A 56,853-nucleotide genomic window follows, 5' to 3' on the forward strand; every position below is an offset into this window, starting at 1 on the left:
CCGCGAAGGACTTCGATCTGCGTCTCGCGATCGAGGCTACCGAAGTGGCGCAGAAGCAACGTGATGAAGCGGCGCTCCGCGCCAAGGAAGCTCAGGACGAAATTGATGACTATGCCCAACGCCTCCAGGCGCGCCCTAATGCTTCTTGCCTGCTCGCTCCTAGCGATTTCCCTGGCGGCTTGCCAGACGACGGCAAGCGTTAGGCCTTCGCCGAGCTTCACCATGCCGCACGAGTCAACGCTCGTGCTCGACGAAGTGCCCGCTCCGAACGTCAAGCCAGGTGACGACGCTCGGGTCGCTTGGCGTCTGGAGCGTGCTGCCCGGATCGAAGCCAATCATCGGCTCCGTATCTCTCGGTCCAACGTGCGCGACGTGCGCCTGAATGCATCGGCCCAAGCCAAATGATTACCATCCCGGAATGGCTGATTGGCGTGCTCGGCACCGGCTTCGGCGCCGTGATTGCACTCTTGATCCGCAATGCCGTGGCGCACACCAAGAACGAAGCGTCCGCCAAGGCAGGGCAGGCCATTGCCAATGAGGCCAAGGCCGCGGCCGCCGATGCGCAGCGCCTCGCCGCCGCGACCGAGCGCGATCTGGCTCAATTTCGTGAGCGGGTCGCGCAGGAATACGCGACCGTCCAACTGATCGACCGGATCGAAGAGCGCCTTGTCGGTGCGCTGGATCGCATCGGCGCGCGCTTCGATCAGTTTCTTCTCACGCAAGGCAAGTCAAAGTGACGACCACAGACAAACAACGTAAGGCGATGATCTGAGACCTGTCTGCGAAAGGACTTCGAGCCGTGGCGCTCGACAATGGCTCGGTGGATGGCCGCTACGACTACTGGAACGGTAGTCTGTGGCATGACATTTTTTGCCCTGGTGATCGACACCAGTAAATTCGGAGTAGCAAAAGTTAAGTTATGCAACTATATTGCACATAGTCGGGGATTGGGAGCGCCTGGATGCCCAAGAAGAATACGGTTACTCTTCGCAATCCGAAATGGAAGAGAGAATTACAGCTTCGGATAAAGCGTCCTCCCGTTCGGGTACGAGGCAAGGGGGACGGCGGTGGCGGTGACGGCGGCGGGCATGGTGTTGATCAGCTCTGGCGCCGTATGAATGAATTAGAGCAAAAATATACAAGGATGACGGAAGCGTTTGCTGAAGTTGTTTGGAAACAAGAAATCGGAATTGACATTCGATCAGCAAAGATGAGGCGAACGGTGCCCGTTCGCATTTATATTGGTGACGAGTTGGACCAAGAACGCGATGAGCGTTCTATTAAATTACTTAAGCAGCTGGTCTGGGACCTCGCAGGTGAGGCTGGATATTCTTCGCTGTTTGAGCTTCCTGACGACTATGGATCGTTCAAAAAATTCACAGGGTTCATCAGTAAATGGCTGGGGACCGAAGACGATGCACTCAAAAAGATAGAGCAATTGGAGGCTGCCGCAAGGACTGTTCTATTGGACAAGCCAAGTGCAGAAGTTAATGTGACGAACAGCAAAGCTGTGTCGGAAGTGATTGCACAGTTGGCTGAGTACGACGAGGCCGCGCTGCAGCTGGGAAATATGGTCATCGTTAAGCGTACGCTATCTGACGGCCGCAAGATGCTTATGACCGGTCTTCTATCAAGAGAGAGCCTTCAGAAGCTTGAGCGGGATTACGTTGAACAAATCAAACCAGAGAACTCTCAGCGTTTGCTTGAGGAATCAAGCAAATACACGATTGTCGAACAAACGGAAGCTCATGCGCGACCAGCGATAGCTTCTGATGACGAGCGTATAAAAGCGCAGAAGACGCCGTAAGTCGCCCTGCAAAACGAGTAGCGCTCGCATTGAGTTAGTCCGTGACAATCAGTAACTTGCTCACCCAAAGGCAAGCGCTCTTGCCCTTGGGGCGGATGCAGGCAAGGCCGGTTGCGGAGACATCCTCGACGAGGACTTCGCCGCGCTTGTCGATCAGGGGGCACCCTTTGGACACGGCATAACGAAGCGCCATTCTCGGGTCGTCCTTGCCAGGCTCAGGAACTTGAGCACGATCTCGGTGCTCGGGCAGGCGAGTGCGTCCGCGTCGCTCTTGATCCGCCCCGATCGCCCGATTTCGGGCGCGGCAACCAGCAAACTCTTTTAGCGACGACTTGCGAAGGACACGAGGGTGGATGCCGATAACCGTTTTTCGGTTTGGGCCCATCATTAAGTTGCTTCACCCTACATACCCGCGAAATTTATCCGGGAAAATACGGGTTTCCCTTCGAAGGATAACCGCAAACTCACGGATAGTATTTTCCGACTGGTAAACTATTTATTGACGGCGCGGATAGCGATTTTGTATATGCTGGTCGTATCTGCTATTTTAGAGGGAGTTGACGGGAAAATGTCTAGCGAAGACGAGGTGATCGCTGATGCAGGCGCTGACGTTGAAGATGGTCAGGGTCGCCAGCGTTCCACGATTTCTTTTCCCTATGCTGACCTGAATAGTGCTGTGGCGTTGGCGCAGGCAATCCATGGGAATGTGGGGCTTGGAGACTGCGACGACTCGCAACTCGCTGCGTGGACAAACCAGAGCGTCAAGAGCAGCACATTTCGCGTCCAGCTCACGGCCGCACGCCTATTTGGTCTGATGGGAACAGACGGGGCGGGGAAACACAGGCTGACAGAGCTTGGGCGTATGATCGTCGATCCAAGCCGTACAAGAGAGGCCAGGGCACGCTCTTTTCTGATGGTGCCGTTGTTCAAAGCAGTATTCGACAATTACAACGGCTCGATCCTGCCGCCAGCTGCGGCCCTAGCGCGCGACATGGTCGCCCTTGGCGTTGCCGAGAAGACGAAGGATAGAGCTAGGCAAGTCTTTGAACGCTCGGCCGACCAGGCAGGCTTTTTTGGTAGCGGTCGCGATCGGCTCGTTATGCCCGGTATCACGATAGGTGTACGACTTCCTAAGCCGGACGCGGATCGGCACGACGGGAAAGATAGAGAAGCGGCAGGGAAGGATCCGCTGATTGACGCGCTGATCCAGAAGCTTCCCAAAACAGGAGACCCGTGGTCTGCGGACGAGCGTGTCACTTGGCTTCAGATGATCTCGATGGCTTTCCAGATGACCTACGGCCCCACCGAGGCAATCGAAATCAAGAAGAAGGGCGAGTAGCGTTTCGCTGGATCAATGGCAAAGCATCGTCCTCCCAAAACACCCGATTTGATAATTGGGCCTATGCCGGTGAACGTGGTCAACAAGACCTTAGGAACCGAGCTTGAGGTCGGTGATGTCATTTTGACGCGCGGTGCGCAGCGGCACGCGAACAGGCGTCACCCCGAGGATTATCCAAAGTGCCTGCCGCACTTGGCGAGTGTAATTGCTAATCCTCGATACATCGGGGACGATCACACCAACAGCGGGATTGAGATTTGGGGCTATGTTGCCACTTTAGGAGCGCTCGTGCTCGTTGCCGTCGAGCTTATCCCGGATGATGAAGGGAGATACCATATTTCTAGCTTTTACATGGTCTCCGAGAAAAAAGCCGATGCCCGCAGGTTGAAGGGCTTCTTGAAAGTAGCACAATAGAAAAGGGCCCCGAAAGTGTCGGAGCCCCTTTTAATTTACGGGAAAATAGATTTGCTGGGGTGCCCACACCCAGATCTCTTCGCTGGTTTCCCAGCTACTTTGCCTGTTGAACGTTCGATCGACAGGCGTGTGAGGAGGCCGTTCTCACCTCAAAACTCATCTCCCGCAAAGCAACCTTTGCACGCCGGGGAAGTTCCCGCAAGTTAGAACTAGCCCTAAAACGTGACATTTGGGTTACTTTTATTGTGTCCCGGAAATATGGGGAGCCTTGCAGGGACCTGCAAGGAGCCTTCCGATTTTTCAAATCGCAATCGCATGTGATGGCGGACCTAAGGTCCTTTCCATGCACGGCCGATGCACGGATATGCACGGATATGCACGGATGTTCTTACTTTGATCTGCCCTCAGAGACCCAAATACGCCCTCTGGTATACCAGAATAAGTTCAAATTTTTGAATAGGATCAATGATTTAGGTGGTGGGCGCACAAGGGATCGAACCTTGGACCTCTCCCGTGTGAAGGGAACGCTCTCCCGCTGAGCTATGCGCCCGGATCCCGGTGGCTGCCGGCCGTGAGGCCATAGGAGGCAGCTGCCGAAGCAGTCCGTCGGAGCCCGGGATTTACGAAGCGCGGGCAGGGGGTGTCAAGGATTTGCGGCGCGGTCGGCGAGGAAAACTGCTGGGGAATGCCGGGCTGGCGCCGATCGGGTCGAAAACCTGCCCGTTCGCGGCCCGATCTTCTCCAAGCGGAGAGGCGGGTTTGCCTCTCCCATATCAGTCTGACGGGACCTCAAGCCCCGATCTGGCGGGCGCGGGAGGCGTGGGACTGCAGCGCGCGGATGCGGTCGGCGAGGGTGCCGCCCTGAGGGGCGCCCGTGGCTGTACCCGTCGGAGCGGGAACGCCGTTGGCATTAGCGGGCTTGGTCGCGGGCTCGGCGGCCAGCATGGCCTCGATGGTCGAGTTGGGGCCCTCGATCTGCATCGCGAGCTTGGCGACCTCGGCGGCGATGTCGTTGATGCGCTCGCGCAGCAGCGCGTTCTCCATCCGCTCCTGGGCCCAGGTGCTCTCGGCCTGCTGCTGGATCGCGTTCATCTCGCGCTGCAGCTTGGTGCGCTCGTCGCGGGCGGCCTGCAGTTGCTCTTCAAGCGTGGCCTTCTCGGACTTCAGGCGCTCGAACGCGGCCGACTTGCCGCTGCCCATGCCGGCGAACTCCTCGCGCAGCTCCTTCAGGGCGCGATCGGCCGCCGCATTGGCCTCGCGCAGCTGGTTGTTCTCGAAATCGCGCTCGGCGAGCAGCTTGCCCTGGGTCGACAGCCGGCCCTCGAGGTCGGCGACGCGCGTCGCCAGCATCTCGGCTTCCTTGACCTGGACGATCAGCTGGCGGTCGAGCTCGGTGACGCGCTGGCTCAGATTCTCGACCCGCGCGCGGGCGTCGTTGAGCGCCCTGGTCGCGGTGTCGGATTCGTCGCGCTCCAGCGTCAGGCGCGCCTGGGTCGCGGAGAATTCCTTCTCGGCGTCGGAGACGCGGCTGCGCAGCTCCTCGACCTGGGTCTTGACCGAGACCAGCTCGACCTGGCGGCTGTCGGCCAGCAGTGCCTTGTCGTTGAGCTCGGTGGTCAGGCGGACCTGCTCGGCCTGCTTCTCCTTCAGCGCCTGCTCGGCGGCGCGCAGCGCCTCGGTCTTGGCGGCGAACTCTTCTTCCGTCGCGCGCAGCTGGTCCTTCAGCGCCTTCTCGCGCGCCTCCAGCGCGAAGATCGCGGCGTTCTTCTCGCCGAGCTCGATCTTCATGCGGTTGATGGCGTCGGTCTTCTTGCCGAGATCGGCGAGCTGGCCAGTGGCCTTGTTCTTGAGCGCGTCGACGCTCATCTCCAGCCGCCGCGCCGACATCGCGAACTCCGCGCGCAGCTGGTCCTTGTCGGCCTGGATCTCGGCCATCGACAGCGGCGTCGCCGCCTCGAGCCGGCGCGTCGTCAGGCGCACCGCACGATTGTGCACCAGCGGCACGATCATGAGGGCACAGAGCATGGCGATCAGAAAACCGATCGCAAAATACATGATCGGCTCGACCATGACGCACAACTCCCGGTCCAAAATGATTAACGGAATCACAATGCCACGGCGGGCTGATTCATTGCCAGCCCATTGCCGTGTTAACCTTGATCCGTCACGGGAGAACGTGTCGTAGCGGTATCAGTCGGCTATCAGAACGGGTTCCAGGTCGCACTCGGGGTGAATTTGAGGTAGCCGACATTGGCGCCGAGCCGCAGGCCGATGCCGGACCTGATCGGCACCAGCACGATGTTGTTCGCCGTCAGCGCCGTCATGCCGAAGCCGCCGACGATATAGGCGGAGCCGTCGATGCCGACGAAGCGCTGATAGATCGCGCTCGTCGCCGGCAGGTTGTAGACCAAGGTCATGGTGCGTGCGCCGTCGCCGCCCCAGTCGAAGCCGAGCGAGGGGCCCTGCCAGTAGACGCGGAGATCGCCGGCGTTCTTGGTGTAGAGCGTGCCCTCGCCGTAACGAAGCCCGGCGACGAAGGCGCCGGCGCCCTCCTCGCCCAGGATGTAGCCGTTCGGCAGGCCCCATTGGCTGACCGCGCGCTCGATCACCGAGGCGAGGCCGCGCGAGACGTTGCCGAAGAAGCGGTGGCCGGCATTGACCAGCTCGTCCGGCCCGAAGCTGTCCGGGGCCGGGGCGCGCTGCGGCGGCGGCGCGGGCTGCTGGTAAGGCGGCGCGGCCTGGTAGGGGGGCGCTCCCTGGGGCGGCGGCGCAGGCGGGGGCGCCTGCTGCGCGGCGACCGACGCGGTCATGGCCAGAACGGCCGCAAGCGTCGTGGCGGCGAGGCGGATTGCGAAACTCATCGATGGAAATCCCCTGCTATCGGCTGCCCGACCTGCGCCTTTAACCTCACGCCAACCGCATCGGGCGATTGTCGGGCGAGGGGCGATAGCCCCTGCGACTCCCATGTTATCGGCAGCAACTATGACCGCACAACGGCAACAACGGAACTGGAGCGGCTCAAAGCCGCTGTTTTGCCGCGCAATTGCCGTCATCGCGCTCGTCGCGCTGCTGCTGCCGCCGATCGGCGCGCCAGCGGCCACCACCCAGCGGATCATCGCCAACCGCTTCAGCGGGCTCGCGATCGACGGCTTCGATCCCGTTTCCTATTTCGTCGACGGTCAGGCCCTGATGGGCCTGCCGGATTTCGAGGCGGCGCAGGGCGGGGTGGTCTGGCGGTTCCGCAACGAGGGCAACCGCGCCTCCTTCCTGGCCCATCCGGAGGTCTATGGTCCGCAATTCGGCGGCTACGATCCGACTGACGTCGCGCGCGGCGTCACCGTGGCCGGCAACCCGCGCCTGTTCGCCGTGGTCGAGGAGCGGCTGTTCCTGTTCAGCCGCGAGGATACAAGGGACGCCTTCGCTGCCGATCCCGCGCGCTACCTGCCGCGGGCGGAGGCGCGCTGGCCGGCGCTGGAGCAGGATCTGCCGCAGTGATGCGGGCGGGGGCCGCCTCAGACCTTCACGGCCGCAGGATCGCCCCAGGCGATGAAGGCCGGTATGATGAAGCCGTCGGTGCGCTCGCCGAACCGCAGCGGTGCGCCGGTCTCGCTGGTGACGGTGCCGCCGGCGGCCGTGACCACGGCATGGCCTGCCGCGACGTCCCATTCTGAAGTCGGGCCGAGCCGGGGGTAGATGTCGGCCAGGCCCTCGGCCAGCCGGCCGAACTTCACGGCCGAGCCGAGCTGCAGGCGGATGGCGCCCGGACGCGCCGCAATCAGGGCCTCGCTGCCGGGATCGCCATGCGAACGGCTGACCGCGGCGACCCAGGCCTCGCCCGGCTTCGGCATGGGACGGGTGCGGATCGGCTCCGCGGCGCCCAGACCTGCCTCCGAGAACGACAGCCGCTCGGCGCCGCGGCCGACGAGGCCGCGCCAGATCAGGCCGATCGCCGGCGCGCAGACGATGCCGAGCAGCGGGCTCGCATCGCTCACCAGCGCCAGATTGACCGTGAATTCGCCGCGGCCGGCGACGAACTCCTTGGTGCCGTCGAGCGGGTCGATCAGAAAGAAGCTGCCCTTGAACGGCCCCGTGCTCGCCCCGACCCGTTCCTCCGACAGGGCCGGGATCTCGGGCGCCAGCCGCGCCAGGCCCTCGGCGATGACGCGGTCGGCGGCGAGATCGGCCTCGGTGACCGGCGAGCCGTCGGATTTATCGGTGACGCACATCGCGCGCCGGTTCACGGCCATGATCGCATGGGCGGCCTGGACGACGAGCTCGGTCAGGGGCGTCATCAGCGCTGCGGCAGCCTCGATGCCGACGGTTGCTGCGGTCGGGCCCGTCGTCATCGCGACGCGCTCCGTGCGGCCGTTCCATCTGCAGCTTGCATGGGCAATGTCCTCATCTCGTGGTCCCGTCTTCGGCCCCAATCTTCTCCGGGCCTGCCCGCGGCGCATCCAGATACTGCCGACCTGTATGCCGGGCCGATCCCTCGAGCGGCGGCCTGGACGACCGCCACGTACTTTCCCGTGGCAGGCTCTAAGCTCGGTGGCGGTCCCTGCTTTCGCAGTGTATCAAGCGTCAAGGCAAGCATGATTCGTCAAAGTTCGCGGTTTTCCAGGAACATCGAATGTCCGGCACGTCCTCTCCAGAGATCGCCAATCCGATTCCCGCTCCCGATACGCTCGAACTTGCCGCTCTGCTCTGCTCGAAGGTCTGTCACGACCTGATTAGTCCGGTCGGAGCGATCGTCAACGGGCTCGAGGTGCTCGACGACAATCCGAAGCCCGAGGACCGCGAATTCGCGCTGGAGCTGATCCGCAAGAGCGCCAAGACGGCGTCGGCGCGGCTGCAGTTCTGCCGGCTGGCGTTCGGCGCCGCCGGCTCGGCGGGCGCGCAGATCGACGTCGGCGACGCGCAGACCATGGCGCGCGGCCACATCGAGGACGCCAAGACCTCCATCACCTGGAATCTGCCGCGGCTGCTGCTGCCCAAGAACCGGGTCAAGCTGCTGCTCAACATGATGGTCGTGGCACAGCAGACGATCCCGCGCGGCGGCGTTCTCACCGTCGATCCGATCGGCGAGGGCGAGACGATGAGCTTCCGTGTTGCCGCGACCGGGCTCAATGCCCGCCTGCCGCAGAACATCGTCAACCTGCTCGCCGGCGCGCACCAGTCGACCATCGATGCCCACGCCGTGCAGCCCTATTACACGCGCCTGCTTGCCGACGCCTGCGGCCTGAAGGTGACGCTGGCCGCCGACGGCGACGCGATGGTCGTGCAGGCCTCCTGATCGAAATCGGGCCTCGGCCCGGGCGGGCGCCGGCGGCATCGCAGGTCGTGCGATCCTTGCCGGTCTGGCCTGCGACCTCGTGTCGTAAATCCACGGCACAATCCGTTCACCATGGTTAATCAAACCTTGCGGATGTTTCCGGATTTGTCCGGAGACACCTTATCTCTTTGTTGAGTCCGTTCATTTGCGCTTACTCAACTAATATTAAACGCTTTGCACCGAAACTGGCCACGGTTTGAAGGGCGCGTCATGTCGCGTTCCGTTGCGTGCGAAGGCCAGTTTCATGGATGATCTGTTGCGTGAGTTCCTGACGGAGACCAGCGAGAGCCTGGATACCGTCGACAATCAGTTGGTGCGGTTCGAGCAGGAGCCGAATAACGCCAAGATCCTGGATAACATCTTCCGCCTGGTACACACGATCAAGGGAACTTGCGGCTTCCTCGGCCTGCCGCGGCTCGAAGCCCTGGCGCACGCCGCCGAAACCCTGATGGGCAAATTCCGCGACGGCATGCCGGTGACCGGCGAGGCCGTGACCTTGATCCTGACCACCATCGACCGCATCAAGGACATCCTGGGACAGCTCGAGGCCAACGAGGCCGAGCCCGAAGGCGAGGACCGCGACCTCATCAGCGAGCTCGAGGCGATGGTCGAGCGCGGCATGGCCGCCATGGCCGCCGCCGAGGCCGCGCCACCTCTCGTCCCGGCTGCGGCAGCACCGGCGGCCGCGCCCGCGATGACGCAGGGCTCACTGATCGACCAGACGCTGGAGCGGCCGCTGCGTCCGGGCGAGGTGTCGCTCGACGAATTGGAGCGCGCCTTCCGCGAGACCGCGATCGAGATGGCGCCCGCGCATGAAAAGGCGCCTGAAGCCAAACCTGCTGAGCACAAGCCGGCTGCACCGGCGCCGATCGCCAAGGCCGAGCCCGCCAAGGCGGAAGCAAAGGCGGAGGCCAAGGCTGAAGCGCCGAAGAAGGCGGCGCGGCCCAAGGCCAATGCCGACGGCGAGGTGCATGAGAACGACAAGGTCGCCAACCAGTCGATCCGCGTCAATGTCGACACGCTCGAACATCTGATGACGATGGTCTCGGAGCTGGTGCTGACCCGCAACCAACTGCTCGAGATTGCCCGCCGCAACGAGGACACCGAGTTCAAGGTACCGCTGCAGCGGCTCTCCAACGTCACCGCCGAGCTGCAGGAGGGCGTCATGAAGACGCGCATGCAGCCGATCGGCAATGCCTGGCAGAAGCTGCCGCGCATCGTCCGCGACCTCGCGACCGAACTCGGCAAGCAGATCGAGCTCGAGATGCACGGCGCCGACACCGAGCTCGACCGCCAGGTGCTCGACCTGATCAAGGATCCGCTCACCCACATGGTGCGCAACTCCGCCGATCACGGCCTGGAGACGATGGCCGAGCGCGCCGCCGCCAACAAGCCGGACCAGGGCACGATCCGCCTCTCCGCCTATCATGAAGGCGGCCACATCATCATCTGCATCGCCGACAACGGCCGCGGCCTCAACACCGAGCGCATCAAGGCCAAGGCGGTCGCGAACGGTCTCGTCACCGAGGCCGAGCTCGAGAAGATGACGGAAGCGCAGATCCACAAGTTCATCTTCGAGCCGGGCTTCTCGACGGCGGCCGCCGTCACCTCGGTCTCCGGCCGCGGCGTCGGCATGGACGTGGTGCGCACCAACATCGACCAGATCGGCGGCACCATCGACGTCAAGTCGGTGGCCGGCGAGGGCACCTCGGTCACCATCAAGATCCCGCTGACGCTCGCCATCGTCTCGGCGCTGATCGTCGAAGCCGGTGGCGACCGCTTCGCGATCCCGCAGCTGTCCGTGGTCGAACTGGTGCGCGCGCGCGCCAATTCCGAGCACCGCATCGAGCGCATCAAGGACACGGCCGTGCTGCGCCTGCGCAACAAGCTGCTGCCGCTGATGCATCTGAAGAAGCTGCTGAAGATCGATGACGGCTCGTCGACCGATCCGGAGAACGGCTTCATCGTGGTGACGCAGGTCGGCAGCCAGACCTTCGGCATCGTGGTCGACAGCGTGTTCCACACCGAGGAAATCGTCGTCAAGCCGATGTCGACCAAGCTGCGGCACATCGACATGTTCTCGGGCAACACCATCCTCGGCGACGGCGCCGTCATCATGATCATCGATCCGAACGGCATCGCGAAAGCGCTCGGCGCATCCGGTTCGGCTTCGCAGGCTGTCGCCGACGAGCATGCCGCGCATCACATCATCGGCGGCGAGCAGCTCACCTCGCTGCTGGTGTTCCGCGCCGGCACGGCGCAGCCCAAGGCGGTGCCGCTGGCGCTGGTCACGCGCCTGGAAGAGATCGCGGCCGACAAGATCGAGATCTCCAACGGCCGCTACATGGTGCAGTATCGCGATCAGCTGATGCCGCTGGTGCAGATGGAAGGCGTGTCGGTACAGACCACCGGCTCGCAGCCGATCCTGGTGTTCGCCGACGAGACCCGCGCGATGGGCCTCGTGGTCGACGAGATCATCGACATCGTCGAGGAGCGGCTCAACATCCAGGTCTCCGGCGCCCGCGACGGCATCCTCGGCTCGGCGGTGATCAAGGGCCAGGCGACGGAAGTGATCGACGTCGGCCACTTCCTGCCGATGGCGTTCGCCGACTGGTTCATCCGCAAGGAGATGCACACCGACTCGCAGACGCAGTCGGTGCTGCTGGTCGACGACTCGCCGTTCTTCCGCAACATGCTGGCACCGGTGCTGAAGTCGGCCGGCTACAAGGTGCGCACGGCGGCCTCGGCGATCGAGGGCCTGGCCACGCTGCGCTCCGGGCACACCTTCGACATCGTGGTCACCGACATCGAGATGCCGGAAATGAACGGCTTCGAGTTTGCCGAGGCGATCCGCTCCGACCAGAACCTGCATGAGCTGCCGGTCATCGCCGTGTCGTCGCTGGTGTCGCCGGCGGCGATCGAGCGCGGCCGCCAGGCCGGGCTCTACGACTACATCGCCAAGTTCGACCGGCCCGGCCTGATCGCGGCGCTGAAGGAACAGATCGAGGAACGGGCGCGCGCCGACGCCAACCGGCGGGCCGCGTGACACCAAGGGGGCAGGAGTAGCGTGCGATGAGCAGCAAGATCGAAACCACCGACGGCGCGGCCGTCGAATACGTCACCGCGATGATCGGCGGCCAGCTGTTCGGCCTGCCGATCTCGCGGGTGCAGGACGTGTTCATGCCGGAGCGGCTGACGCGGGTGCCGCTGTCGTCGGCTGAGATCGCCGGCGTTCTGAACCTGCGCGGCCGCATCGTCACCGTGGTCGACATGCGGGCGCGGCTCGGCCTCGCCCGGGCCGATGACGGCAAGCCGCCGATGGCGGTCGGCGTCGACCTGCGCGGCGAGTCCTATGGTCTCTTGATCGACCAGATCGGCGAGGTGCTGCGGCTGCCCGAAGAGAGCCGGGAGGAGAACCCGGTGAACCTCGATCCGCGCATGGCGAAGCTCGCGGGCGGCGTGCACCGTCTCGATGGACAGCTGATGGTCATCCTCGATGTCGATCGCGTGCTCGAACTGGCGGCTGACAAGATGGCGGCGTGAGGCCGCAGCATGAGCCCGACCATGCGAGACCGCGCGGTCGGAATGGATCCTGATTTCGAGAGGCTGATATGAGAACGTGTCTGGTAGTTGACGATTCGAGCGTCATTCGAAAAGTGGCGCGGCGCATTCTGGAAGGTCTGGATTTCCAGATCGTCGAAGCGGAGGACGGTGAGCAGGCGCTCGAAATCTGCAAGCGCGGGCTGCCCGATGCGGTCCTGCTCGACTGGAACATGCCGGTGATGGACGGCTATGAGTTCCTCGGCAATCTCAGGCGCATGCCTGGCGGCGATGCGCCGAAGGTCGTGTTCTGCACCACCGAGAACGACGTCGCGCACATTGCGCGGGCGCTGCACGCCGGTGCCAACGAGTACATCATGAAGCCGTTCGACAAAGACATCGTGACAGCCAAATTCCAGGAAGTCGGGCTGATCTGACCTCCGTCAGTCCGGCAAACCCGTGCTCGTCCGGGCTTGCCGCCGCCCTGTGCCTCTGTCCTGTTGGTGAACTATGAGCGTCGCGTTGGCCAGTTCTTCGATTCCAAGTTCGACCAGACAGGAACCTCTCCGGGTGATGGTCGTGGACGATTCCGTCGTCATCCGCGGCATGATCTCGCGTTGGATCGCGTCTGAGCCCGATATGGTGGTGGCGGCCTCGCTGCGGACTGGCCTCGAGGCCGTGAACCAGATCGATCGCGTCAATCCCGACGTCGCCGTGCTCGACATCGAGATGCCCGAACTCGACGGCATCGCGGCGTTGCCGAAGCTGCTCGCCAAGAAGAAGAACCTTGCCGTCATCATGGCCTCCACGCTCACGCGCCGCAACGCGGAGATCAGCTTCAAGGCGCTGTCGCTCGGCGCGGCCGACTACATTCCCAAGCCCGAGAGCACGCGCGAGGCGTCGGCTGCCGACAATTTCCACTTCGACCTGATCCAGAAGATCCGAACGCTTGGCGCCAAGGCGCGCCGCACGGCTCCGGTCCCGCATGCGCCGGCGGCTCCGCATGTTCAGGAGCTGAGGCCTGCGCCGGCGCTGCGCCCCGCCGTGGCACACGCTCCGACGCCGGCAGTGTCGGCCCAGATCGCGCGCCGCTCCTTCAGCAGTCAGATGCCGAAGGTGTTGCTGATCGGATCGTCGACCGGAGGCCCGCAGGCGCTGATGTCGGTGGTCACCGAACTCGGCCCGGTCATCGACCGCTTTCCGGTGCTGATCACCCAGCACATGCCGCCGACCTTCACCACGATCCTGGCCGAGCATCTTGCACGCTCGAGCCGCCGGCCCGCCCACGAGGCCATCGATGGCGAGGTCGTCAAGCCGGGCCAGATCTATCTCGCGCCGGGTGGACGCCACATGCGCGTCGCACGTCATGGCGCCGAGGTCGTGATCGCGCTCGACAATGGTCCGCCGGTCAATTTCTGCAAGCCGGCCGTCGATCCTTTGTTCACGTCCGCCGTCGACGTCTGGCAGGGCAGCACGCTGGCCGTGATTCTGACCGGCATGGGCTCCGACGGCATGCGCGGCGGCAAGGACATCGTGGCGGCGGGCGGCAGCGTGATCGCGCAGGACGAGGCGACGAGCGTGGTCTGGGGCATGCCTGGCGCGGCCGCCAACGCCGGAATCTGCGCGGCTATCCTTCCGTTGAATCAGATTGCACCGAAGCTGGTCCGTCTGTTTGCAGGAGACCGCTCGTGACCCCTCTGGACTATGAGTTCCTGCGTAAGGTCCTGAAGGATCGTTCCGGTCTCGACCTGTCGGCGGACAAGCAATATCTGGTGGAGAGTCGGCTGCTGCCGCTGGCGCGCAGGACCAACCTGTCGGGCATCCCCGAACTGGTCCAGAAGATGAGGAGCGGCGGCGAGCAGCTCACGGGACAGGTGGTCGAAGCCATGACCACCAACGAGACGTTCTTCTTCCGCGACAAGATTCCATTCGATCATCTGCGCGATGGCATCCTGCCGGCGCTGATCCAGTCGCGGGCAAACCGCCGCACCCTGCGCATCTGGTCAGCCGCCTGCTCGACAGGCCAGGAGCCCTATTCGATCGCGATGTGCCTGCGTGAATATGGCCCGGCTCTGGCTGGCTGGCGGATCGAGATCGTCGCGACCGATCTCTCCCAGGAGGTGCTGGAGAAGTCGAAGGCCGGGCTCTACAGCCAGTTCGAGGTCCAGCGCGGGCTGCCGATCCAGCTGCTCGTCAAGTATTTCAACCAGCTCGGTGAGCTCTGGCAGCTCAGCGCCGACATCCGCGGCATGGTCCAGCATCGCCAGCTCAACCTGCTGCAGGACTTCTCGCATCTCGGCAAGTTCGACGTGATCTTCTGCCGCAACGTGCTGATCTATTTCGATCAGGAGACCAAGGCGTCGATCTTCGAGCGTCTTGCCAAGGTGATGGAGCCGGATGGGACCTTGCTGCTGGGGGCGGCGGAGTCGGTCGTCGGCATCACCGATGCCTTCAAGCCCAACCAGGAGCGGCGGGGTCTGTACCAGATCAATCCGGTCCGCAGCCCGCGCGGCGGCGCCGCGCTGCTTCCTGGCCTGAAGGTGGTCGCGGCGCGCTGATCGCGCGCCGTTCGCAAGGACCATCCCGATTCCTGGGCCGGGGCTTTTTTCCCAAGCCAAAGCTTTCGCCCTCAGACTCCTGGCGCCGCTGGTCGACGCTGGCCGGCCGTCGGCGGATCATTCGCAAACGCAAATCTTTTTCCCGAACCTGGAACCTTTTTCGTTCTGGCGCGTCGATTCACGCCTTGGTGTGGCCGAAGCGTGTTGCCGTGTTGGCAGGGGGAATGGATGAAAACGAGCGTGCGTCCTCGGATAGTGACGCGGGATCTGCCTGTCATCGCGAAATCCCCGACCGGGATCGACGGTCTCGACGAGGTCACCTTCGGCGGCCTGCCGCAGGGGCGGCCGACGCTGCTGTGCGGCGCCGCCGGCTGCGGCAAGACCCTGTTCGCCATGACATTTCTCTACAACGGCGCGGTTGCCTATGACGAGCCGGGCGTGTTCATCGCGTTCGAGGAGCAGCCCGAGGACCTGATCAAGAATGTCGGGTCGCTCAGCTACGACATCGAGAGGCTGATCGAGCAGAAGAAGATCGTCGTCGACCACATCCATCTCGATCGCAACGAGATCGAGGAGGCCGGCGACTACGATCTCGACGGACTGTTCATCCGCATCGGCTTTGCAATCGACGCGATCGGCGCCAAGCGCGTCGTGATCGATACGATCGAGACGCTGTTTGGCGGTCTCGACAACCAGGCCGTGCTGCGCTCCGAGCTGCGCCGCCTGTTCGAATGGCTGAAGAGCAAGGGCGTCACGGCGATCATCACCGGCGAGCGCGGCGACGGCACGCTGACCCGCTACGGCCTCGAAGAATACGTCGCCGACTGCGTCATCCTGCTCGACAATCGCGTCCACGACCAGCTGTCGACGCGGCGGCTGCGCGTCGTGAAGTATCGCGGCACCGCGCACGGCACCAACGAATATCCCTTCATCATCGACCAGGAAGGCATCACCGTGATGCCGATCACCTCGTCGGGTCTGTCGCATGACGCGTGGACGGAGCGGGTGTCGACCGGCATTGCCGATCTCGACGAGATGCTGGAGGGCAACGGCTACTACAAAGGGTCGAGCATTCTGATCTCCGGCATGGCCGGGGCGGGCAAATCGACGGTGTCGGCGCATTTTGCCAACTCGATCTGCAGTTCGGGGCAGCGCTGCATCTATTTCGCGATGGAAGAGTCGCCGCAGCAGATCGTACGCAACATGAAGTCGGTCGGTCTGGATTTGCAGCAATGGGTCGATCGCGGCCTGCTGCGGTTCTCGGCGCGGCGACCCAATCTGTACGGGCTGGAGACGCATCTCGCTGCGATGCATCGCGAGGTCAAGGAATTCGACCCCGCTGCGGTCGTGGTCGACCCGATCTCGGCGCTGATGGGCGCAGGGGTTGCCGGCGACGTGCATTCGATGACGCTGCGCCTCATCGATTTCCTGAAGGCGCGCGGCGTGACGGCGCTGTTCACCAATCTCGGCGCCGGCAATGCCGATACGGCCACCACCGAGATGCATATCTCCTCGCTCACCGACACCTGGCTGCTGCTCTACAATCGCGAGAGCAATGGCGAACATAATCGCCAGCTCTATCTGTTGAAGTCGCGCGGCATGGCGCATTCCAACCAGGTGCGTGAGTTCCTCATGAGCGCCAACGGGATCTCGCTGCGCGAGGTCTATGTCGGTCCGGACGGCGTGCTCACGGGATCGGCGCGGGTGGCGCAAGAGGCGAGAGATCGGGTCGATGGCCTGCTTCGTACCCAGGACATGGAGCGGCGCACGCGCGAGAACGAACGCCGCCGCCGCGACCTCGCGGCCCAGATCGAAGCGCTCAAGGCTCAGCTGGCCAACGAGGAGAGCGAGATGGATCTTGTCAACCTGGAAGGCGCTGCCCGCGAGGATCAGCGCACAGCCGCTCGCAACGCGCAGGTCGAAAGCCGTTCGGTCAGGCACGGGCCGAGCTCTACAGTCAACCCGTCGGGATCCAGCAAATGATGCCCGCCCCGATGGAACAGGATGGCTACAATCTCCGGCTCTATGTGGCTGGCCAGACGCCGAAATCACTGGCGGCTCTCGCCAACCTCAAGAAGCTCTGCGAGACGCATCTGCCGGGTCGCTATACGATCGAGGTGATCGACCTGATGAAGGATCCGGCACTCGCGCAGCGTGATCAGATCGTCGCGATACCGACCCTGATCCGTCAACTCCCCGAACCCCTCAAGCGAATCATCGGCGATCTCTCCAACGCGGAGAAGGTGCTGGTTGGTCTGGACATCGCACCGAGCTGAACGGAGGACGCGTGACTTCAAGAGACGCGCAGCAGGCCGAGCTCCGTAACGAAGCCCAGGAGACAGTCGAGGCCATTCACCGCGGCAATGTCGATGCCGTGGTGGTCCAAGGCCCGATGGGGCCCCAGGTCATCATGCTGCAGGGCGCGGACGCGCCCTATCATGTCCTGGTCGAACGGATGAGTGACGGTGCCCTGACGCTCGATGCTGATGGCAGCATCGTCTACGTCAACTCCCGGCTCTGTGCGCTCACCGGCCTCGGCGCCGGGGAGCTCGTGGGACGCAGCTTCGCTTCGCTGTTCGCGGGACCCGTGCCGCAGCAACGGGCCGACGACGCCGCGAGCGACGCGCAGCTCCGCTGCAACGAGGGCGGCGATCTGCCGGTCTCGGTCTGGATGCGGCAGATGGTGATGGGCGGCGTCGTGGCCACGCTCGTGACGTTGACCGACATGTCGATCCAGCGCCGGGCCGAAGAGGTCGCCAATGCCGAGCGTTTCGCGCGCTCGATCCTGGAGCAGGCGACCGATGCGGTCGTCGTTCTGGCGCTCGACGGCCGGATCACTCATGCGAGCTGGGTCGCCGAGCAGTTCGCGGGGCGATCCCCTGTCGGACAATTGTTTTCGGAGGCCTTCGCGCTCGACGCCGAGAGCGCCAGCCAGCAGAGCACCTTGACGCGCTTCTCGCGGGAAAGTCTCGATCAGGCGCTGGCGACCAAGCCGTTTCATGGCGTCGAGGTGCGGTTGCGCAACCAGGAGATCGCCGGGCGGTCGTTCCTGCTGTCAGGCGGGCCGCTGGTGAACGATGCCAAGGAAACGGTCGGATCCATCGTCACACTGACCGACATCACCGATCGCAAGCGCGCCGAAGAACAGCAGACGATGCTGGTCGCCGAGCTCAATCACCGCGTCAAGAACATCCTGGCCATCGTGCAATCCGTGGCCGGCCAGACGCTGCGGACCTCGCCCTCGCTGCAGGCCTTCAACAAGGCGTTTTCCGGCCGCATCCAGGCGGTTTCGATCGCGCACGACATCCTGACCCAGACACGATGGATCGGCATCGGGTTCAACGAGCTGCTCACCACCGTACTGGCGGCCTATGGCGTTGGGGAGGGCCGCATCGTCATCGACGGCCCGCCGGTCCTGCTGGAGGCGCGGCTGGTGCTGCCGCTCTCGATGGTGCTGCATGAGCTCGCGACCAACGCGTCGAAATATGGTGCGCTGTCTGTGCCGTTCGGTGAAGTCACGATTTCCTGGCGGCTGAGCGACGATCGCCGCAGGCTGGTGCTGGTCTGGCTGGAGCGCGGCGGGCCTGTGATCGAAGGCGGCGGATCTCGTGGCTTCGGCACCAAGCTGATCGATCGCGTCGTGCGCTTCGACCTCGATGGGGAGGCCGTCCTGGACTTCGAACCCGCTGGAATCCGCGTCAAGCTGACGTTTGCGCTGACGGCAGAGACGACGCCAGAACATCTGCCCGCGTCGGCCGTGCAGCCGGACTAATTCTTCATCGCGGCAGAAACGTGCTTTCGCACATCGCGCGCAATGCGTGCTCGTCGAGTGGTTTGGCCAGCCGCGGCAGGCTCCGGAACTCCGGCGGGAACAGGGTCGCATCGTCATAGCCGGAGGTGATGACGATCTTCAGATCGAGTGCGATGAGCTGCCGCAGGATCGCGAAGATCTGCTCGCCGCGCAGATTGACGTCGAGCAGCGCGCCGTCGAGGTTGCCACGCTCCGCCTCGCGCAACACCTCTGCCACGCGCGACACCGGCCCGATCACCTCGCAACCGAAGCCCTGCAGCACCGTCTCGAGCTCAAGCGCGATCAGCCCCTCGTCTTCGGCGACCAGGATCCGCAAGCCTTCGAGCTGAGTGGTGTCTGCCGCCATGCCCCATATCCGGTCGCCGCCGCGTCCAGGAGTTCCGTCCTCTCGTTCTATCTAACCATCCCGGGCGGCGTGTCGAGCCGTTTTCGATCCGGCTCGTTAACAAGCTACAGGATGGCGTGCGGCAAAAAGCGCGAGCGGTTGCCCGTGATCGGGGTCGCGTCCTCGCGGATCGAGAGGCCGCAGGGCGCATGCGCCACGAGCCAGCTGCCGATCACCGGGAACACGCCGCCGAAATCCGGCAGCGGCGCCAGCGCCTGGCGGATGAATCCCTCGGCGCCGTAGGGCCCGTCCTGGGCCGAGACGGCAACGCCATCCGAGACTAGGCTGACATTGGCGCCTTCGCGCGAGTAGATCGGCTTGCGCACGAAGCTCGGGCCGAGACCGGCGGCTTTCGGATCGTCCTCGAAATAGGCCGGCAGCAGGTTGGGATGGCCTTCGAACATCTGCCAGAGCAGCGGCAGGATGCCCTTGTTGGACAGGATGGCCTTCCAGGGCGGCTCCAGCCATTGCGTCGGCGCGTTCGCCAGCTTGGCGCCGAAGGCGTCGTGGAACATCCACTCCCACGGATAGAGCTTGAACGCGAGCGCGATGTCGTGGCCATCGAGATCGACGAAGCCGCCGCCATCGTCGCGCCAGCCGATGTCGGCGATGTCGAGCTGTGTCGTCGACAAGCCGGCCTGTGCTGCGGTGTCGGCCAGATAGGCCAGGGTGGTGGCATCCTCGGCGTCGGCGGTGAGACCCGTCAGATGGACCGGGCGCCTGTCGCCGAGTTCACGCCAACGCGCGATCAACCGCTCATGGATCGAGTTGTACTGGTCCGCACGGCCGGGGAGGATGCGGCGCTCGATCGCCTGCTCGAGCCAGGTCCATTGGAATACGGCGGCCTCGAAGATCGAGGTCGGCGTGTCGGCGTTGTATTCGAGCAGCTTGGCCGGCGCGCGGCCGCCTTGAAAGCTGAGGTCGAGCCGGCCGTAGAGGCTGCCGTCCTTGCGTCGCCAGCTGTCCGCGAGCAGCGGCCATGACGCCTCCGGGATCTTCAGCCGGTGCAGCAGCGTCTCGTCATCGACGACGCGGCTGACGAGCTCGAGGCACATCTGCTCGATCTCGCCGGTCGGCTCCTCGATGCCCAGCTCGATCTCGGCGATCGTGAACGCGTAGTAGGCGCGCTCGTCCCAGTAGCGCTCACCGTCGGGTTCGGAGAAGTCGAAGCCGCACTGCGCCGCCGTCTCCCGCCAGTCGTCGCGCTCCGGGCAGGGGATGCGCTGCATGTCCGCTAGCCGCCGGCATGGCCATGCATGCCGCGCCCGTGAAAGCGGTGCACAGCATGGCCGAAGCCGCCATGGACGGCGCGGCAATGCAGTCGGCCGCGTGGTCCGGGCACGGGTTCGAGCCCAGGACCGCACGATCGCTTGCGTGAGAAACCCATGGAGACGGTGGCGATCGCCGCAGTCCCCATCATCGTCAGCACCACGCGGCGCGAACGTTTCATCGGCTCAACCCCGATCAGTCGGCAGGCCAGTTTTTTATGATTTTCAGTCTGTGTCAAAGATCCGAATCCAACAAACCTCACAAAGGCGGTGTTTTCGCGGCGACGACGGGACGGAAATCAGCCGCCGCGTCCGAAGCCGAATGCGTGCGCGAAGCCGCCGAAGCCGCCGCGCGAGACGTGGGTGGACGAGACTTGGGCCGAGGAGGCGTCGGCGACATGCGTGGAGGACGCGCGGCTCGTCTCGGAGTCGCTGCTCGAAAATCCCCAGCGGCCGGCGCCGCCGCTGCCGCTGCTACCACTGCCGCCCGACCGACGCGTCGTGCAGTCGGTCGTCTGCGGCTGGGCGGCCACCCCCGGCACGTCGGTGCCCGGCTGCGGGCAGCTCTGCTGGCGCGGCATCAGCGCATAGGCGCTGCCGCCGACGGCGAGCGTGCCCATCAGCAACAGCGCGACATGGCCGGAGCGCTTCACCGGCGGGGTCGCCGGAGGTGGCGGCATCGGCCTGCGCTTGCCGAATTCGGGGCGGTGCTCGGCCATGGTCAGATGATCATCGAGGCGGCGTTGAGCGCGCCGGCGGAGAGTGAGGCGAGCCCGAGCCAGATTGCGGAGGCCAACTCGCCGGCGACGATGCGCTGGGCGAGGTCCGGCACCGGGATGCGCACGAGATAATAGACGATCACCTGGACGATCAGCGCCACCAGCGCCCAGATCAGGCAGTCCAGCACGTTGGCCGAATGGGCGATGGCGCTGACCAGCGGCAGCGTGAAGCCGAGCAGGCTGAGGCCCAGCGCAATGGCGGCCGAGGGGTGATTGTCCCGGATCAGCTGGAATTCATTGTACGGCGTGACGCGGGTATAGATGAACAGGTACGCCGTCACCGCGAACAAGGCGGTACAGAAATACACCAGAAAGGCCGGCAGGCCGGCGAGCGATTGCAGGATCATGTTGGGGCCTGACACGTGGAGCCTTCATCTGTCGCGGCGCCAGCATGCCCGGTTCGACGTGAACGAAGTCTATGCGTCCCGGCTCTGATCGAGCTCAGTGTGATCGAGCTTGGCCTGGTCCAGCATCTGCAGCACGGAGTCACCGGTCTTGCGGGTATGGTCGCTGAGCGCCTGCGCGAAGCCGGCGGCGTCGCGGGCTCGCAGCAGAGCCATGAACGCTTCGTGCTCCCCGAGCGACTCGTCCCAGCGGCGCGCGTCGTAATTGGCGACCGCACGGGCGCGAAACACGCTCGCATGCAGGGTGCTCCACATGTTGAACAGCACGCTGTTGCCGGCGAGCCTGGTGATCTCCGCGTGGATCTGCTGGTTGAGCCGGAAATAGGCGGCGCGCTCGGCCGCGTGATGCAGCGCCACCAGTTCGGCATGCAGGGCGTCGAGCCTTGCAATGTCGTCAGCCGTTGCACGCGCGGCCGCGGCTCGGCCGGCGGCGGCATCGAGCGCGACCATCACGTCGAAGATCTCCGCGATCTCGCTTGCGTCGATCGGCGTTACGACAGGCGTGCGGTGCGGCCGCAGCTCGATCAGCCCCTCGGCCGCCAGGATCTTGAACGCCTCGCGCAGCGGCGTGCGCGACACGCCGAAGGTCTCGCACAACATGCGCTCGGGCAGGGCAGCGCCGGCGGCGAGTTCGCCGTCGATGATCATCTCGCGCACCCTGGCGACGAGCTGATCGTGCAGCGACAGCCGCGCCAGCGGTCGCGTGGACTGGTCGGATGACAGCTTCAGCCGCGCCGGCTTGAAGCGCGTCTTCAATCGGGGTCGTGGTGCGGTTGTGGTCATGCGCGCTGCGGCGGCTCCGCTGCGAGATGCCTGAAATTCGGGCGGAGCGCCCGCGGATCAGGCAAATCATCCAATATATTTGTATCATTACATACTGATTTTACTTGCTAAAATCAATATTGCATATCGCATCCAATTGGCATGTGGCTTGCTGATGATACGGCTGAGCCCATGGATCGACCTGCCCTGGAGATGGATGTGAAACGTTTCGTGCTCCCCATTCTTGCCCTGCTCGCGCTGGCGTTGCCCACGCTCAGCCTTGCCGAGGACGCGCCGAAGATCAAACTCGGCTACGCCAAATGCGCGCATTGCACGCCGATGTCGCTGACGCCGCAGTTTGCGGAAGGCGTCACCATCGACGCGGTGGGATTCAACACCGGCACCGACGCGCTGACCGCGCTGGTCTCGAAGAACATCGACGTCGCCCAGGTCACCTATCTGCATTACGCCATCGCGCTCGACAAAGGCTTCGACGTCGTCGCCATCTCCGGCCAGGTCAATGGCGGCTCGGCGATCCTGCTCGGCAACGATCTCGAGATCGCGCCGGGCGATTGGGGCGCGCTGAAGGCGCTGATCGCGAAGTACAAGGCCGACGGCAAGCCGTTCCGCGTCGCCGCCTCGCGCGGCAATGCGCAGGACATCCACATGCGCGGCGCCTTCGCCAAGCAGGGCATCGACATCAACAAGGACGTGCAGTTCATCAACATCCCGAACCCGTCGGATCATCTGCAGGCGCTGCGCCGCGGCGAGGTCGAGCTGATCTGCACGGTGGAGCCGTTCGCGACCCAGATCATGCAGGCCAAGGCGGCGAAGTTCTTCGGCTTCCCCTATGACCAGGCGGCCGGCAAGCTCACCAACCTGATCCTGACCCGCTCCGACGTCATCGCGTCGAATCCGAAGGCGCTGGAGGGCGTGGTCCGCGCCGTCGTCAAGGTCGACGCGCACATTGCCGCCGACAAGCCCGCGCTGATCGAGGTCATCTCCAAGGTCACTGGCCTCGACAAGGCGATCGCGACCGGCGCCGTCGAGAACCTCGATCCCGATCCGAAGATGTATCGCGCCTCGGCGCTCGCCATCGCCACCATGATGCGCGACCTGAAATACATCAACTCGGACGTGTCAGCCGCGGTCGAGAAGAACCTCGACTACCGCTTCCTGGAAGCCGCCACCGGCAAGCCGAAGACCGAGCTCGGCTACTGAGATGATGGCGCTCGCCCAGCTGCGCAAGCTCGACCGCTATATCGTGCCGGTGCTCGTGCTCGCCGGCTGGGAAGCATTCTCACGCTCCGGCGCGCTGCCGGCGGCGCTGCTGCCGGCGCCATCGACCGTGGTCTGGGCGTGGGCGGACTGGCTGGTCGGCACCGACGGCAACACCCAGACCTATAGCGGCCATTGGCTGGCCGACATGCTGGCGAGCCTGTCGCGGGTCGCGGCGGGCTTTGCCATCGCCACGCTGCTCGGCGTCTCCATCGGCGTCGCCATCGGCTGGTCGCGCAAGATCGAGGTCGTGATCGAGCCGACGTTGCAGATGATCAGGCCGATCCCGCCGGTGTCGTGGATCCCGCTCGCCATCATCTGGTTCGGCATCGCCAACAAGCCGGCGATCTTCCTGGTGTTCCTCGGCGCGTTCTTCCCGATCCTGCTCAACACCATCCATGGCGTGAAGACCTGCGACCGCAATCTCATCCGCGCCGGCGCGATGGTCGGCGGCAGCGAGCGCAAGCTCTTGCGCTACATCGTCGTGCCGGCGGCGATGCCGAGCATCTTTGCCGGACTGCGCATCGGCATCGGCTCGGCCTGGATGCTGACGGTGACGGCGGAGATGGTTGCGGTCAAGAGTGGCCTCGGCTACGTGCTGTGGGACAGCTACTACTTCCTGCGCTACGATCTGGTGCTGGCGGCGATGGCGAGCATCGGCCTGCTCGGCTTCTGCAGCGACCTCGCCATCCGCTTCGTGATGGCGCGCGTGCTGCACTGGCAGCGCAACACCACTTTGCGCGGCGGAGAGTAGACATGGCGACGATCGAAATTTCGCACGTCTCAAAAATCTTCACCGACAAGAAGCGCAACGCCGACGTGACAGCGCTCGCCGATATCAGCCTCGGCATCGCGCGCAACGAGTTCGTCTGCCTGCTCGGCCCCTCCGGCTGCGGCAAGTCGACCTTGCTCAACATGATCGCCGGCTTCGAGCAGCCGAGCGTGGGCAGCATCACGGTCGATGGTGAGAGGATCACCGCGCCCGGCGCCGATCGCGGCGTCGTGTTCCAGCACGCCAATCTGATGCCGTGGCTGCCGGTGTGGGAGAACGTCGCCTTTCATCTGCTGCTTGCCGGCGGCCAGAAGGCCGAGCGCCGCGCCCGGGCGCAGACCTATATCGACATGGTCGGCCTCACCGGATTCGAGAACCATTATCCTTCGGAGCTGTCCGGCGGCATGAACCAGCGCGTCGGCATCGCCCGGGCGCTGCTGATGAATCCGCAAGTGATCCTGATGGACGAGCCGTTCGGCGCGCTGGACGAGCAGACCCGCATGGACATGCAGACCGAGCTGGTACGAATCTGGCAGCAGCACCAGGGCACGATCGCGTTCGTCACCCACGGGATCGACGAGGCGCTGACCTTGGGCACGCATGTCGCCGTCATGAGCGCGCGGCCGGGGCGCATCGTCGAGATCATCCCGATCGATCTGCCGCGGCCGCGGGATATCACCAGCCCACAGTTCAACGCGCTGAAGCGGCATATTCTCGCGCTGCTGCGCGGCGAGCGGGCGTCATTCCAGCAGGCCGGACAGGAAGAGCGGGTATGATGCTGGTCCCGTCGCTCCTTGTCGACCTCTGCACATCGGATCCGAGCTCTCGCCACCTCAATAGTGCGCCCCCTCTCCCGCTTGCGGGGGAGCGTTGGGGTGGGGGCGCCGCACGACGCGCTGCCCGTGCGGAGAGACTTCCCCCACCCGGATCGCATCTGCGACGCGATCCGGCCTCCCCCGCAAGCGGGGGAGGCTTTCCCGATCGCCATCTGCGTTCGAACGAGGCCGTTCACCAATGACCAAACGCACCCGCCTCGGCATGCTGACGCCGTCGTCGAACACGGCGCTGGAGCCGATCACCTCGGCGATGGTCTCGGACCTGCAGAACGTCTCCGCGCATTTCTCGCGGTTCAAGGTCACCGAGATCGCGCTCTCCACGGACGCGCTCGCGCAGTTCGATACCTCGAATATCCTGCGCGCCGCGGAGCTGCTGGCGCATGCCAAGGTCGACGTCATCGGCTGGAACGGCACCTCCTCAGGCTGGCTCGGATTCGAGACCGACGTGAAGCTATGCGAGCAGATCACCGCGGCCACCGGCATCCCCGCGACCACCTCGATGCTGGCGCTGAACGAGGTCCTGGCGACGTCGAAGGCCACGACGCTCGGCCTCGTCACGCCCTATCGCGACGACGTCCAGGCGAAGATCATCGCCAACTACGAGACGCTCGGCATCGCCTGCCGCGGCGACCGGCACCTCAATTTGCAGGACAATTTTTCCTTCGCCGAGGTCACGCCGGCCGCGATCGAGACCATGATCCGCGAGGTCGCGCGCGAGAAGCCGGATGCGATCGCGGTGGTGTGCACCAACATGCGGGCCGCGCCGCTGGTCGCGCGCCTGGAGCTCGAGACCGGCATTCCGATTCTCGACACCATCGCCACCGTGGTATGGAAATCGTTGAAACTGGCAGGGGTCGATATCAGCGGCGTCAGCGAGTGGGGCTCGCTGTTTCATAAGTTCGCTTGAGATTGGGAGACCGCATCACATGGCTGCATTCGACACCGTCATCCACAACGGCACCGTCGCTACCGCGAGCGATACGTTCAAAGCCGACGTCGCCATCAAGCAGGGCCGCATCGTGGGGATCGGCGAGGCCCTCACCGACGCCGACGAGATCGTCGACGCCACGGGCCTGCTGGTGCTGCCGGGCGGCATCGACAGCCACGTCCATATCAGCCAGCCCTCCGGCCCCGGCATCGTCATGGCCGACGATTTCGAGAGCGCCACGCGGGCCGCGGCGTTCGGCGGCAACACTTTCGTGATGCCGTATTGCCTGCAGGAGAAGGGCCAGCCGCTGCGCGCGGCGCTGAAGGATTATCACGCGCTCGCCGACCGGGCCTGCTATATCGACCACTCCTTCCACCTCATCATCGCCGATCCCTCCGACTCGGTGCTCGGGCAGGAGCTGCCGGCGCTGGTCGCCGACGGCTATTCGTCGCTGAAGATCTTCATGACCTATGAGGGGCTCGCGCTCAGCGATTACGAGATCCTCGGCGTGCTGCAGGTCGCACGCGAGCAGGGCGCCCTGGTGCAGATCCACGCCGAGAATTACGACGCCATCCGCTTCCTCACCGACCGGCTGGAGCGCGCCGGCAAGATCGCGCCGTATTATCACGGCCAGTCGCGGCCGATTGCCGTCGAGCGCGAGGCCACGCATCGCGCGATCTCGCTGGCCGAGCTGATCGACGTGCCGATCGTGATCGTCCACGTCTCCAACCGCGAGGCGATGGAGGAGATCAGACGGGCGCAGATGCGGGGCCTGAAGATCCATGGCGAGACCTGCCCGCAATATCTGGTGCTGACGGAAGACGACATGCAGGGGCTCAACATGGAAGGCGCCAAATATGTCTGCTCGCCGCCGCCGCGTGATCACGCGAGCCAGGAGGCGTGCTGGGAGGGGCTGCAACAGGGCGTGTTCTCGCTGTTCTCGTCGGACCACTGCCCGTTCCGCTATGACGACGAGGCCGGCAAGCTGACGCCGAAGGGCCGCACCAGCTTCCGCTGGGTGCCGAACGGCATCCCCGGCGTCGAGACGCGGCTGCCGATCCTGTTCTCCGAAGGCGTCGGCAAGGGCCGCATCACGCTGAACCAGTTCGTCGCCTTCACCGCGACCAACCACGCCAAGACCTACGGCTTGAAGAACAAGGGCTCGATCGCGATCGGCTACGACGCCGACATCGCGCTGTGGGATCCGAACAAGACCGCCAGGATCAGCCAGGCCGGCCTGCACCACGGCTCGGACTACACGCCCTATGAAGGCATCGAGATCACCGGCTGGCCGGTCGCCACCATGCTGCGCGGGAAGTTCGTGGTGCGTGACGGCCAACTGCTCGGCGCCAAAGGCGACGGCCGCTACGTCACCCGCGGCAAGCCGGGCGCCGTGGCATAAGCCACGCTCTCTCCACCCGTCATCGCGAGCGCAGCGACGCGATCCAGAGTCGTGGACGGGACCCTGGATTGCTTCGCTGCGCTCGCAATGACGCGGGGATAGATCGCGGCAAGAGTCGCTATCGGTTGATCCTTAGCTCCCGCTGCAGCGGCGGTACGCAGCCTCTCCTGCTCTTGTCCGCCTTAACTCGAAGAGCAAGGCTCGTTGCGGCGTTGTGAAGAACGGGAGAGGGAGCGCTGCGCCATTGAGGTGCGAGCGTTGCGCGGCTCGCTCGGTGTACCTCGCCCCGCCAGGGCGAAGCGAAGCTTCGCTAGGGCGGGGAGAGGTCGGATTGCATCGCCAGATGCAATCCGGGTGAGGGGGTACAGGTCTCACCACGTACACTTCCCGCGGCTGCCCCTCACCCCGACCCTTTCAGCGCGAGCGAAGCTCGTCGCGGCCCCGTAAGAACGGGGAGAGGGAGTGCACCGTCGTTGCGGCCAGGACTTGAGTCATCACTCTCTGCCCTTCATCTGACAGTGGGCAGCCCCGCCCTGTTGCACTGCACCATCGCCCCGCCGCTACCCCCTCCATCCCCTTTCCTGTTCCGGATGTGTCGAACCGTTGTTACAACTCCGCGACATATTCTTTATCGCATACAGACAGGAGATTGCCGCCATGCCCGCGCTCGCATTTTCCAACAACGATATTGCCGTCGTCGCCTGGACCTTCGATCGCCGCCTGGATGGCTGCCTCGGCTTCGCCATTCACCGCATCGACGCCAATGGCAACACCGACACCATCCTGCCTGCGCTGGCGCGGTTTGCCGGCCAGACCGCCGACGATCTCAACACCGACCAGGCCCCGGTGCAGAAATTCTGGTGGAAGGACCTCAAGGCGAAGCGCGGCGGCACCTATAAATATCGCATCGTGCCGATGGGCGGCACGCCCGGCCAGACCTTGACGCCGCTTGCCGGCGTCGCGCCGCTGGAGAGCAACGAGGTCACGCTGACGCCGGAGCGGCCGCCGTTCCACGTCTATTTCAACCGCGGCATCACCGCGACGCAGGCGCTGACGCATGCTCTGAACGATCATCCCAGCGTGCCGGCGCTGGCGCCGCACATCCTCGATCCGGACGATCCGATCCGCATCCGCCTGATGGGCCAGCTGCAGGACGGGCTGACCTCGCTGCTGAAGCGCGCCGATGATGGCGGCGGCACCATCCATGCCGCGCTTTACGAACTCAACGATCCCAACGGGCTGGAAAAGCAGCTGCAGCACAATCCGAACAGCCGCATCGTGATCCTCGGCAACGAGCAGGGTCCCGACGGCGACGATGCCGATGCCAAGAACCGCGCCGCGCTGAAGGCGGCCGGCGTCGCCGTGACCGACCGCATCCTCGGCAAGGGCGACATCCCGCACAACAAGTTCATGGTGCTCACCGAGAACGGCAAGCCTGTGGCCGTGCTGTCCGGCTCGACCAACTGGACCTCGACCGGCCTGTGCACGCAGACCAACAACGCGCTGGTGGTGGAGAGCCCGGAGCTGGCGCAGCGCTATCTCGGCTATTGGAATGCGCTGAAGGCCGACGTCGACGCCGCCGATGGCGACAAGAAGCAGCTGCAGTCGAAGACCTTGCGCGACTTCGCGCATGCCAACAACGCCAGCTCGATCACAAAGCCGATCGATCTCGGGAATGGCGTCACCATCGAGCCGATGTTCTCGCCCAACACGCCGGGCAAGCTCGGCAAGACTCCGAAGACGCCCAATGATATGGGCCGCGTGTTCGAACTGATGCAGGGCGCCAAGCACGCCGTGCTATTTCTGGCCTTCGATCCCGGCAACAATTCGATCCTCGACGTCGCCGGAAAGCTGCTCAAGGACAAGCCCGACCTGTTCGTGCGCGGCGCGCTGACGAGCCCAGTGCGGGCCACCAACTTCTCGGCGGCGCTGCATGCCGGCGGCCATTCCGAAGGACCGGCGGAGGAGGGGGCGGACGCCGACGCCACGCCGCAGGTGAAGGTCGTCGGCGAGGCCGGCACGCCCAAGAAGCAGGGCGCCAAGGGCAGCATCGATTTCCGCGGCGTGCCCGCCGGCGCGGTGGGCGCCAAGGACGCGTTCGGCAAATGGGAGACCGAGCTCGCCAAATACGGCTTCGCCATCATCCACAACAAGATCGTGGTGATCGATCCGTTCAGCGACGATTGCGTCGTCGTCACCGGCTCGCACAATCTCGGCTTCCGTGCCTCGCACAACAACGACGAGAACATGCTGATCATCCGCGGCCACCGCGGTCTCGCCGAGGCCTATGCCTGCCACGTCCTCGACCTCTACGACCACTACGCCTGGCGCTTCCTGCTGAAGCAGCACCCCGACATCTTCGGCAAGCCGCTGCAATCAGACGACACCTGGCAGGACCGCTACATCAAGGGGGACCAGGAGAAGTCGCCGGAGCTGCGGTTCTGGATGTCGGCGGCGGGTGGCGCTGCGGCAGGGGCAGGGGCGGGTACGGCGCCGAAGAAGCCGGTGAAGCCCACCGAAGCTACCGGCACCACCACGCCGGCCAAGAAGCCGGCTGCGAAGACCAAGCCTACCAAGCCGTCGACCAAGCCGGCCAAGAAGGCCCCGAAGAAAGCTGCCGCCGCAGCCAAGACCACCGCCGGCAGAAAGAAGACCACCAAGAAGAAGGTTGCCAAGAAGGCTTCGAAGACGGCGCAGAAGAAGACCGCCGCTGCGAAGAAGGCAAAGACCAAGAAGACGGCGAAGCGCCCTGCGAAGAAGACCGCAGCGAAAGCCGCCAAGAAATCGAGGTCAAAGAAGAGTGCTGCGAAGAAGCGGCGATGAGCAAGGTTCGTCTCGCTGACAGGATGGTCTACACCTAGGAACATAGGTCCGGGTGAGCGAAGCGGCATCCGGATTTGCTAGGTCGGCATGTCGCGCCCGCTCACGCAGGCCATGTTGTGGGAGGCCGCTCTCAGTTCAAAACTGATTCGATAGTTCTTCTGCGACAGTATAAAGTGCGGCCATTGCGGTCAGTGCAGAGGCCTTGGTGCAGCTTACTCCAAGCTTCGCTACTCGCCCAGGGTGAATGAGGTTGCGTGCATCTCTTGCCATGTGCGCAAGCTTTTCTCCGCTAGAGGTTAGAAGTCCGGCTCCTGCAGCAGCGTCAACGAGCTCAGAAAGAACCATGTCGTTGGGAGCCTTCTTTGTTTTAGAGCCAGCCTTCTCCACAGCCCAAAGCAGTAATGACTCCAACGCAGAGCCAGCAAATGTCGTTGCCCCCAACCATTCTTGCGCACCAAAGTCTATCCAAGCAGCCCGAGCTTTTTCTTCGATGCCTGCACGCCGGTCAGGGTCGGTGATGAACGGCAGTTCGGGCTCAGGTGGAGGAATGGTGTCCCGGCATTGCAACATCAGCTGGCGTATGCGCTCCATTGCGTCCCTGCTGCCCACGTCGCGGACGACGATTGTGTCGCCTATTTCCCAACGTGCGACCGTTGCAGCGAGCACGGCTCGGCAGCGAGATAGCTCTAAATAGCTCTGAAATGGCAACTCCATCAGTTCGCTTGGAACATCATTGAGCAGCGTGAGAATGGTCTTAACTTCTGGTAGGTAGTGGTGCTTAAGTCTTCTATCGTCGATATCGGTGGGTTTTGCTCCGATGAGAAGTTCAATAGCTAGCACAACCTCGCTCGGTAGGACGCGCATGCGTAGCCTCCAACATTCGGTTCGTGGTTCTGTCCGTGGATCGGTCACTCTGCGGCGGATCGGCATATTCCCCGGTCGTACCAACTATAAAGTCCGTCGACGATAGACCTGAGTCACGGTGACGCTATATTCAACTAGCACGGTCACGAAACCAGTGACAGCTGGACACCGCCAAATGGTGCACACGAGCACCGATCTTCATCGCCCTGATCGAAGCGATCGTCTGCGGTCAATCATGCAGAAAGAGCCTTTCGCCACGAGCCGTTACGGCCGCCGCGCCTCACTCGTGCCGCCACACCTTCACTGATGACACCAGCAGGATCACGGCAAGGATCGGCAGCAGCACCTGATCGGGGACGATGCCGAGCAGACGGCCGCCGATGAAGGTGCCGAGGATCGAGCCGAGCGCCATCACCAGCACGAACGTCTTGTTGTCGGCGACGACGGAGAAGGCGCTGGACTGGCTGTAGCGGGTGAAGCCGACGATCATCGTCGGCAGGCTGACCGCGAGCGACAGGCTGCCGGCGAGCTTGATGTCGGCGCCGAACAGCAGCACCAGCGTCGGAATCAGCAGTTCGCCACCGGCCACGCCCATCAGCGCCGCGACGATGCCGATGCCGAAGCCCACGACCACGCCGGCGACGATCTGAGCGGGGCCGGCCAGCAAGGCCGCGTGGTCAGCCGATCCGTGCCCGAACAGCAACGCGCCGGCGATCAGGACGAGCAGCACCGCCAGCACACGATAGAGATTGCGCGAGCTCAGGCGCGTCGCCCAGCCGGCACCGAGCCAGGCGCCCGCTAGGCTGCCGGCCAGCAGGTTGACGATGACGGGCCAATGGGACGCGATGGTGCCGAACGGTACCGTCGCGGCGCGAAACGGCAGCGCAGTGGCGACGACGATCAGGCTCATCGCCTTGTTCAGGATGACCGCCTGCAGCGCCTTGAAGCGGAATGGGCCGATCAGCAGTGGCAGCCGGAATTCGGCGCCGCCCAACCCGATCAGCCCACCAAGGGCGCCGATCACCGCGCCGCCGGCGAAGGCCGGGAGTGGATTGCCCGTCCTGGGTGGCGTGTCGGTTGCGGTGGGGGACGGATGCTGTGGCGTGGAGCTGGTCATCGGCGAGGCTCATCCTTCGAGTGGCGGGTGTGCCGCTCGCTCGTGTGAAGATCTACCGAACAAGCCGATGCAAGGCGCCGCCCCTGCTGCCGCGTGGCAGGCGCCCAGCAAGCAGCAGAAGCGAGGCGCGTCAAGGCATCCGGCTCATCGCGCGCCGTCATGTTTGTTCTCGCAAAATTTCTCTTTCGCTTTCCCAGAAATTATGCTCTACTCCGCGTTGTCCGGCCCCAACGAGGGGACGCTTCGCGGTCGTCACGGACGTCGGGTGCGGGATGCGATGGGCGCTGTGGGTCGCAGCATGGCTTTGCCGTACCGACGAACGATCCCTGGCGCACGGTGAAGTCGCGTGGTCCTGGCCTCCCGATGCTGAGGTCAAGCCTGCGGGCGTGGCGGATGACGCAGCCTGCGGGTGATGGGGGCAAGACAGCCCGGTCCCCAGGGAGATCGCGTATAAATCGTAAAGCCATCGCGCAGGGAGGGCCGGGTGTTTCGGCCAGACCTGTGGTTCCTGCCGCCTGCATTTTTTTCGCAGGCGGGCCACGGGCGCGGCCAGCGCCCGGCCTTCCCTGCGCCCTCAGTTAGGAGAGGGCGGTGAGAATGGCTTATAGCTCGGGCGCAGGGCGCCGCGAGATCGCGAAAGTGTATCCACATATTCGCAGAAAGCGTATCCGCAGATGTCGTGCGAGCTTCTTGAGTTGGACGTCTCTGCAGGCGTCATTGCGAGCGCAGCGAAGCAATCCAGGGCGTCACGCGCGGCCCTGGATTGCTTCGTCGCTTCGCTCCTCGCAATGACGGAGTATGGAGCAGCGCGTCGTGCGTTACGACCATGATCGACTGCAGAATCGGGCGACCCGGCGCAACCCGAGGGGCCAGCGTTCGAGATGCAAGAGCTCGTGCTCGTCTCCCTTGCTTCAACAACACCCACATCCCCAAAAACAAAAACCCCGCCATTTGCGGCGGGGCCCAGTCTGGGAGGAGCAAGCGGTGAGGCTCGCCGGTAAACCCAGTGAAGGATCAGGCGGGGATGCGCTCGTCCATGTCGTGCGGCTCGCGCAGCACGTAGCCGCGGCCCCAGACGGTTTCGATGAAGTTGCGGCCTTCGGAGGCATTGGCCAGCTTCTTGCGCAGCTTGCAGATGAAGACGTCGATGATCTTGAGCTCGGGCTCGTCCATGCCGCCGTAGAGATGATTGAGGAACATCTCCTTGGTGAGGGTGGTGCCCTTGCGGAGCGAGAGCAGCTCCAGCATCTGGTATTCCTTGCCGGTCAGGTGCACGCGCTGGCCGCCGACTTCCACCGTCTTGGTGTCCAGGTTGACGACGAGGTCGCCGGTCTGGATGACCGATTGGGCGTGGCCCTTGGAACGGCGCACGATGGCGTGGATGCGGGCGATCAGCTCGTCCTTGTGGAACGGCTTGGTCATGTAGTCGTCGGCGCCGAAGCCGAGGCCCTTGACCTTGTCCTCGATGCCGGCGAGGCCGGAGAGGATCAGGATCGGCGTCTTGATCTTCGAGACGCGCAGCTGCTTGAGCACGTCGTAACCGGACATGTCTGGCAGATTGAGGTCGAGAAGGATAATGTCGTAATCGTACAATTTTCCGAGGTCGACGCCTTCCTCGCCGAGGTCAGTCGTGTAGACGTTGAAGCTTTCAGACTTCAACATCAGTTCGATCGACTGCGCGACGGCGCTGTCATCCTCAATCAGCAAAACGCGCATGCCAGTTCCCCATAGTCGCCGCTCCGGGCGTCAGGTCGGCCGCCATTGCGGCACTCAAAACGCCTTTGAACAACTGATTCGGATCCTGACGAGAGATGGTTAACAAATCCTGATTCCTCTCCGCAAGCTCTAACCGTGCAATTTTTGTCGAATCGCCGTAAGGTGTTGCGATGAAGCAGTTTTTCTTAGCCGTCTTCGTTCAAGCTCCATGTTAAGAGATGGACCTAACCGACTCTCGGATCTCACCGCTTTTTGAAGGCGGCAAAGCGAAGCACGTCAGTCACTCCAGACCATGACGCAATGATTAATGATGCGAGTAAACACAGAGTTAAACCGGCGACGCGAATCTGCCCCTACTTAAGGTTTTCGCAATGAAGGCTGGTTCGCAATGAAGGCTCTCTCGTCATGAAGGCTGTTTCGTCATGAAGGCGCTGGCCGAGCAGATCAACGATATCGACGCCGTCAACACCTATGGGCGGGTGGTCGGCGTGAAGGGACTCATGGTGGAGATCGCCGGGCCCATCCATGCGATGTCGGTCGGCGCGCGCATCGTGGTCGAGACCGGCAATAATTACATCCCCGCCGAAGTGATAGGTTTTTCCGGCAAGAATGCCGTGGTGATGCCGTTCGCCGGGCTGGAGGGCGTGCGGCGCGGCTGCCGCGCGGTCATCGCCAACGCGGCCAATCAGGTGCGGCCGTCACAGGCCTGGCTCGGCCGCGTCATCAATGCGATGGGCGAGCCGATCGACGGCAAGGGGCCGCTGCCGCAGGGCGCCTCGCCGGTTCCCTATCGGAACAATCCGCCGCCGGCGCATTCGCGCCGCCGCGTTGGTTCGCCGCTCGATCTCGGGGTGCGCGCACTGAACACCTTTCTCACCTGCTGCCGCGGCCAGCGGCTCGGCATCTTCGCCGGCTCCGGCGTCGGCAAATCGGTGCTGCTGTCGATGCTGGCGCGCAACGTCGATGCGGCGGTGTCGGTGATCGGACTGATCGGCGAGCGCGGCCGCGAGGTGCAGGAGTTCCTGCAGGACGATCTCGGTGACGAGGGCCTCGCGCGCTCGGTCGTCGTGGTCGCGACCTCGGACGAGCCGGCGCTGATGCGACGGCAGGCGGCGTATCTCACGCTCGCGATCTCGGAATATTTCCGTGACGAGGGCAAGGACGTGCTTTGTCTGATGGACTCGGTGACGCGCTTTGCGATGGCGCAGCGCGAGATCGGGCTGTCGGCCGGCGAGCCGCCGACCGCCAAGGGCTACACGCCGACGGTGTTCACCGAGCTGCCGAAACTGCTCGAGCGCGCCGGTCCGGGCAGCGGCGACGGCACTATCACCGGGATCTTCACCGTGCTGGTCGATGGCGACGATCACAACGAGCCGGTGGCGGATGCGGTGCGCGGCATTCTCGACGGCCACGTCGTGATGCAGCGTTCAATCGCCGAACGCGGCCGCTATCCGGCGATCAACGTCCTCAAATCCGTGTCGCGGACGATGCCGAAATCGGCCGACCCCGTATTCCTACCGACGATCATGCGCGCGCGTCAGGTGATGGCGACCTACGCCGACATGGAGGAGCTGATCCGGCTCGGCGCCTATCGCGCCGGCTCAAGTCCGGAGGTGGACGAGGCCATCCGGCTGCACGAGCCGCTGGAGGCGTTCCTCCGTCAGCGCAAGGACGAGGTCTCCAGCCTTCATGACGGGTATCGCGAGCTGGAACAGATCCTGGGGCGCTTGGAAACGGAAAGCTAACTTTGTCGGGTAATCATCCCCTCCATGTAAAGAGTTCAGTCGGCGGGCCCAGGAAGGGCGGCCGGCCCTGTCCCGCGCCGTCTACGGGACTTCTGGGGAGTATGAGTCGATGAAGTCGCGCGAAACGCTGATCCGTCTGAAGAAATTTCAGGTGGATGAGAAACGCCGCCGGGTGACGCAGATCGAGGGCATGATCGCTGACTTCCAGCGCATGTCGGCCGAGCTCGAGCGGGAGATCCAGACCGAGCAGGACCGGGCCGGCATCAACGACCCGACCCATTTTGCCTATCCGACCTATGCCAAGGCCGCGATCCAGCGCCGGGAAAACCTGACGCGCTCGGCCGACGAGCTGCGCGCCCAGCTCGAGGACGCCAAGGCCGCTCTGTCCGAGGCGTTCGAGGAGATGAAGAAGGTCGAGCTGCTCGACGAGCGTGACCAGGCCCGTGAAAAGGCCGAGGAGAGCGCCCGCGAGCAGGCCGACATGGACTCGATCGGCCTGATGCGCGCCCGGCTCGGCGTCATCGCCTGAGCCCGACGCCGTCACGGCCGTCGTTTTCGAAAACCCGGGCCGCGAGGTCCGGGTTTTTCGTCGCGCCCACCCCGCTGGAGCGCCGCGCGCGATGTGTGCTACGGGAGGACGTGGGCTCGAACGAGGGAGTGGGGCGATTTTCGGGGACGCTGAATGCTGACGCCGGCAGAGCTGGTCAGGTTGCTTGCCGCCGTTGCCCAGGGGGACGAGGCCGCATTCGAGCGCCTCTACGCGGCGACGCGCGCGAAACTCTATGGCGTCGTGCTCCGTATCTTGCACCGACAGGACCTCGCCGAGGAGGTCGTCCAGGAGACCTATGTGAAGGTCTGGAACAACGCCGCCCAGTTCAACCCCGCGGTGTCTTCCCCGATCACCTGGATGGCCGCCATCGCCCGCAACCGCGCCATCGATCTGGTGCGCAAGCGCGGCGAGCTGTCGTTGGAGGATGAGCCCTCCGCGCTCGAGGTGGCGGCCGAGACGCCGGACCCGCTGGCGCGCCGCGAGATGTCGGAGGAGCTCAAGCGCTTGTTGGAATGCGTCGGCCAGCTCGAGCCCGACCGCCAGAAGCTCGTGCTGCTTGCCTACTATAACGGCTGGAGCCGCGAGCAATTGGCGACCAAGTTCGAGGCGCCGGTGAACACGGTGAAGACCTGGCTGCGGCGGAGCATGATGGATATCCGCCAATGTCTCGGTCTCGGATGAGGTGTGGTTCGGCTGAGGCAAGAGACCTTGTAGGTGACGTGACCTGGACCTGTGATGGCGTATAGCGAAGACCATATCGCGCTGGCGGCGGAATACGCGCTCGGGACGCTCGATGCCGCCGAGCGGGCGCAGGTCGAGACCATGATGGCCGTCGATCGCGATTTCGTTGCCCTGGTCCAGGCGTGGGAATTCCGGCTCGGGCCGCTCAACCAGATGGTCGGGCTGGTCGAGCCGCGCCCCGAATTGTGGGAGCGCATCAAGGCCGAGATCGCGCGGTTGAGGGCGACGGCCGAGCCCGCTTCGGTCGCCGAAGCGCCGGTCATTGTCGCCCCGCCAGAGCTGGAGGCTCCCGAGGCTCCAGTCCTCGTGGCCGAAGCTCCGCCGACCGATGCTCCGAAGCTCGAGGCGCCAAGCGTCGAGGCTCCTGAGATCGAAGCTGCCGAGATCGAAGCTGCGAAGATCGGCGCTCCGCCGGTCGAGATCGCCCCGCGAGACATCCCGGTCGAAGCCCCGGCCATCGCGGCCCGGCGAAGCGCGTCTGCGGTGCACGAGGTTTCGAACGACAGCGCCAACGTCGTTCGGCTGTCGTCCAAGGTCCGGCAGCTGCGCGCGGTCGCGAACGTCATGACGGCGCTTGCCGCCGCGCTGCTCGCGCTGGTCGGCGTCCAGGTCTATCGGCCGGAGGTCCTGCCGCAGCTGTTGCGGCCCAAGGCGCGGATCCAGACCGTGGAGGTCAAGGTTCCGGCGGCGCCGCAACCCTCGGCGCAGTTCGTCGCGCTGTTGCAGAAGGATGCGGCATCGCCAGCCTTCATTCTCACCGTCGATGCCACCAGCAAGAGCTACACCGTGCGCCGGGTCGGCGCGGCGCCGGAGGCCGGCAAGAGCTTCGAGTTGTGGCTGGTGTCGGACAAGCTGCAGAAGCCGCGCTCGCTCGGCGTGATCGGCGGCAGCGACTTCACCAGCCGTCCGGTATTGTCCGCCTATGACGCCGACACCGTCAGCCGCGCAACTTACGCCGTGACCGTCGAGCCCGAGGGCGGGTCGCCGACGGGGCAGGCGACCGGGCCGATCGTCTTTACCGGCAAGCTGATCGAGACCGTGCCGCCCGGCCGCTGAAGCGAGGCAAAAAGAAAACGCCCGTGGGGAGCGGGCGTTTTCGGTAGTCGACTTGGGGTTGGGTCTACTACATATCCACGCGGCCAGTTGGGGGGCTGTGAGAACCGCGTGAATTCCGGGAATTCCTGTCAGCGAACCAGCGACGCCTCCGAGCTCGTCACCGCAATCGGCTTGCCGGCCTTCATGACCTTGGCCGTCTGCGTGTAGCCGGTCTCCGCGTTGAGGCGGGCGGAGATGCCGAAGCCGGCCACCGCGATGCCAGCCACGAGTGCGACCACCACGATCTTGAGGTGGGTCGTCCGATCCGCGCTGTAAATCGAGTGGTTCATGGAGGCCTCCTGCTGCCTTCCGTCCTGCTTCGTTCGTCCTTGCTGATTCGTGTGATCCGGGCACGTTCCGGTTCACCGTCTCGCATCCCACAACGTAGGAAACCTCGATTCTGTTTCGTAGTGGTCATCACAAGCGTGTGATAAGGCGTGATCCGCTGCGACTGGAAATCCATAAAATCAATCTTTTCTATTTAATATCAGTATCTTGTATGGATGTTCGGTGTGCGGCTGAAAATGCAGCCACCTAACGCAAAATTAAGAAATCGTTTGCCTGTGGCGGTAATGCACGGGGTGTTTGCCCGGTAAAGCGGCAGGAGCCGGCGCCTTGCGCCGGCCCGCCGATGAAAACGCGCTCGGGATTCTCCAGTTCCGCAACGGCCGACCGTCACACGCTCCCCACCGTCTTCAGCCGCGCCCGCGGATGGATTTCGGCCTGCGACAGCACCGTGGTCTGGGCGCGGAAGCGCTCGACCAGCGAGCGGACGAAGGGCCGGATCGCCGCCGAGGTCACCAGCACCGGCGATTCGCCCTCGCGCGCGGCGCGCTCGAAGGCGTCGCGCGTGGCGGTCATGAACTCCGACAGCCGCGACGGCTGCATCGCGAGACTGCGCTCCTCGCCCTGGCCGATCAGCGATTCCGCAAACGCCTGCTCCCATTTCGCCGACAGTGCGATCAGCGGCAGATAGCCCATCGGCGAGGTGTTCTGGGCGCAGATCTGACGGCCGAGGCGGGCGCGGACGTGCTCGACGATCGTTGCCGGGTTGCGCGAGAACGCGAGCGCGTCGGCAACGCCTTCGAGGATGGTGGAGAGGTCGCGGATCGAGATCCGCTCCGACAACAACAGCTGCAACACGCGCTGGAGGCCGGAGATCGTGATCTGGGTCGGCACGATATCCTTGACCAGCTCGCTCTGCTCCTTCGGCAGCTCCTTCAGAAGCTTCTGCACCTCGCCGTAGGACAACAGCTCGCTCATGTTGGCCTTGAGCAGCTCGGTCAGGTGCGTCGACAGCACGGTCGCCGCATCGACCACCGTGTAGCCTTTCAGCGTCGCTTCCTCTTTCAGTCCCGCGTCGACCCAGGTGGCGGGCAGTCCGAAGGTCGGCTCGGTGGTGTGGATGCCGGGCACCGCGACCTGGTTGCCGCCGGGATCCATGACCATGAACTGGTTCGGCCAGATCTTGCCGGAGCCCGCGTCGACCTCCTTGATCTTGATGATGTAGGTGTTGGCCTCGAGCTGGACGTTGTCGAGGATGCGCACCGACGGCATCACAAAACCCATCTCGATCGCCAGCGAGCGCCTGAGAGCCTTGATCTGGTCGGTGAGCCGGTCGGTGCCGTCGGGCGCGTTGACCAGCGGCAGCAGCGCGTAGCCGAGCTCGATCTTGAGGTCGTCGATCTTGAGCGCGGCGGAGATCGGCTCTTCGGCCGCCGCCGCAGCAGCAGCGGCTGCCGCGGGAGCGGCGGCGGCCGCTGCGGCTTCCTCGGCCTTGGCGACATCCTTCTGCTGGTGAGCCTTGAAGGCGAGGATGGCGGCACCGCCGCCGAGCGCCAGGAACGGGATCGTCGGGATGCCCGGCAGCAGCGCCAGCACCAGCATGACGGCGGCGGACATGCCGAGCGCCTGCGGATAGCCGGAGAACTGCTTGATCAGCGCCTTGTCGGCAGCACCGCTGACGCCGGCCTTGGAGACGAGCAGGCCGGCCGCGGTGGAGACGATCAGCGCCGGCACCTGGGTGACGAGGCCGTCGCCGACCGTCAGCGTGGTGTAGGAGCGGGCGGCCTCGGCAAAGCCCAGACCCTGCTGGGCGACGCCGATGATGATGCCGCCGATGATGTTGATGAAGACGACGAGCAGGCCCGCGACCGCGTCGCCGCGGACGAATTTCGAGGCACCGTCCATGGCGCCGAAGAAGCCGCTTTCATCCTCCAGCTCCTTGCGCCTGGCCTTGGCGACCTTCTCGTCGATCAGGCCGGCGGAGAGGTCGGCGTCGATCGCCATCTGCTTGCCGGGCATCGAATCCAGATGGAAGCGCGCCGCGACCTCGGCGATACGGCCCGAACCCTTGGTGATGACGACGAAGTTCACCGTCACCAGGATCGCGAACACGATGATGCCGATGACGAAATTGCCGCTCATCACGAAATTGCCGAACGCCTCGATGACGTGGCCGGCGGCGTCGGTGCCCTCGTGCCCGCGCGACAGGATCAGCCGGGTCGAAGCCAAATTCAGCGACAGCCGCAGCATCGTCGAGATCAGCAGGATGGTCGGAAAGGCGGAGAATTCCAGCGGCGTCTGGATGAACAAGGCGGTCATCAGGATCAGGATCGACAGCGTGATCGAGATCGCCAGGAACAGGTCGAGCACCACCGAGGGCAGCGGCAGGATCAGCACCACCAGGATGGTGAGAATGCCGAGCGCCAGCGCGATGTCGCCGCGCAGGACCAGCGTCTTGAGATTGTCGAATGAGAACCCGCCGGCCGGAGACCCGGTCCCCTGACCCGCCGTGACGTCGACCATGGCTTTCGCCCCTTCCCGCGGGCCGCGTCTGCCGGCCCCAAACGACTGCGCGGCGGCCGACGGGCCGCCGTTTCTGACTGGAGCGACTGTGCTGGCGTCCACGGAAGGTCCCCCCCGTCAACTGCACTCGGCTGCAACACTCACTTCCAACCCGGCAATTTTTGCCCGGTGTATGGTTAGCGTTCGGTTAACGACGGTTAACGAAAGGTTGCGGGGAGGGGGAAAGGGGTGGGCGGGCGGTCGTGCCGCAAGGCCGGGCGACGCGTCGGCGAAACGCTTGGCGGTGCGGGGATTGTGATCGTCGAACGAGCCGAGACGGCAAACAGATCGCGCAGCTGCGCTCCCGTCCATCGCTGCCCAGGGCACGAGCGGCGCTGTGTCTTCACCCTCCCCCCTGCGAGGAAGGTCGACCGGCGCGGAGCGCCGGGCGGGGTGGGGGTGCCACGAGCACCACTGCATCGGTCCGCCTTTCGTTCGAGCGCGCGATCACCATCTCGCGGCGCCTCGCGCCCGAGCTGTGCATCAGATCCGCCCTCGAATCAGTGGAGGGCGCAGGGAAGGCCGGGCGCTGGCCGCGCCCGTGGCCCGCCTGCGAAAAAAATGCAGGCGGCAGGTACCACAGGTCTGGCCGAGAACGCCCGGCCTCCCCTGCGCAACGGTTGGAACGGCTTATACGTGGTCTCCCTGGTGCGCCGGGCTTGTTGGCCACCATCCCCAGCACAATGCGTTGGCACTGCGCCGCGTTGATACCAGCGTCGGGGTATCAGGACCGCACGATTTCGCCGTGCGCAACGAACCGTTCGTCGGCGCGACACGAAGCCACGCTGCGATTCCTTGCGCCCATCGCATCCCACCTCCCACGTCTCGTGACGGTCGCGACACGCCCCTCCGGCGGAAGCAGGACGGAGAGAGATATACATGATTTCGGAAAAAAGAAAAGCAGAAAATTCGGTAAATCGAAAAATGACGAGCCGCGTGCGGCTGCTGGCGGGAACCAACTGGCTGGGTCTATGATGACGAGAACGAGGAATACACCGAATGCGGACAGTTTTTCTGCTTTGGCACAGCCGACCGCTTGACGACCGTCTTGACGAGAACGAGACCGACGACAAACTCGTCGGAGTCTACAGCAGCGCTGCCGAAGCCGATGCCGCAAAGATGCGCAAGCTTCAATTCGAAGGCTTTCGTGACTATCCTGATTGTTTCCTGGTCAGCGAATACGAAGTCGATAGGGATGCGTGGAGCGAAGGCTTCACCACGGTCGGCAGCCTCGATCGTCCGCGCGATCCCGCACCGTAGTCTCGTGGGCGTCCTCGTTCGTGGCATTTTGTAACAACGCCGCATGCGGCCTTCATTAAGCAACACCTGCTGCTATCGTGCCACGACGATGGAGCATTCGATGTTGCGTTCGACACTTTCCGTTCTGCTGGCCGCAAGCCTGTGGCTCGTGCAGCCCATCTCTCTTTCACCTGCAATCGCGGGTCCCTTCCTCGAGCGGCTGCAGGCGCGGATGGCGGCGCGCGAGGCCGCGAGCCAAAGCGCGCCGGCAATCGAATACGCCTATGGGGCCGATCCGCTGCAAAGGCTCGATGTCTGGCGGGCGAGGGGAGGCGCGGCTGCGCCGCTGGTCGTGTTTGTCCATGGCGGCGGATGGAAGCGGGGCGACAAGCGCAACGCGACCGGGGCTGCGAAGATCGAGCATCTGCTCGCGCAAGGCTACGCCTTTGCCTCGATCGACTATCGCCTGGTGCCATCAGCGACCGTGGAGCAGCAGGCGGCGGATGTCGCCGCGGCACTGGCGTGGTTGCGCAACAATGCCGGGCGGCTGGGGATTGATCCCTCGCGGATCGTGCTGATGGGCCACAGCGCCGGCGCGCATCTCGTCGCGCTGGTCGGGACCGATCCGCGCTACCTGACAGCGGCCGGGCTGTCGTTCCGCGACGTCAGCGGCATCGTCGCGCTGGATGGCGCCTGCTACGACGTGGCGCGCCAGATCGCCGACAGCGGCCGCTTCATGACCGACACCTATCTCCAGGCGTTCGGCACCGACTCCGTGCGCCAGCGGTCGCTGTCGCCGACCCTGCAGGCCGCAAAGCCGAATGCGCCGGCCTTCCTCATCCTCCACGTCGACCGCGCCGACGGCAAGGCACAGTCTGAGGCGCTCGCCGCGGCCCTGACGCGAGCCGGAACGCCGGCTGAGGTCGAAGCGGTCGGCGGCGCAGGCCTGCGCGGCCACCTCGAGATCAATCGCGAGCTGGGCAATGCCAGCCATCCGGCCACCGCGATCGTCGACGCCTGGCTGCGCAAGATGATCGGCGCCAAATGACGAGCGCGCGATGACGGTGCATTGAACTATCGCCGTTGCACTGTTCAAGCGGAACGGAAAGCGTGACCTCGCTGACGCGGGACACCAGCATCGGGGTGTCAGGACCGCACGATTTCGCCGAGCGCAACGAACCGTTCGTCCGGAATTAGTGACAGTGCTGGACTGCACTCGAATTCGTCAGCCTCCGGAATAGCTCGCATCTTTGAATTATGAGGAACCTGCAATTTGTTGCACCTTGCAAGCCGGCGTGTGACATCGGCACGGGGGCTTCTCGCCATGATGATCCCGGCCATTGCCCCCACACCTACAGCGTCACGACGATCTTGCCGAAGTGCGAGCCGGACCGGAGATGGGCGAACGCTTCGGGAGCCTCGTCGAAGTCGTAGACCCGATCGACGATCGGGTGGATCGAGTGTTCGGTGAGGAAACGATTCATGGCAGTGAAATGTTCGGCCGAACCCACGGTGACACCGATGATGTCGGCGTTCTCCCATTGCAGGCGGGCGAGGTCGGGCTTCGGGCCGAAGCCGGTCAAGACACCGATCTGAACGATCTTGCCTCCTGACGCGACCGACCGCAGCGATCGGTCGTAGGTGCCGGGGCCGCCGAGTTCGAGGACATGCGTGGCGCCTTGGCCATCGGTCGCTTTCATCACCGCGGCATCCCAATCTGGCGTGTCGCGGTAGTTGATGAGGATCGAGGCGCCCATGGCCCTGGCGCGGGCGAGCTTGTCGTCCGAGGACGAGATGACGATCGCGCGCGCGCCCAGTGCGGCCGCGAACTGGAGGCCGAACAGCGCGACGCCGCCGGTGCCCTGGACCAGCAGAGTGTCCGCTTTGCCCATTCCGCCGCGGGTGATGAGGCCGTGCCAGGCCGTCACGGCGGCACAGGGCAGGGTCGCCGCTTCGACCGCCGAAAGGTGCTCCGGCACGGAGACCAGCGCCGTCGCCGGCAACACCACATACTCTGCCAGCATGCCGTCCATCGTGTTGCCGCCGAGGGCTGACGGAACATAGCTGGCCTTGAACGGCCCGGAGATCCAATCGCGAAAGAACGATGCGGCCACACGGTCGCCCGGTCGCCATTGAACGACATCGGAGCCTACGGCATCGACGATTCCTGCGCCGTCGGAGAGCGGAACGCGGCCGTCGAACCCGCCGTCACCCGCTCTGTCGAGGATCAGGAGGTCGCGGTAGTTGAGACTTGCCGCCTCGACTCGAATGCGGACCTCGCCGCCGGCGGGTTCGGGCTTGATGAGGTCGGTGCGCATCAGGCGACCTGCACCTGCATGGCCGTTCAAATGATAGGCTTTCATCGTTGCTCCCTTCACAAGAGGACTCCCCTTGGATGAGCACGATCTGTAAGGTCTGACATCGCTGTCAGGGTCAAGAGGTTTTCAGGTGAAGATCGGCGAACTCTCCCGGAGGACGGGAGTCAGCATCCGGATGCTGCGTTACTACGAGGGCGAGGGCCTGCTTGCGCCGCAACGAACCTTGTCCGGATATCGCGACTACGGTCCGGCGGACGAGGAAGCCGTGCGCCGGATCAAGGTGCTCGGCTCCGCCGGGATGACGCTCGACACGATCAAGCAGTTGCTCCCGTGCGTGCGGAACACCCGTCCGGATTTCAGACCTTGCGACAATCTGCGAAGAGTGCTCACGCAGCAGGTCGGCCTCATCGATCAACGCATCGAGGCACTCAGCCAGAGCCGGACGATTCTCGCGGGCTTCATATCGAGCGTGAGCTGATCGCCGGATATCGAATGTCGGACGTCGTGGCCGCGGATGGGTCGAAGATGTCGACAGTCCGCGCCATCGGATCAAGCCCTGAGGGTGATCGCGATCAGGCGCATGACGCAAAAGCTCCCGGCGACGCGCGTCGAGAATGGAACCGCTATCGGATTTGACCGGGTGTCGACGCCCCGACATAATCCCGAACAAGGCTTGCTCATAACAACGCCAGCACGGGAAGAAACATGAACGATGCATGGACTGTCCTTGCGGGGACAATGATCACGGCCTGCGTGCTCGCGACAACGAGCCCGGCTCGAGCCCAACAAGCGCAGACGCCATCGGCCCAGACCTCCTGCGTCACCCAGAACATGGTTGTGCCGCCCGGCGCCAACACCACCGACAAGGACAAGCCGTTCTTCGTCGACCCCACGGGTCTGGATTTTTCGACCAAGCCGCCGACGCGCGATCCCAGGACTCCAAACTATCCGCAGGCCACCGAGCTGCCTGACGGCACCCTGCCGCCTGCAGGCGCCGAAGGGAATTTCATCATCGGTCCGACCCACGCGCCGGCGCCGGAGACGGTCGCGAAGGAGGGGGTGCCGAAGGGCACCGTCGTCTCCTTCACGATGTCGTCGCGCGACAGCGTGATCTACAATCCCGGGCTGATCCGCGACGATGTGGCGGGCTGCACCAACTCATCGATCATGATCACGACGACCGTGCCGAACGACAAGTCGAACATGATCGTCACCACCAGCCATCCGGGCACCTGGACCCGCAAGATCGATGTCTACGTGCCGCCGAACGCCGTGCCGGGCGCCGAGCTGCCCTTCATCGTGCTCGGCGACGGCGGGTCCGCTGCCTGGAAGGACATGAACACCGTCCTCGACAATCTGATCCATCAGCGGCGCGTGCCGCCGATGGTGTCGATCCAGATCGGCAATGGCGGCCAGGATGCGCAGGGCGCGCAGCGGGGCCGGGAGTACGACACCGTGTCGGAGACCTATTCGCAGTTCGTGCAGCGTGAGGTGCTGCCGCTGGTGGAGAGCCGCGCCGGCGTCAGGCTGACCGGGAATCCCGAGGGACGCGCCACCATGGGCTTGAGCTCCAGCGGCGCCGCGGCCTTCATCATGGCGTGGTTCAATCCCGATCTCTATCGCCGGGTGCTCGCCTATTCGCCGACCATGGTGAACCAGCAATGGCCGCAGAATCCGGCCCTGCGTGGCGGTGCCTGGGAATTCCATTCGCCATGGACGGGCCCGGCCACGCCCAACCTCACCGTGAAGGACGGCGCGCTGGTGCCGTCGGAGCCGCCGGGCGCGCCGCTGATCCCGAGCGCGCCGGTGAAGCCGATCCGCTATTGGTTCGAGATGGGCGATCAGGACCTGTTCTATCCCAACCCGACCATTCCCGACGGCATGCATGACTGGACGCTCTCGGCCGAGCTGATGGCCAAGGTGCTGGCCGACAAGGGCTACCACTATCAGTTCATGTTCGTGCGCAATGCCAGGCATGTCGACCGTCCCACCATCGCGCAGACGCTGCCGTCCGCGCTGGAATGGCTGTGGAAGGGCTATCCGATTCCGTGACGGCGCGTTGCGCGGGCGAATGACAGACGGGCGCTCTTCGAGAGCCCTGACGATGCGCGGCTTCGGAGCGAAGCTAACACCGGCGCAACAGGTCGGTCGCACCTGCTGATGTCAGGCGCCTCAGGAGAGCGGCCACCCTTCGTCTCGCGCTGGGGCTGCGGGACAGCAGAATGTGTCCGGACAGCGCGCGGCCGGTGGCGGGCGGCATCAAGTTTTTCTGATCGTTGCGATCAACTATTGCGATTGGCGGCAGTGGATGTCGTTCTTTAGAACTCTTCTAAATGATCTCAGGAGAGTTGAAGATGCGTCGACCAAAGCCTCGCCATCGCATCCGGCTGACAGTGACGGCCGCGGGCCTTGCCGGGCTTGCATCACTCATCGCCGTCGCTGCACCCAGAGCCGAAACGCCGGCCCCGGCGCCGGCCTATCTGCCGACCGTCAGCGATCTCATGATCGGGACGATCCAGCCGCGGCACATCCGGCTGTGGATTGCCGGCCATAGCGGCAATTGGGCGTTCAGCGCCTATGAGCTCGGCAATCTCAAGGGCGCGTTCAATCGCGTCAGCCGGGCGCAGCCGCTGGTCGAGGGCAATTCGTTCGCCGACATGAATGCGGCGGTGACGCAGCAGCCGTTCGACGAACTGGCGCAGGCCATCAAGCAGAAGGACATCGGCCGCTTCGAGCAGTCCTATGCGAACCTCACCGCCGCCTGCAATTCCTGCCACCAGGCGCTCAATCGAGCGGCGGTCGTGATCAAGGTGCCGCAAGGCGCCAGCGTGGCCGACCAGGATTTCACGCCGGGCGCGGAGTGACGGCAGCGGGCTCGAACGGCAGTCGTCGTGATACACGTCGCACGAACGATGCCCGCCAAGGGAGAGGCCCGATGAAGCTCTATTCGTTCTGGCGATCGCTGGCGAGCTATCGCGTGCGGATCGCGCTCAACCTGAAGGGCATCGGCTACGAGCTCGTGGCGGTCGACATCGACCGCCGGCAGCATCGAGACGATGCTTATGCCGCGCTCAATCCGCAGATGGCGCTGCCGTCGCTGGTGCTCGACGACGGCAGCGTGCTGACGCAGTCGCTTGCGATCCTCGACTATCTCGACGAGGCGCATCCAACGCCGGCGCTGCTGCCCAGCGATGCGAAGGGCAGGGCGCGGGTGCGGGCGCTGGCGGCGATGATCGCCTGTGATGCGCATCCGCTGACGACGCCCCGCGTGCAGCGCTATCTCACCGAGGTGCTGCATGTCGACGACGCGGCGCGCGCGGCGTGGCTCAGGCACTGGGCGGCCGAGATGCTGGTCGCCGTCGAGGCGCAGCTCGCCGGCCATGCCGCGACCGGCCGCTTCGCCCATGGCGACGCGCCCACGACGGCCGATATCTGCCTCGCCGGCCACGTCACCTTCGCGCTCAACCAGGGCCTCGACCTCGCCTCCACGCCGACGGTGAAGCGCGTCTTCGAGGCCGCGATGGCGCTCCCGGCCTTTGCGTCCGCCCATCCGCTGGCGCAGCCGGATACGCCGGATGCGCTGCGCCGCAAGCCAGCGGTGTCGTAACCTACCTACGCCAGGACCGTCGGCGCTACCGCGCCGGCTGGCCGCCGTCCCGCTTCATCCAGTCGCGGAATTGCTCGAACAGGACCTTGGTCTCGTCCTCGCTCATCCGCCGGCCACCCGTCGGCGCCCGCGTGCTCATCCACTCGTCGAACTGCTGCTTGACGGCAGCGCCGTCGGCCTGCGGTGGGCGGCTGCTTGCCAGCAACTCCTCCGCGGCGCGGAAGCGGGTCCAGCCGGGAAGCGAGGAGGCGAGGTTGATCTCGTTCCACTTCGGATGAAATGGCGGCTGCTTGAACTGGTCGAACCGCTTGAACAGATATTCGACGAAGCGCGACACGCGACGGTAGCGCTCGGTCTCCGGCGACCAGTTGTAGACGGCCAGCACCTGCGGCACGCCGATGGTCTCGACGCTCTCACCGGGCTTGAGCAGGTTGGGATAGTCCTGCGAGGTCAGCTTGGTCGGCACGTAGTAGTCCTGCAGGCTGCGCGCAAACGGGATCGGGAGGAAATGGAAGCCCGGCTCGGGCTTGAACTTCGCGAACAGGTCGGTCGGCTTGCCGGTGACGTGAACGACGCCGGCAATCTCGCCGGTCCGCATCTTCTCGAGCGCCACCGAATTGTTGATGAACACCTTCTCGGCGTTGATCTTGAGCCGGTCGAACACGATGCCGCCGGTCAGGTTCGCCGCACTTCCCACCGTGTTGAAGGAGACCTTCTTGCCGGCGAGATCCTCGAGCGTCCTGATCTCGGGGCGGACGTAGACATGCATCTCGTTGATGTAGAACGAGCAGATGTAGCGGATCCGGTTCTTGATGTTGGCCAGCGTGCCGTTGCGCACGAATTCGTCGAGCACGTCGGCCGAGGTGATGGTGACGTCGACGCCGCGCAGATACAGCAGGTCCTCGATGTTGCCGAGCGCGCCATAGGTCACCATCGGCAGCACGCGCAAATTCGGCCGGTCGTCGAGCACCTTGGCCATCTCGGCGGCAAAGCGGATGTTGGTGCCTTCGAGCAGGCCGCCGGCGACGCCGACCGTCCACTCGTTGGATTCCTGCAGCTTGCCGCCTTCGCCTGCGGCGGCGGCCGTTGCCGACTTTGCCACGCGCGGGGCCTGTGCAGCGGCGGGCAACGACACTGCCACGCTCAATCCTGCCGCAACGACGCAACTCAATAGACCGACCCGCATGCCCCAATTCCTCCGTGGCCGGTGGCTCGGTGATTGCGAGCCCGGCGATTTTTCTGCCGCATTATCTCCCTGATCGGTGAAGGTGGTCTACTACTCGCCGGTTGGTCGCAGTGAGGTCGGGTGTCGCAGCCGGGCGATGCCACCAAAAAGCCACATCGTTGGTTGCGCTCTATCCGAGACAGGAAAAGCTAACTAATATCGCGATGCAGGCGCGCTGCTGACACACCCGGTCAAAATGGCCTAGTGGGAACTACTACAGCTCCTGGTTGTGAATTGTGGCGCAGTCAGGGCGTTGCGCAGGCCGGAATTGGTGCGACCTGCGTCGGAACCTGTGCGAGACCGTCACCGCGATCAAGCACCGGCCTTCGCGCAATGGTCACGCCAGAACTGCCGGTACGCCCCCTCGACACAGCGCGTGTAGTTGGCGACGTCGCCGGCCGGCGAGCGCGCCACCATGCCGGGCAGCTCCGGCCGCAACTTCGCCAGCAGCTCCGGCTGCGCCGCGAAGCTCTTGGCGATCCTGATGTAGCCGTCATCATCATCGGCGACCCAGTCGGCGAGGCCGGCTGCGGTGAGGATGCCGCCGGCCGCGCGCGAGGCCGCGCCCCGGCCGAGCTTGGCGACCACCGGCACGCCCATGTAGAGCGATTCGAATGTCGAGATGCCGCCGTTCTGCGGGAACGGATCCAGTGCGATGTCGATGCGGTCGTATGACCGCAGATGCTCGCTGCGCTCGCTGGCCCCCAGGCAGACGAGGCGCGCGTCCGGCACGCCCTGCGTCACGAAACGGCCGATCAGGCCGTCGCGCACCAGGGCGTCGTTGAGCGCGAGATGCTTGATGACGAGTTGGGCGTCCGGCACTTCGCCGAGCAGCCGCGCCCACAGCGCGATCGCCTCGTCGGAGATCTTGTCGATGCGGTTGTAGACGCCGAAGGTGACGTGGCCGTTCTGCAGCATCGGCGGCGGCGACGGCGGAATGTCGAGCAGCGGGTCGATCGTGATCACCGACGGCAGATCATGGACGTGCTCGGCGAACAGCGGCCGCACGCTCTCGGGCACCGTGACCGGATCGGCGAAGAAGTAGTCCATCGTCGCAAGGCCGGTGCCGGTGCCGCTGCCCCAGGCCGTGACCTGGATCGGCGCCGGCTTGCGCGCGAACACCGGCATGCGCATGCCCGTGGTGTAGCCGGAGAGGTCGACCAGGATGTCGACGCCGTCGGCCTGGATGCGGTCGGCGAGCTCGTCGTCGGAGAGGTTCGACGCCTCGACCCAGACATCGGCAGCGGACTGGAATTTGGTGGTGAAGTCATCGTGCCGCGGCGAGGTCGAATAGCAATTGACCTGCACCTGCGCCTTGTCGTGTCCGCGCAGCACCGGCAGGAACGCGAAGGCCGCCGAGTGCGTGCGGAAATCGGCCGAGACGTAGCCGACGACGAGGCGCCTGTCGGGATCGAGCGAGCGCGGGCTGAGCTTGCGGCGCGGGAATTTCGAGCCGACCGCGACCCACCAATAATGCCGGGCGGCCTGCTGGACGGCGAAGTCGGCGCCGGAGAGGAAGTCGAGATAGAAGATCTTCTTGGTGATGGCTTCGTCGTAGTCGGGCTGCACCGTGAGCGCCTGATCGAACCGGGCGATCGCGCCCTCGATGTCGCCGAGCCGGCCGAGGCAGGCGCCGAGCAAAGTGAGCGCGACTTGCGCCGTGGGGTTCTGGTCGAGCACGCGCTTGCAGGCGGCCATCGCCTGGGCGACGTTGCCCTTGATCATGCAGATCTGCGCCTTGCCCTGCCACCCCACCTGGAGGCGTGGATCGAGCGTCACCGCGGCGTCGAAATCGGCTTCGGCCTCCGCGGTGCGGCCGGACAGCATGTAAAGCCGGCCGCGATGCGCCCGCAGCTCGGCATGGGCGGGCCGTGCGGCGAGGGCGGCATTGAAGGTCGCTTCCGCCAGCTCGAAATGGTGCAGCTCGAGATGCGCGAGCCCCTTGTTGACCGTCGCCTCGAAATGGGTCGGGTTGAACGTCAGCGCGCGTTCGGCGCTCGCGGCGGCGGCGTCCCAGCGCCGCAGCATCAGCTCGGCAACGCTGCGGTTGCACCAGGAATCGACATCATCCGGCTTGAGCTCGAGCGCCCGTGTCGCGGCGGCCAGCGCGGCGTCACCCTGCTTCAGGCGCAGCAGGGCGATCGTCAGGTTGCGCAAGGTGATCGGCGCATTCGGCCGCAGCACCAGCGACCGCTCCAGCGCCACACGCGCCTCCTCGTAGCGGTCGCAATTGACCAGCGCCCAGCCGAGATTGGATTGCGCGTCCGCCGAATTGGGCTCCAGCGCAACCGCCTGCGTCAGGAAGCCCGTCGCATCGCTGAAACGCGCCGAGGACACCAGCGACACGCCGAGCAGATGCACCGCCTCGAAGCAGGTCGGCACCTCCTGCAGCAGCTTGGCGCACAGCGCCTGGGTATCCGCCTGGCGCCCGGCCCTGAAGGCCGCATACGCCGCCGTCAGCTGCGTCTCGACGAGCTTCTTCTGCTTCTTTTCCTGACGGGCCTTCTGGAAAGCGCGCGAACCGACAGTGCTCAAGGGCTCATTCTCCGGGCGGACAAGACGGGCGGTGACGTCGAAAGGGCGGCAGCCGCGTCCGCGCCGCAGCCGGCAACCGGGCCACCGCCATGCCCGGCGGCAGCAAAGCCCAGGGTGTGTCCTGCGGGTTGTCCGGTGGCCGGCCACGCGCAACGCGACGCGGCGGAGCTTGCCCGGGCTATGGTTAGCAATTGGTTAACGAAGGCCTCGGGCGCGCCGCGAGAGCAGGGTAATTGCACAGGAGCGTCCGGGCTTGAGCCCAGCTGTTTCCGTGCCGTCATGACCGGGCTTGTCCCGGCCATCCACGTCTCTGGAGCTGGTGAAAGGAGAGAACTGGCAGCCCGGGCCTTCGCTGTGCCGGCGCCGCTTCGGCCGCGCAGACCGGACAAGCCCCGGGCAGGATCAGCAACCAATACTGGGAGATGCCGTGCAACAGTCTGCATCTGTGCTCATCTCAAAACGACATGCACGATCGTCTCCCGCGGCGCATGGCGCCCGAGCTGTGCAATCAGGTTCGTCCTCAAAATAGGGGAGGGCGCAGGGAAGGCCGGGCGCCGGCCGCGCCCGTGACCCGCCTGCGAAAAGAATGCAGGCGGCAGGTACCACAGGTCTGGCCTGATACGCCCGGCCCTCCCTGCGCAACGGTTGGAACGGCTTATACGTGGTCTCCCTGGTGCGCCGAGCTTGTTGGCCACCATCCCCAGCACATGCGTTGGCACTGCGCCGCGTTGATACCAGCGTCGGGGTATCAGGACCGCACGATTTCGCCGTGCGCAAAGAACCGTTCGTCCGCGCGACCCGTAGGCCACGCTGCGATTCACTGCGCCCATCGCATCCCACCTCCCACGTCTCGTGACGGTCGCGACACGCCCCTCCGGCGGAAGCAGGACGGCGAGAGATATACATGATTTCGGAAAAAAGGAAAGAGGAATCTTGCGGCTGTTGCTTCGCTTTCTCTCCAGCTTCCGAACCGCATCGCAGCATGTGACGTGGTGGTACCAGACGCCGCTCATGCGGGCGGACGAGGCCCGTGGGCGCCGGGGCGATCTCCTGAAGCTGCTCTTTGAGCGCCTCTCTCGCCTCGGCAAGGCCGTTGCGATTGCCACGAGCCCGCATCGGTTCAACGACGCATGCGGCGACGAAAACTGGCTTGCAGCGTTCGTCGACGGATGGCTCTGGGAAAATGGCGTCTACTTCGATAGCTCGGCAAAGTCCCTTGCGAGCGCTCCGCGCCAGCTTCACGAGGCCATCGGTCTGTTGCAGGAGGTTTTGAAGAGCGGCGTTCGCGCGAAACTCTCCGAATATCTGGGCAGCGAGAGCGCATCTCCAGACACGCTCATCCTGTCTTCCGACGAACGAGGCCGTCTGATCGCGCTATCATGTTCGACCGACAATGGCGGGCCCGTCTATCGCGTCGATTCGGAAAGCGGCCTGCCATCGCTTGTCGGCGTTGCGCCCAGGCTGGATTGGCGGTTTGCAGAGTGCGGCTCACCAGGAGGAGCCAAGCAGGCCGACGCATCGCCGGGCCAGATCGTCCTTTTCGTACCTCTCAGTGAATGGATTGAAACACTCGACGCGGACGAAGTACCCTTCGATTATCCAGAGTTGAACCATATCTACTTGTCTTAGTGCAGACCTTGCTCAAAGCGGTCATATCTTAGGGCGGGAGCAGTTTGGTCCATGACGCTGCGCGCGCCATTCGATTGCTGGCGACGAGAGAGCAAGCCGAATAGAACTCGATTGGCCGCTGTTCGAACTGTTCTATCGTCCTGATTACTGGTGCGAGCGCAGAAATTGGCTTAGGTCTCCATTGCGGCCTGCGGTGATCTGGAAAAGTCAGGCATGCGATCGGATCGAGGGGGCGAGATGGTTCGGTATGCAGCTGTCGTGTTTGGACTGAGTTGTCTTGCCTCGGCCGCTATGGCCCAGGCCCCGGCTACGTCAGCGCCCAGACCGGAGACCAGCAGGCCGTGCATCGGGGTGATTGCCGCCGCCGACCGCTTCATGGTGAGGAAGATCGGGTTCACTGCATTTGACAGCGAGACCCTGGTGGCGCCGATCGAGAGCTGGGGCCTCGATGATCTCATCGCCGCACGGGTCCGCGTCGCAGCAGGGGCCGGCGTGACGGTGCTGCGCCTGACCTATCCCAAGGGCGCATTCGAGCCGTTCTACGATCCTCCCTCTCGTCCGGCTCCGACGCCCGGCCGCCAGTTGACGGAGATCGTTCGGCGGATCGCGGGGAGCGCCAGGTGCAGGCGCTACGTCGTCATCACGGCGTCTCCCGGAGCATATTCTTCGACCAACACGACCCCCATCGCCGGAGTGGGAGTCTATCAGGCCAGTCTAACCAAGAAGGCATACCTCTACTCTCATCTCCTCGTGACGGTTTTTGACGGGGAAAGCTTTGCCATTCGCCAAAATCCCTATGCAACCTTCCAATCGAGACTGGAGCGGGCCTTCGTGCCAAGGAAGGATTTCGATCGCGAGATCGATAGCACGCTGTTCCCGTCATCTGCGGTGGAAGCGGCCAACAGCGCTGCCTTGCGCAATGGCGCGCGCGCCGTCGTGGCGGAAAGCCTCGACGACATCCTGCCCGCGTTTCTCCGGGAGTGACACAGGGCTGACGCCAAAACCCTGGCCGTCACCCGGCTTCGAGCCAAGGTTGCTCTCCGAACTCCGCTGTCGCGTCTCGCGCGCGTGTCCTCGCCCGACCCCGTAAGATTGCGGGGGTCGCTTCTACTTAAGCAAGGCTTAGGGCGGGGCGGGCAGATTTACCTGAATTCAATGCAGGTGGACTCCCGTAATGAAGATCGGTCGGTTGTTTGCGGTTTCAATGCTGTCGGTCGCGGCGCTGGCGATCGTGCCGGCTGCGCAGAACGTGGTCGGGCAATATCGGACGTTTGTCGATCGGGCCGAGGCGATCAGGTCGGTCGAAGCCTTCGGCGCCATCCTGTCATTCGCGCAGCACGTGGTCGGGCATCGTGCGCCCTATATCAGCCCGCTGTTCCAGGAAACGCCGGCCACCGACGCTCAGCTGGCGGCCATCGCGAAGATCAGGCAGACCGCGGACACGAGCTTTGCGAAGGCGAAGGCCGCGGTCGCGGAGCTCAGCGACGGCAAGTCCATGGGCGACGGTCTCGCGCAGGCCGGTGCCAAGCTCAACGACATTCGCACCGTCACCGATCCGATTCTGTCGCGTCCGCTCAGCGCGCGCGACCAGGCCATCGCCAAGGGCTTCCTGCCCGGCGTCAGCCAGGTCGCCGCCAACATCGATCCGATCCTCGATGGTCTCGCCGACCGGGTGGCAGCGACCGATGCGTCCTTGACGACGCTCTTGAACGTTGCCCGCACCGCGCAGGATCTGCGCATCGCGGCCGGTGGTCGCGCGGCCGCGCTGTCGCCCGCACTCAGTGCCCGCCGCCAGATCACGCCGGCTGAAAAGGCCGGGATGGATCGCGCGCTGGGGCGGATCGAGACCAACCGTGATCGCCTGCAGTCGGGCGTGCAGCAGCTCGGCAATCCCCAGCGGCTCGCAGCCGCGCTGAAGGAGGCCAACGAGGCCTATTTCGGCCGCGCCAATGCCGTGGTCGACAAGGAGATGGCGACCGGGCAGGCCGATGCCAACTATTCCATCAATGCCGACCAGCTCGCCGAGATCGTGGTGCCGGCGATCGAGAAATTTTTCGTGCTGCGTGACGCCTCGATCGCGGAGGCGCGTGACCATGCCGTCGCGTCGCGCGACAGCGCCCTGACGATGCTGATCATCGGCTTCGTGATCGTGTCCGCTCTCATCGCGCTCCTGGTCGGCGTCACCCTGCTGTTGCGTCGTCGCGTCATCGCGCCGGTGATCGCGCTCACCGCGGTGATCGGCGAAATGGCCAGGGGGCATGACGACGTCGCGATTCCCTCCAGTGGCCGGGACGACGAGATCAGCGCCATGGCCGGATCGCTCCAGACCTTCAAGGAAGCGCTGTTGGAGAAGAAGGCCGCCGAGCGCACTGCGACGGCGGAGGCCCAGGCCAAGATCGAGCGCGGCCAGCGCGTCGAAACGTTCACCCGCGCGTTCGAAGCCGCCATCGGGGAGGTGATCGAGGTGGTCTCGGCCACCACCACCGACCTCGAACATGCGGCCGATGCGCTGACGACGACCGCCGGACGTTCGCTGGAGCTCGCGACGGTGGTGGCGAGTGCCTCCGAGGAGGCCTCGACCAACGTGCATTCGGTTGCCGCGGCGGCCGAGGAGATGACGACGTCGGTCGATGAGATCAGCCGACAGGTGCATGATTCCGCGCGCATCGCGCGCGACGCCATGGAGCAGGCGCGGCGCACCAATGACCGCGTCGGCGAACTCGCCAAGGCGGCGGCGCGGATCGGCGACGTCGTCGAGCTGATCAATGCCATCGCCGGGCAGACCAACCTGCTGGCGCTGAACGCCACCATCGAGGCGGCGCGCGCGGGCGAAGCCGGCAGGGGTTTTGCGGTGGTGGCCTCCGAGGTCAAGGCGCTGGCGGAGCAGACCGCCAAGGCAACCGGCGAGATCGGCCAGCAGATCGGCAGCATTCAAGGCGCGACGCATGAGTCGGTCGGCGCGATCAAGGAGATAGGCGAGACCATCGCCCGCATGTCGGAGATCGCCGCCGCGATCGCCTCCGCGGTCGAGGAGCAAAGCTCGGCGACGCGCGAAATCTCCCGCAACGTGCAGCAGGCCGCCCACGGCACCCAAGAGGTCTCGGCCAACGTCACCAGCGTGCGGCAGGGCGCTGATGAGACCGGATCGGCCTCCTCCAACGTGCTCGCCGCGGCCAAGTCGCTGGGCGGC

The 56,853-nt window shown here is 64.6% G+C and carries 52 protein-coding genes and 1 tRNA gene (2 of these 53 only partly in view); 34 read left to right on the forward strand and 19 right to left on the reverse strand.

Annotated features, from left to right (window positions below):
* From S58_RS08305 to S58_RS08315, 3 genes are all read left to right on the forward strand, one after another.
* Window positions 1-203, forward strand: the final stretch of a protein-coding gene (locus S58_RS08305) for a hypothetical protein (protein WP_015664829.1). 304 nt of this gene lie to the left of the window's left edge; only the last 203 of its 507 coding nucleotides appear in the window; its start codon lies off the left edge, out of view; it ends in the stop codon at window positions 201-203.
* Between the two features lie 228 nt (window positions 204-431).
* Entirely contained in the window at window positions 432-737 is a 306-nt protein-coding gene (locus S58_RS08310; protein ID WP_244440730.1) for a hypothetical protein, read from the forward strand.
* A gap of 224 nt (window positions 738-961) precedes the next feature.
* A complete protein-coding gene (locus S58_RS08315; RefSeq protein ID WP_015664832.1) occupies window positions 962-1,807 on the forward strand; it encodes a hypothetical protein in 846 nt (281 codons plus the stop codon).
* 34 nt (window positions 1,808-1,841) lie between these two features.
* Here S58_RS08315 and S58_RS38095 read toward each other — a convergent pair whose 3' ends face one another.
* Window positions 1,842-2,000 carry a hypothetical protein gene (locus tag S58_RS38095; RefSeq protein WP_015664833.1) on the reverse strand — a complete coding sequence of 53 codons (159 nt, stop codon included), beginning with the start codon at window positions 1,998-2,000 and terminating at the stop codon, window positions 1,842-1,844.
* Window positions 2,001-2,333: 333 nt separating this feature from the next.
* Between S58_RS38095 and S58_RS08320 the strand changes: the two genes are divergently transcribed.
* Window positions 2,334-3,146 (forward strand): hypothetical protein, encoded by an 813-nt coding sequence (locus S58_RS08320; protein WP_042338990.1) that lies wholly within the window; start codon window positions 2,334-2,336, stop codon window positions 3,144-3,146.
* Window positions 3,147-3,209: 63 nt separating this feature from the next.
* Window positions 3,210-3,560 (forward strand): PBECR3 domain-containing polyvalent protein, encoded by a 351-nt coding sequence (locus S58_RS08325; RefSeq protein WP_015664835.1) that lies wholly within the window; start codon window positions 3,210-3,212, stop codon window positions 3,558-3,560.
* A 475-nt stretch (window positions 3,561-4,035) separates the two neighbouring features.
* Here the strand turns inward: S58_RS08325 and S58_RS08330 are convergent.
* The 3 genes from S58_RS08330 to S58_RS08340 form a co-directional block, all read right to left on the reverse strand.
* Window positions 4,036-4,110: transfer RNA gene (locus S58_RS08330), tRNA-Val, on the reverse strand.
* 239 nt (window positions 4,111-4,349) lie between these two features.
* A complete protein-coding gene (locus S58_RS08335) occupies window positions 4,350-5,630 on the reverse strand; it encodes a coiled-coil domain-containing protein (protein WP_015664836.1) in 1,281 nt (426 codons plus the stop codon).
* A 131-nt stretch (window positions 5,631-5,761) separates the two neighbouring features.
* A complete protein-coding gene (locus tag S58_RS08340; RefSeq protein WP_015664837.1) occupies window positions 5,762-6,421 on the reverse strand; it encodes a DUF1134 domain-containing protein in 660 nt (219 codons plus the stop codon).
* A 121-nt stretch (window positions 6,422-6,542) separates the two neighbouring features.
* Here S58_RS08340 and S58_RS08345 point away from each other — a divergent pair, with 121 nt between their 5' ends.
* Window positions 6,543-7,055, forward strand: a complete 513-nt coding sequence (locus S58_RS08345; RefSeq protein ID WP_015664838.1) for a YHS domain-containing (seleno)protein — start codon at window positions 6,543-6,545, stop codon at window positions 7,053-7,055.
* 17 nt (window positions 7,056-7,072) lie between these two features.
* Here S58_RS08345 and cysQ read toward each other — a convergent pair whose 3' ends face one another.
* Window positions 7,073-7,906 (reverse strand): 3'(2'),5'-bisphosphate nucleotidase CysQ, encoded by an 834-nt coding sequence (gene cysQ, locus S58_RS08350; protein ID WP_015664839.1) that lies wholly within the window; start codon window positions 7,904-7,906, stop codon window positions 7,073-7,075.
* A gap of 281 nt (window positions 7,907-8,187) precedes the next feature.
* Between cysQ and chpT the strand changes: the two genes are divergently transcribed.
* The 9 genes from chpT to S58_RS08395 all read left to right on the forward strand — a co-directional run bounded on the left by chpT (window position 8,188) and on the right by S58_RS08395 (window position 18,759).
* On the forward strand, window positions 8,188-8,850 hold the full coding sequence (gene chpT / locus S58_RS08355) for a histidine phosphotransferase ChpT (protein WP_015664840.1): 663 nt from the start codon (window positions 8,188-8,190) through the stop codon (window positions 8,848-8,850).
* Window positions 8,851-9,133: 283 nt separating this feature from the next.
* On the forward strand, window positions 9,134-11,935 hold the full coding sequence (locus S58_RS08360) for a hybrid sensor histidine kinase/response regulator (RefSeq protein WP_015664841.1): 2,802 nt from the start codon (window positions 9,134-9,136) through the stop codon (window positions 11,933-11,935).
* Window positions 11,936-11,961: 26 nt separating this feature from the next.
* Window positions 11,962-12,432 carry a chemotaxis protein CheW gene (locus S58_RS08365; protein WP_015664842.1) on the forward strand — a complete coding sequence of 157 codons (471 nt, stop codon included), beginning with the start codon at window positions 11,962-11,964 and terminating at the stop codon, window positions 12,430-12,432.
* Window positions 12,433-12,500: 68 nt separating this feature from the next.
* Entirely contained in the window at window positions 12,501-12,866 is a 366-nt protein-coding gene (locus S58_RS08370; RefSeq protein ID WP_006613312.1) for a response regulator, read from the forward strand.
* Between the two features lie 73 nt (window positions 12,867-12,939).
* Entirely contained in the window at window positions 12,940-14,121 is a 1,182-nt protein-coding gene (locus tag S58_RS08375) for a protein-glutamate methylesterase/protein-glutamine glutaminase (RefSeq protein WP_042338995.1), read from the forward strand.
* The gene (locus S58_RS08380) at window positions 14,118-14,987 is read left to right on the forward strand and encodes a CheR family methyltransferase (RefSeq protein ID WP_015664845.1); all 870 of its coding nucleotides are present in this window, start codon (window positions 14,118-14,120) and stop codon (window positions 14,985-14,987) included. Before S58_RS08375 ends, S58_RS08380 begins: the two co-directional genes overlap by 4 nt.
* 228 nt (window positions 14,988-15,215) lie before the next feature.
* Window positions 15,216-16,970 carry a circadian clock protein KaiC gene (gene kaiC / locus S58_RS08385; protein WP_042338997.1) on the forward strand — a complete coding sequence of 585 codons (1,755 nt, stop codon included), beginning with the start codon at window positions 15,216-15,218 and terminating at the stop codon, window positions 16,968-16,970.
* The gene (locus S58_RS08390) at window positions 16,967-17,263 is read left to right on the forward strand and encodes a circadian clock KaiB family protein (RefSeq protein ID WP_042339000.1); all 297 of its coding nucleotides are present in this window, start codon (window positions 16,967-16,969) and stop codon (window positions 17,261-17,263) included. The genes kaiC and S58_RS08390 overlap by 4 nt, the downstream gene beginning before the upstream one ends.
* Before the next feature lie 11 nt (window positions 17,264-17,274).
* Window positions 17,275-18,759 carry a sensor histidine kinase gene (locus tag S58_RS08395; protein ID WP_015664848.1) on the forward strand — a complete coding sequence of 495 codons (1,485 nt, stop codon included), beginning with the start codon at window positions 17,275-17,277 and terminating at the stop codon, window positions 18,757-18,759.
* A 4-nt stretch (window positions 18,760-18,763) separates the two neighbouring features.
* Here S58_RS08395 and S58_RS08400 read toward each other — a convergent pair whose 3' ends face one another.
* The 6 genes from S58_RS08400 to S58_RS08420 form a co-directional block, all read right to left on the reverse strand.
* Complete coding sequence (locus S58_RS08400) at window positions 18,764-19,144, reverse strand: response regulator (protein WP_015664849.1); 381 nt, start codon at window positions 19,142-19,144, stop codon at window positions 18,764-18,766.
* A gap of 104 nt (window positions 19,145-19,248) precedes the next feature.
* Window positions 19,249-20,412 carry a glutathionylspermidine synthase family protein gene (locus S58_RS08405; protein ID WP_015664850.1) on the reverse strand — a complete coding sequence of 388 codons (1,164 nt, stop codon included), beginning with the start codon at window positions 20,410-20,412 and terminating at the stop codon, window positions 19,249-19,251.
* Between the two features lie 5 nt (window positions 20,413-20,417).
* Window positions 20,418-20,633, reverse strand: a complete 216-nt coding sequence (locus tag S58_RS36255) for a hypothetical protein (RefSeq protein WP_083938538.1) — start codon at window positions 20,631-20,633, stop codon at window positions 20,418-20,420.
* A gap of 117 nt (window positions 20,634-20,750) precedes the next feature.
* Complete coding sequence (locus S58_RS08410) at window positions 20,751-21,170, reverse strand: hypothetical protein (protein WP_015664851.1); 420 nt, start codon at window positions 21,168-21,170, stop codon at window positions 20,751-20,753.
* Between the two features lie 2 nt (window positions 21,171-21,172).
* Window positions 21,173-21,577 (reverse strand): DUF350 domain-containing protein, encoded by a 405-nt coding sequence (locus S58_RS08415; protein ID WP_042339002.1) that lies wholly within the window; start codon window positions 21,575-21,577, stop codon window positions 21,173-21,175.
* 69 nt (window positions 21,578-21,646) lie between these two features.
* The gene (locus tag S58_RS08420) at window positions 21,647-22,417 is read right to left on the reverse strand and encodes a GntR family transcriptional regulator (protein ID WP_042339005.1); all 771 of its coding nucleotides are present in this window, start codon (window positions 22,415-22,417) and stop codon (window positions 21,647-21,649) included.
* A 192-nt stretch (window positions 22,418-22,609) separates the two neighbouring features.
* Here S58_RS08420 and S58_RS08425 point away from each other — a divergent pair, with 192 nt between their 5' ends.
* The 6 genes from S58_RS08425 to S58_RS08450 all read left to right on the forward strand — a co-directional run bounded on the left by S58_RS08425 (window position 22,610) and on the right by S58_RS08450 (window position 30,435).
* Window positions 22,610-23,617 carry an ABC transporter substrate-binding protein gene (locus S58_RS08425; RefSeq protein WP_042339007.1) on the forward strand — a complete coding sequence of 336 codons (1,008 nt, stop codon included), beginning with the start codon at window positions 22,610-22,612 and terminating at the stop codon, window positions 23,615-23,617.
* Window position 23,618: 1 nt separating this feature from the next.
* Window positions 23,619-24,428: an ABC transporter permease gene (locus S58_RS08430; protein ID WP_015664855.1), complete on the forward strand. Its 810-nt coding sequence runs from the start codon at window positions 23,619-23,621 to the stop codon at window positions 24,426-24,428.
* A 2-nt stretch (window positions 24,429-24,430) separates the two neighbouring features.
* A complete protein-coding gene (locus tag S58_RS08435; protein WP_015664856.1) occupies window positions 24,431-25,222 on the forward strand; it encodes an ABC transporter ATP-binding protein in 792 nt (263 codons plus the stop codon).
* Window positions 25,223-25,460: 238 nt separating this feature from the next.
* The gene (locus tag S58_RS08440) at window positions 25,461-26,189 is read left to right on the forward strand and encodes a maleate cis-trans isomerase family protein (RefSeq protein WP_015664857.1); all 729 of its coding nucleotides are present in this window, start codon (window positions 25,461-25,463) and stop codon (window positions 26,187-26,189) included.
* Between the two features lie 19 nt (window positions 26,190-26,208).
* Entirely contained in the window at window positions 26,209-27,612 is a 1,404-nt protein-coding gene (hydA, locus tag S58_RS08445) for a dihydropyrimidinase (protein ID WP_015664858.1), read from the forward strand.
* A gap of 657 nt (window positions 27,613-28,269) precedes the next feature.
* Complete coding sequence (locus tag S58_RS08450) at window positions 28,270-30,435, forward strand: phospholipase D-like domain-containing protein (protein ID WP_015664859.1); 2,166 nt, start codon at window positions 28,270-28,272, stop codon at window positions 30,433-30,435.
* Window positions 30,436-30,570: 135 nt separating this feature from the next.
* Here S58_RS08450 and S58_RS37365 read toward each other — a convergent pair whose 3' ends face one another.
* From S58_RS37365 to ctrA, 3 genes are all read right to left on the reverse strand, one after another.
* Entirely contained in the window at window positions 30,571-31,299 is a 729-nt protein-coding gene (locus tag S58_RS37365; protein WP_015664860.1) for a hypothetical protein, read from the reverse strand.
* A 280-nt stretch (window positions 31,300-31,579) separates the two neighbouring features.
* Window positions 31,580-32,416: a sulfite exporter TauE/SafE family protein gene (locus S58_RS08455; protein ID WP_015664861.1), complete on the reverse strand. Its 837-nt coding sequence runs from the start codon at window positions 32,414-32,416 to the stop codon at window positions 31,580-31,582.
* A gap of 1,014 nt (window positions 32,417-33,430) precedes the next feature.
* The gene (ctrA, locus tag S58_RS08460; RefSeq protein WP_012046382.1) at window positions 33,431-34,132 is read right to left on the reverse strand and encodes a response regulator transcription factor CtrA; all 702 of its coding nucleotides are present in this window, start codon (window positions 34,130-34,132) and stop codon (window positions 33,431-33,433) included.
* A gap of 422 nt (window positions 34,133-34,554) precedes the next feature.
* On the opposite strand from ctrA, the gene fliI reads away from it, so the two are divergent.
* The 4 genes from fliI (at window position 34,555) to S58_RS08480 (ending at window position 38,224) form a co-directional block, all read left to right on the forward strand.
* Entirely contained in the window at window positions 34,555-35,877 is a 1,323-nt protein-coding gene (fliI, locus tag S58_RS08465) for a flagellar protein export ATPase FliI (RefSeq protein WP_015664862.1), read from the forward strand.
* Between the two features lie 109 nt (window positions 35,878-35,986).
* Entirely contained in the window at window positions 35,987-36,406 is a 420-nt protein-coding gene (gene fliJ, locus S58_RS08470; protein ID WP_015664863.1) for a flagellar export protein FliJ, read from the forward strand.
* Between the two features lie 153 nt (window positions 36,407-36,559).
* Window positions 36,560-37,108 carry a sigma-70 family RNA polymerase sigma factor gene (locus tag S58_RS08475; protein ID WP_015664864.1) on the forward strand — a complete coding sequence of 183 codons (549 nt, stop codon included), beginning with the start codon at window positions 36,560-36,562 and terminating at the stop codon, window positions 37,106-37,108.
* Window positions 37,109-37,162: 54 nt separating this feature from the next.
* Window positions 37,163-38,224: an anti-sigma factor gene (locus tag S58_RS08480; RefSeq protein WP_015664865.1), complete on the forward strand. Its 1,062-nt coding sequence runs from the start codon at window positions 37,163-37,165 to the stop codon at window positions 38,222-38,224.
* Between the two features lie 128 nt (window positions 38,225-38,352).
* On the opposite strand, the gene S58_RS08485 is transcribed toward S58_RS08480, so the two are convergent.
* Together S58_RS08485 and flhA are read right to left on the reverse strand one after the other, a co-directional pair.
* Complete coding sequence (locus S58_RS08485; RefSeq protein WP_015664866.1) at window positions 38,353-38,553, reverse strand: hypothetical protein; 201 nt, start codon at window positions 38,551-38,553, stop codon at window positions 38,353-38,355.
* Window positions 38,554-38,938: 385 nt separating this feature from the next.
* Complete coding sequence (gene flhA, locus S58_RS08490; RefSeq protein ID WP_015664867.1) at window positions 38,939-41,071, reverse strand: flagellar biosynthesis protein FlhA; 2,133 nt, start codon at window positions 41,069-41,071, stop codon at window positions 38,939-38,941.
* 1,038 nt (window positions 41,072-42,109) lie between these two features.
* Here flhA and S58_RS08495 point away from each other — a divergent pair.
* Both S58_RS08495 and S58_RS08500 read left to right on the forward strand, forming a co-directional pair.
* Entirely contained in the window at window positions 42,110-42,370 is a 261-nt protein-coding gene (locus S58_RS08495) for a DUF7336 domain-containing protein (RefSeq protein ID WP_015664868.1), read from the forward strand.
* A gap of 100 nt (window positions 42,371-42,470) precedes the next feature.
* Window positions 42,471-43,397, forward strand: a complete 927-nt coding sequence (locus tag S58_RS08500) for an alpha/beta hydrolase (protein ID WP_015664869.1) — start codon at window positions 42,471-42,473, stop codon at window positions 43,395-43,397.
* A gap of 304 nt (window positions 43,398-43,701) precedes the next feature.
* Here the strand turns inward: S58_RS08500 and S58_RS08505 are convergent, their stop codons facing one another.
* A complete protein-coding gene (locus S58_RS08505) occupies window positions 43,702-44,712 on the reverse strand; it encodes a zinc-dependent alcohol dehydrogenase family protein (RefSeq protein ID WP_015664870.1) in 1,011 nt (336 codons plus the stop codon).
* Window positions 44,713-44,797: 85 nt separating this feature from the next.
* On the opposite strand from S58_RS08505, the gene S58_RS08510 reads away from it, so the two are divergent.
* The 4 genes from S58_RS08510 (at window position 44,798) to maiA (ending at window position 48,274) form a co-directional block, all read left to right on the forward strand.
* Complete coding sequence (locus S58_RS08510) at window positions 44,798-45,145, forward strand: MerR family transcriptional regulator (protein ID WP_015664871.1); 348 nt, start codon at window positions 44,798-44,800, stop codon at window positions 45,143-45,145.
* 227 nt (window positions 45,146-45,372) lie between these two features.
* Window positions 45,373-46,719 (forward strand): alpha/beta hydrolase, encoded by a 1,347-nt coding sequence (locus S58_RS08515; protein WP_042339012.1) that lies wholly within the window; start codon window positions 45,373-45,375, stop codon window positions 46,717-46,719.
* Window positions 46,720-47,021: 302 nt separating this feature from the next.
* The gene (locus S58_RS08520; protein WP_015664873.1) at window positions 47,022-47,531 is read left to right on the forward strand and encodes a hypothetical protein; all 510 of its coding nucleotides are present in this window, start codon (window positions 47,022-47,024) and stop codon (window positions 47,529-47,531) included.
* Window positions 47,532-47,602: 71 nt separating this feature from the next.
* Window positions 47,603-48,274: a maleylacetoacetate isomerase gene (gene maiA, locus S58_RS08525; RefSeq protein WP_015664874.1), complete on the forward strand. Its 672-nt coding sequence runs from the start codon at window positions 47,603-47,605 to the stop codon at window positions 48,272-48,274.
* A 25-nt stretch (window positions 48,275-48,299) separates the two neighbouring features.
* Here maiA and S58_RS08530 read toward each other — a convergent pair whose 3' ends face one another.
* The gene (locus S58_RS08530) at window positions 48,300-49,460 is read right to left on the reverse strand and encodes a TAXI family TRAP transporter solute-binding subunit (protein WP_015664875.1); all 1,161 of its coding nucleotides are present in this window, start codon (window positions 49,458-49,460) and stop codon (window positions 48,300-48,302) included.
* Between the two features lie 351 nt (window positions 49,461-49,811).
* On the reverse strand, window positions 49,812-52,034 hold the full coding sequence (locus S58_RS08535) for a tetratricopeptide repeat protein (RefSeq protein WP_015664876.1): 2,223 nt from the start codon (window positions 52,032-52,034) through the stop codon (window positions 49,812-49,814).
* A 933-nt stretch (window positions 52,035-52,967) separates the two neighbouring features.
* On the opposite strand from S58_RS08535, the gene S58_RS08540 reads away from it, so the two are divergent.
* From S58_RS08540 to S58_RS08550, 3 genes are all read left to right on the forward strand, one after another.
* Complete coding sequence (locus tag S58_RS08540; protein ID WP_042339016.1) at window positions 52,968-53,663, forward strand: hypothetical protein; 696 nt, start codon at window positions 52,968-52,970, stop codon at window positions 53,661-53,663.
* Window positions 53,664-54,014: 351 nt separating this feature from the next.
* Window positions 54,015-54,647: a hypothetical protein gene (locus S58_RS08545; RefSeq protein ID WP_015664878.1), complete on the forward strand. Its 633-nt coding sequence runs from the start codon at window positions 54,015-54,017 to the stop codon at window positions 54,645-54,647.
* A gap of 190 nt (window positions 54,648-54,837) precedes the next feature.
* Window positions 54,838-56,853: the 5' portion of a methyl-accepting chemotaxis protein gene (locus tag S58_RS08550; RefSeq protein ID WP_015664879.1), read on the forward strand. Its footprint extends 60 nt past the window's final position; 2,016 of the gene's 2,076 nt are visible here — the first part of the coding sequence; the start codon lies at window positions 54,838-54,840; the stop codon falls past the right edge of the window.

This window comes from Bradyrhizobium oligotrophicum S58 (genome assembly GCF_000344805.1).
GTDB lineage: Bacteria > Pseudomonadota > Alphaproteobacteria > Rhizobiales > Xanthobacteraceae > Bradyrhizobium > Bradyrhizobium oligotrophicum.

Coding starts and splice junctions, on each gene's coding strand:
- S58_RS08315 (WP_015664832.1), top strand. CDS start 962: ATGCCCAAGAAGAATACGGTTACTCTTCGCAATCCGAAATGGAAGAGA.
- S58_RS38095 (WP_015664833.1), bottom strand. CDS start 2,000: ATGGCGCTTCGTTATGCCGTGTCCAAAGGGTGCCCCCTGATCGACAAG.
- S58_RS08320 (WP_042338990.1), top strand. CDS start 2,334: ATGCTGGTCGTATCTGCTATTTTAGAGGGAGTTGACGGGAAAATGTCT.
- S58_RS08325 (WP_015664835.1), top strand. CDS start 3,210: ATGCCGGTGAACGTGGTCAACAAGACCTTAGGAACCGAGCTTGAGGTC.
- S58_RS08335 (WP_015664836.1), bottom strand. CDS start 5,630: ATGGTCGAGCCGATCATGTATTTTGCGATCGGTTTTCTGATCGCCATG.
- S58_RS08340 (WP_015664837.1), bottom strand. CDS start 6,421: ATGAGTTTCGCAATCCGCCTCGCCGCCACGACGCTTGCGGCCGTTCTG.
- S58_RS08345 (WP_015664838.1), top strand. CDS start 6,543: ATGACCGCACAACGGCAACAACGGAACTGGAGCGGCTCAAAGCCGCTG.
- cysQ (WP_015664839.1), bottom strand. CDS start 7,906: ATGACGACGGGCCCGACCGCAGCAACCGTCGGCATCGAGGCTGCCGCA.
- chpT (WP_015664840.1), top strand. CDS start 8,188: ATGTCCGGCACGTCCTCTCCAGAGATCGCCAATCCGATTCCCGCTCCC.
- S58_RS08360 (WP_015664841.1), top strand. CDS start 9,134: ATGGATGATCTGTTGCGTGAGTTCCTGACGGAGACCAGCGAGAGCCTG.
- S58_RS08365 (WP_015664842.1), top strand. CDS start 11,962: ATGAGCAGCAAGATCGAAACCACCGACGGCGCGGCCGTCGAATACGTC.
- S58_RS08370 (WP_006613312.1), top strand. CDS start 12,501: ATGAGAACGTGTCTGGTAGTTGACGATTCGAGCGTCATTCGAAAAGTG.
- S58_RS08375 (WP_042338995.1), top strand. CDS start 12,940: ATGAGCGTCGCGTTGGCCAGTTCTTCGATTCCAAGTTCGACCAGACAG.
- kaiC (WP_042338997.1), top strand. CDS start 15,216: ATGAAAACGAGCGTGCGTCCTCGGATAGTGACGCGGGATCTGCCTGTC.
- S58_RS08390 (WP_042339000.1), top strand. CDS start 16,967: ATGATGCCCGCCCCGATGGAACAGGATGGCTACAATCTCCGGCTCTAT.
- S58_RS08400 (WP_015664849.1), bottom strand. CDS start 19,144: ATGGCGGCAGACACCACTCAGCTCGAAGGCTTGCGGATCCTGGTCGCC.
- S58_RS08405 (WP_015664850.1), bottom strand. CDS start 20,412: ATGCAGCGCATCCCCTGCCCGGAGCGCGACGACTGGCGGGAGACGGCG.
- S58_RS36255 (WP_083938538.1), bottom strand. CDS start 20,633: ATGAAACGTTCGCGCCGCGTGGTGCTGACGATGATGGGGACTGCGGCG.
- S58_RS08410 (WP_015664851.1), bottom strand. CDS start 21,170: ATGGCCGAGCACCGCCCCGAATTCGGCAAGCGCAGGCCGATGCCGCCA.
- S58_RS08415 (WP_042339002.1), bottom strand. CDS start 21,577: ATGATCCTGCAATCGCTCGCCGGCCTGCCGGCCTTTCTGGTGTATTTC.
- S58_RS08420 (WP_042339005.1), bottom strand. CDS start 22,417: ATGACCACAACCGCACCACGACCCCGATTGAAGACGCGCTTCAAGCCG.
- S58_RS08425 (WP_042339007.1), top strand. CDS start 22,610: ATGGATGTGAAACGTTTCGTGCTCCCCATTCTTGCCCTGCTCGCGCTG.
- S58_RS08430 (WP_015664855.1), top strand. CDS start 23,619: ATGATGGCGCTCGCCCAGCTGCGCAAGCTCGACCGCTATATCGTGCCG.
- S58_RS08435 (WP_015664856.1), top strand. CDS start 24,431: ATGGCGACGATCGAAATTTCGCACGTCTCAAAAATCTTCACCGACAAG.
- S58_RS08440 (WP_015664857.1), top strand. CDS start 25,461: ATGACCAAACGCACCCGCCTCGGCATGCTGACGCCGTCGTCGAACACG.
- hydA (WP_015664858.1), top strand. CDS start 26,209: ATGGCTGCATTCGACACCGTCATCCACAACGGCACCGTCGCTACCGCG.
- S58_RS08450 (WP_015664859.1), top strand. CDS start 28,270: ATGCCCGCGCTCGCATTTTCCAACAACGATATTGCCGTCGTCGCCTGG.
- S58_RS37365 (WP_015664860.1), bottom strand. CDS start 31,299: ATGCGCGTCCTACCGAGCGAGGTTGTGCTAGCTATTGAACTTCTCATC.
- S58_RS08455 (WP_015664861.1), bottom strand. CDS start 32,416: ATGACCAGCTCCACGCCACAGCATCCGTCCCCCACCGCAACCGACACG.
- ctrA (WP_012046382.1), bottom strand. CDS start 34,132: ATGCGCGTTTTGCTGATTGAGGATGACAGCGCCGTCGCGCAGTCGATC.
- fliI (WP_015664862.1), top strand. CDS start 34,555: ATGAAGGCGCTGGCCGAGCAGATCAACGATATCGACGCCGTCAACACC.
- fliJ (WP_015664863.1), top strand. CDS start 35,987: ATGAAGTCGCGCGAAACGCTGATCCGTCTGAAGAAATTTCAGGTGGAT.
- S58_RS08475 (WP_015664864.1), top strand. CDS start 36,560: ATGCTGACGCCGGCAGAGCTGGTCAGGTTGCTTGCCGCCGTTGCCCAG.
- S58_RS08480 (WP_015664865.1), top strand. CDS start 37,163: ATGGCGTATAGCGAAGACCATATCGCGCTGGCGGCGGAATACGCGCTC.
- S58_RS08485 (WP_015664866.1), bottom strand. CDS start 38,553: ATGAACCACTCGATTTACAGCGCGGATCGGACGACCCACCTCAAGATC.
- flhA (WP_015664867.1), bottom strand. CDS start 41,071: ATGGTCGACGTCACGGCGGGTCAGGGGACCGGGTCTCCGGCCGGCGGG.
- S58_RS08495 (WP_015664868.1), top strand. CDS start 42,110: ATGCGGACAGTTTTTCTGCTTTGGCACAGCCGACCGCTTGACGACCGT.
- S58_RS08500 (WP_015664869.1), top strand. CDS start 42,471: ATGTTGCGTTCGACACTTTCCGTTCTGCTGGCCGCAAGCCTGTGGCTC.
- S58_RS08505 (WP_015664870.1), bottom strand. CDS start 44,712: ATGAAAGCCTATCATTTGAACGGCCATGCAGGTGCAGGTCGCCTGATG.
- S58_RS08515 (WP_042339012.1), top strand. CDS start 45,373: ATGAACGATGCATGGACTGTCCTTGCGGGGACAATGATCACGGCCTGC.
- S58_RS08520 (WP_015664873.1), top strand. CDS start 47,022: ATGCGTCGACCAAAGCCTCGCCATCGCATCCGGCTGACAGTGACGGCC.
- maiA (WP_015664874.1), top strand. CDS start 47,603: ATGAAGCTCTATTCGTTCTGGCGATCGCTGGCGAGCTATCGCGTGCGG.
- S58_RS08530 (WP_015664875.1), bottom strand. CDS start 49,460: ATGCGGGTCGGTCTATTGAGTTGCGTCGTTGCGGCAGGATTGAGCGTG.